This window comes from Ciceribacter sp. T2.26MG-112.2 (genome assembly GCF_900492205.1).
Taxonomy (GTDB): domain Bacteria; phylum Pseudomonadota; class Alphaproteobacteria; order Rhizobiales; family Rhizobiaceae; genus Allorhizobium; species Allorhizobium naphthalenivorans_A.
Map to the genome: position 1 here is coordinate 57,672 of NZ_UEYQ01000010.1, position 57,671 is coordinate 115,342.

A 57,671-nucleotide genomic window follows, 5' to 3' on the forward strand; every position below is an offset into this window, starting at 1 on the left:
CAGTTCGCCCGGCACCGGCGGCCTGCGCAGCCGCTCGAATTCGGCATTGATGAAGCTCATGTCGAAGGTGGCGTTGTGGGCCACCCACCGTGCGCCGTCGAAAAACTCAAGCATCTCGTCGACGATCTGATCGAAGGTCGGCTTGTCCTTGAGGAACTCGTCGGTGATGCCGTGCACGGCAAGCGCGTCGGGATGCACCCGTCGGTCGCCCGGGTTGATGTAGACATGGAAACTGCGGCCGGTCGGGAAATGGTTCAGCAGTTCGATCCCGCCAATTTCGATCACCCGGTCGTTCTTGAATTCGAGGCCCGTGGTTTCCGTGTCAAAGACGATCTCACGCATCCGATTTTCTTCCCTTTCCCGCCCGTATCTCCGCCACCACTTCCAAGACCTGTTGGCGTGCCGCCTCTATCCCGTGACCTGTATCGATGACGAAATCGGCGTGCCGTCGCTTCTCAGCATCAGGCAGCTGGCGCGACAAGATCATTTCGAATTTTTCCGGGGTCATTCCCGGCCTTTCGAGCACGCGCCGACGCTGAATGTCCGCATCACAGCTGACGACAACGATCACATCGACCCGATCCGCGCCGGCGGTTTCAAACAGCAGCGGTATATCCAGCACCACCATGTCCGCGCCGGCCCCCCGCTGCTCGGCGAGAAAGCGCTCTTCCCGCTTGCGCACCAGCGGATGGACGATCGCTTCGAGCTCCTTGAACTTAGCCGGATTCTTTGCCAGATTTTCGGCCAACACGCTTCGATCGACCACCCCTGTCGTGACGGCGTCGGGAAAGAGCCGGCCAATCGGCTCCACGGCTTCTTCGCGATAGAGCTCGTGGACCACGATGTCCGCATCGTTCACGGCTATGCCCTGCTCGGCAAACAGGCCCGCCGTCGTCGACTTGCCCATGCCGATCGATCCTGTGAGACCGACGACGATCATGGATGCTCCTTGAGATCGGCAATGATCAGATCGCGAAGCGACTGGTCGACGACCGGCCGCTGACCGAACCACTTTTCAAAACCCGGCACGGCCTGGTGCAACAGCATGCCCAGGCCGTCGACGGTCGCCAGACCGACCCGCTCGGCCTGGGCGAGGAAGTCGGTCTTCAGCGGCACATAGACGATATCCGTCACGACAGCGTTCGGCGCCAAGGTGCTAAAAGGAAGTGCCGGCGCCGGCGACCCCGCCATGCCCAGTGATGTCGTATTGACGAAGAAGTCGGCTCCTTGCATGACCTCGGCGCAAGCGTCCATCCGGTGCCCATGCACCCGCGGGCCGAAGCGGTCAGCAAGTTCCAAAGCCCGGTCTAGCGAGCGATTGACCACATGGATCTCCCGGAAGCCGCGTTCCCGCAGCGCCTGGATGACAGCCCGGCTCGCGCCGCCCGCACCCAGGACGATTGCTCGTTTGGCGGCGCGATCCCATCCCGGACGGCGGTCGTCGAGATTGGCCAGAAAACCAATGCCGTCCGTATTGGTCGCCTTTAGCCTGCCGTCCTCGAGCCAGAGGGTGTTGGCAGCTCCGAGTTCATCGGTCAGCGCATCTGTTGCATCGGCGAGCCGATAGGCCGATTCCTTGTGCGGTATGGTGACATTGCCGCCGCAGAGACCAAGCGCGCCACTCTTAAGATTGGCGACAAAGCCTGCAAAGTCCTCCGGTGCTACCTCGATCTTTTCGTAAGTGCCGGCGATGCCGAGTGTCTTCAGCCAATGACCGTGGATCAGGGGAGAGCGGGAATGCCTGATGGGGAAACCAACGACGAAGGCGTGATGGTTAACTGTTTCACGTGAATCAGCCATCAAGCTCTCCCAGGGCGCGCAGCTCCCCCAGCAGCGGAAGCAGCGGCAGGCCGAGAATGGTGAAGTAGTCACCGGTTATCGAATTGAATAGCTGGATTCCGATCCCCTCCAGCTGGTAGCAGCCGACACTCTCCATCACCTTCTCTCCGCAGCGATCCAGATATCTTTCGAGAAAGGCGTCGGAGAACGTGCGCATGCTAAGGTCTGCTGTCGACAGGTGACGCCACAGCTCCCTGCCCTCGCGCACAAGCACGATACCGCTGTTCAACCGGTGCTCCCTGCCGCGCAGGGCGGAAAGGGTCGATCTCGCTTCGGCGCGGTCCGCAGGCTTGTGGAAGACCCGCTCTCCAAGCGACATGGTCTGGTCGCAGCCGATGACCAGGGCGGCTGGAAAACGATGGCTGACCTCCAGTGCCTTTGCCGCCGCAAGCTCAATTGCCAAGTCGCCAGGCCCGAGGGCCCTGGGGAGAAGCTCCTGCTCTATCGCACGTTCGTCGACATTGGCCGCAACCGCTTTAAAAACCAGTCCGGCATTTTCCATCAGCTTTCGGCGTGACGGGCTCGCGGAGGCGAGAACCAGTGTATCGGTCATGGCACAGCATTCCTGAAAGACTATCCGCTGGAATCGGCTTAACGCAGCTTCAATCGAAGGGCAACGATGGCGGCTGCCGTCTCCTCGATCGAGCGCCGAGTGACGTCGATGATCGGCCAATTGTTGCGGGCGCAGAGCATGCGAGCATATTTCAGTTCCTCGGCGATGGTCGCGCGATCGATGTAATCGCTGCGGTCGTAGCCTGGCGTCGCACCCAGTTCCCGGTTTTCCCGCACCTGGGAAATGCGGTCGGAGGTTGCGATCAATCCCACGATCAGCGGCCTCGTGGCGCGCATCAGGCTGTCCGGTAGCGGCACTCCGACGACGATCGGGATATTCGCCGTCTTGATGCCCCGGTTCGCCAGATAGATGCTCGTCGGCGTCTTCGAAGTCCGGCTGATACCGATGATGACCACATCGGCCGCGTCGTAATCCTCGGCGGATTGGCCGTCATCGTGGTCCATGGTGAAATTCAGCGCTTCGATCCGCGCGAAATATTCGGCATTCAGCACATGTTGCGCGCCCACCCTTCCGCGCGAAGGTGCTCCGAGATAGGTCTGGAACTTCTCGATCACCGGCGCGAGCACGTTGACGCTCGGCACGCCCATTTCCCGGCATGTGGTCTCCAAGAGATTGCAAAGGTCCGGATCGACGATCGTATAAAGGACAATCCCCGGCTCCTCGTCGATGGCCTGAAGAACCGGCAGAAGCTGCCGCTTGGAGCGGATCAGGGGATAAACATGCTCGATGGCGTTGGACGCCTTGAATTGCGCCGCCGCGGCACGGCCAGCCGATATGAGAGTCTCTCCCGTGGAGTCAGAAATCAGATGGAGATGAAAGAAATTTTTCCGGTTCTCCACGTTCTTCTCGATCGCCTGTTGATAAGTCGGGACAAACAGAGGTAGCGGTGCCGGGCATGGCCGGGCAAGGGGAAAAGTGCCGACTTGTCCACACCCCTTGCCCGGCGGGAGGATTTCAGAGGCACCTGTGGATTGTGGTAAGACGCCGCATCTGTGCCGACTTGTTCAACCTTTATCCACAGGATGCCGTTTTGGCCGAGCCTAAAGAAGCCATTGTATTTTATGAATTTTATCGGTTTTTACCCAACTCCTCAGCCAAACGGCTGAGATTCGTCCTGATCCCTTGGGAGGTGAGGCAAAGCTCCGGTTTGTCTGTGGAACAGCTTTAATCCTTGATAGCCACAGACTCTTAGAAATAGAAGAAGATTCAATTATCTTTTCTTTTTTAAGAGGGCAGGCGCCTTGAGCGGTAGCGAACGCAAGATTCTCGAAGTTCTGAATGGCAGGACAGTGACCCCACCGCCGATCTGGTTGATGCGGCAGGCGGGACGTTATCTTCCGGAATATCGAAAGACCCGCGCAGAGGCCGGAAGCTTTCTCGATCTCTGCTACACGCCCGACTTTGCCGTGGAGGTGACGCTCCAGCCTATCCGGCGCTATGGCTTCGATGCGGCGATCCTGTTTTCGGACATTCTCGTCATTCCCGATGCCTTGAAGCGCAATGTGCGTTTCACGGAAGGACACGGGCCGCAGATGGACCCGATCGATGCGGACGGCATTCGCAATCTGGCGGCCGATGGTTTCATGGGACATCTGGAACCGGTGATCGAAACGGTGCGGCGGCTGCGTCGGGAACTGCCGGGCGAGACGACGCTGCTCGGCTTCTGTGGCGCGCCCTGGACTGTGGCCACTTACATGATTGCCGGACACGGCACACCCGACCAGGCCCCTGCCCGCCTGTTCGCCTATCGTGATCCGGAAGCGTTCGACTATCTCCTCGATTTGCTGGCCGACATGTCCGCGACCTATCTGGTCGCCCAGATCGATGCCGGCGCGGATGCCGTCCAGATCTTCGATTCCTGGGCCGGGGTGCTGGGGGAGGAAGAGTTCGACAGATATTGCACGCGGCCGATGGCGCGGATCATTGCTTCGGTCAAGGCGCAGCGACCCGGCGCTCGGGTCATCGCCTTCGCCAAGGGAGCCGGCCTGTTGTTGAAAGATTATCGGCAGAAGACCGGTGCCGATGCCATCGGGCTCGATTGGACGGTACCGTTGAGTTTTGCCCAGGAGCTGCAGAAGGACGGACCGGTGCAGGGCAATCTCGATCCGATGCGCGTCGTCGCGGGCGGTCGAGCGCTCGAGGAAGGGATTGATCGAATCCTGGACAAACTCGGGCATGGTCCGCTGATCTTCAATCTCGGCCACGGCATTACGCCCCAGGCGGATCCGGAGAACGTGACGGCCCTTGTCAGGCGCGTGCGCGGCATGAAGGAATAGGGCCGTGGAACGGCAGACGGATGCGGCACCCGGACGGAGGGCGGCCATAAAGGCCGCAACAGCGCTGGTGTTCTTCGGGGCGATCGCCCTTGCAATCGTGGTGTTCGGCGACGATGCGGCCTATCCCTGGATCAAGGCGCTGCATGTGATTGCCATCATCTCGTGGATGGCCGGCATGCTCTACATGCCGCGTCTGTTCATCTACCACGGCGATTGCAAGCCGGATTCGGATCAGGCTCGCACCTTCAGCATCATGGAGGAACGGCTGATGAAGGTGATCATGAATCCTGCCATGGTCGTTTCCTGGATACTGGGCCTCTACATCGCCTGGAGTGTTTACCAGTTCCAGGGCGGCTGGCTGCATGCCAAGCTGGCGGCTGTGTTTGTGCTTTCCGGCGTGCACGGGTACTTTGCCAAATCGGTGAAGGCGTTTGGCCGCGGCGACTATGTCGGCAATGCCCGCTTCTGGCGGCTGATGAATGAAGTTCCGACGCTGCTGATGATCGCGATCGTCATTCTCGTCGTCGTCAAGCCGTTCTGAGACGGTCCGTCTTCGGCTTCAGCCATTATTTTCGACTGATTTTGCTTTTCGCTTGCGGGCAAAAGGCTGAATCGCTATTTTCGCGCAATCTCATCTTCTCGGCTTGCGTAACATTCTGTCATTTGCGGCCCTCGCGATCGTACCGAATTCAACCGGCTCGCCATCCCCTTAAAAAATAATCAGAAGAACGTGGTCCATCTTCATGGCTGAAATGAAGCTACAAGAACTCAAGAGCAAGTCGCCTACCGATCTCCTGACCTTTGCCGAATCGCTGGAAGTCGAGAACGCCAGCACGATGCGCAAACAGGAACTGATGTTCGCGATTCTCAAGATGCTGGCTGCCCAGGATGTGGAGATCATCGGCGAAGGTGTCGTCGAGGTCCTTCAGGATGGCTTCGGTTTCCTTCGCTCGGCCAATGCCAACTACCTGCCGGGTCCGGACGACATCTACATCTCGCCCTCGCAGATCCGCCGCTTCTCCCTGAAGACGGGCGATACCGTCGAGGGGCCGATCCGTGGACCGAAGGAGGGTGAGCGCTATTTCGCCCTGTTGAAGGTCAACACGATCAATTTCGAGGACCCGGAAAAGATCCGCCACAAGGTTCATTTCGACAATCTGACGCCGCTCTACCCGAACGAGCGCTTCAAGATGGAACTCGACGTTCCGACGTCAAAGGATCTGTCTGCCCGAGTCATCGACCTGGTCGCGCCGCTCGGCAAGGGCCAGCGCGGACTGATCGTCGCGCCGCCCCGTACCGGTAAGACCGTTCTCCTGCAGAACATCGCCCATTCCATCACGGCCAACCATCCGGAATGTTATCTCATCGTCTTGCTGATCGACGAGCGGCCGGAAGAAGTGACCGACATGCAGCGCTCGGTGCGCGGTGAAGTCGTGTCCTCGACCTTCGACGAGCCTGCCGTGCGCCACGTGCAGGTGGCCGAGATGGTCATCGAGAAGGCCAAGCGCCTGGTCGAACACGGTCGCGACGTGGTCATTCTGCTCGACTCGATCACGCGCCTTGGCCGCGCCTACAACACCGTCGTGCCGTCGTCCGGCAAGGTCCTCACTGGCGGTGTCGACGCCAACGCCCTGCAGCGCCCCAAGCGCTTCTTCGGTGCAGCTCGTAACATCGAGGAAGGCGGCTCGCTGACGATCATCGCGACGGCGCTGATCGATACCGGCAGCCGCATGGACGAAGTCATCTTCGAAGAGTTCAAGGGTACCGGCAACTCGGAAATCGTGCTCGACCGCAAGGTCGCCGACAAGCGCATCTTCCCGGCGATGGATATTCTGAAATCCGGTACCCGCAAGGAAGACCTGCTCGTACCGCGTCAGGATCTGCAAAAGATCTTTGTACTGCGTCGCATCCTGGCTCCCATGGGCACGACCGATGCGATCGAGTTCCTCATCGACAAGCTCAAGCAGACCAAGAACAATGGCGACTTCTTCGACTCGATGAACACCTGAGTCGGCATTCCGTCGGGCCATTGATGAGTATTCGGCGAGCGGCGGTTCACACTGCCGCTCGATTCGCTTCCGTATCGAACTCCGCGATGGGATATGAGGTCGATCGTCATGCGCATGACTGTCCGCGAAACAATCTTTGCTCTGTCGTCCGGCGCCCTGCCCTCAGGCGTGGCGATCGTGCGCATCAGTGGGTCAATGGCCGGCGCGATATGCCAGGAACTGGCGGGCAAATTGCCTGAGCCTCGCCAGGCAGCCCTTCGTTCGATTCGTTCCCGCAACGGTCTCATGCTCGACCAGGCTCTGGTGCTGTGGTTTCCGGCCCCGCATTCGTTTACCGGCGAGGATTGCCTCGAGCTTCATCTACACGGTGGTCGTGCGCTGATCCGTATCGTGCTCGAGGAACTGGGTTCCTTTGACAATTGTCGGATGGCCGAGGCCGGAGAATTTTCCCGACGCGCCTTCGAACACGGCAAACTGGATCTCGTCGAGATCGAAGGCCTCTCGGACCTTCTGGCGGCCGATACGGAGATGCAACGGCGTCTTGCCGTCGAACAAAGCAGCGGCGGCCTGTCTGCGGTGTATGAGGCATGGCGGGCGAAGCTCGTCGAGGCCCGTGCGATGATCGAGGCGGAGCTGGATTTCTCCGACGAAGGGGATATCCCAGGGTCGGTATCGGAACGCGTCTGGGCCGATATGCACGACTTTGCCGCGGAACTCGAGCGGGCGCTTGCGAACCTGAAGACCGGAGAGATTATCCGCGACGGCTTCAAGGTGGTGATCGCGGGACGCCCGAACGCGGGAAAATCCAGCCTTCTCAATGCTTTGGCTGGACGCGATGTGGCTATCGTGACGGAGTATGAAGGGACAACGCGCGATATCCTGCATATCGAGCTCGATATAGGCGGGTTTGCGGTTCACTTCTATGACACGGCCGGTCTTCGCGAGACTGCCGAGCCGGTAGAGCGTGAAGGAATCCGTCGGGCCTTGGCCAAGATGGAGGAAGCGGATCTGGTGCTTTCGTTGAGCGATGGTTCGGAGCTTGTTGATTTCGTCGAAGTGCCCGCCGGATTGCCGGTGATCCGGGTTCTCACCAAATGTGATCTGCTGATTGATTCGGATATGAAACCAAATGGCGATATTCTGGTTTCCAGCGCATCGGGGTTGGGGATTGAGGACATTAAGCAGAAGGTCCTATCCCACGTCGAGGCGAGGGTGGGGGCGTTTTCCCTTGCGATTCCCAGTCGCCTGAGGCATGGACAGCAACTTAACGAGGCGCTTGATGAGGTTCGTCGGGCGATTGCCGATACCCATCTGGGCCTTGAGATGCGCGCCGAGCATCTTCGGCGGGCGTCAGACGCCCTGGCGCGGATAACCGGTCGCATCGATGTGGAAATGTTGCTCGGAAAGATCTTTTCCGAATTCTGCGTCGGCAAGTGATTCACGTGAAACAGGACCAATGTGCTGGACGCGTTGGAAGTCTTGATTAACGGTCGAGGACTGAGATGACAGACAAGAGCTTTGATGTGCTCGTCATTGGTGGTGGCCATGCCGGGACGGAGGCGGCCGCCGCCGCTGCCCGCATGGGCGCGAATGTTGCCTTGCTGACGCATCGCGCGGATACCATCGGTGCCATGTCGTGCAATCCGGCGATCGGTGGCCTGGGCAAGGGCCATCTGGTGCGGGAGATCGATGCGCTGGATGGCATCATGGGTCGGTGCGCGGATCTGGGCGGCATCCAGTTCCGCATGCTGAACCGGCGCAAGGGTCCCGCGGTCTGGGGTCCTCGCACGCAAGCCGACCGCAAGCTCTATCGTCTGGCCGTTCAGGCGGCCCTGGCGGAGTTGGACAACCTCCAGATCATCGAGGGCGATGTCGCATCCTTCTCTGTCGACAAGAGTGGCGCAGTGTGTGCGTTGAACCTTGCAGATGGACGGGAGTTTGGCTGCCGCGCTGCGGTTCTGACCAGCGGCACTTTCTTGCGTGGCCTTATTCACATCGGTGATCGGAAGATCCCGGCTGGTCGAATCGGGGAAGCTCCGTCGCTTGGTCTCAGTGCTGGACTTGAGGCGGCCAAACTGAAGATGGGACGACTGAAGACCGGTACGCCGGCTCGGCTGGATGGCAAGACGATCCACTGGGATAGCCTTGAGCGGCAAAAATCCGATTCGGATCCGATACCATTTTCCTTCATGACCGATCGGATTGATACCCCGCAGATCAGCTGTGGTATAACGCGGACGACGGAAGAAACGCACAAGATTATACGGGACAATATTCACCTTTCGGCCATGTATTCCGGTCAGATCGAAGGTATAGGACCGCGTTACTGTCCTTCCATCGAAGATAAGATCATGCGTTTCGGTGATAGGGATGGTCATCAGATTTTTCTCGAGCCCGAGGGGCTGGATGACGATACTGTCTATCCCAACGGAATTTCTACCTCTCTCCCCGAGGAGGTGCAGAAGGCATATATTCGTTCCATACCCGGACTGGAGGATGTGCAGATCCTGCAATTCGGCTACGCGATCGAGTATGACTATGTCGATCCTCGAGAGCTTCAGCCCACGCTCGAAGTGAAGAAGATCCCGGGGCTCTTCCTGGCTGGCCAGATCAATGGCACCACGGGCTATGAAGAGGCCGCAGCTCAGGGCCTGGTTGCGGGGATCAATGCTGCTCGGCTCGCTGGTGGTGACGACGGGGTCGTGTTCAGCAGAACACAGTCGTATATTGGCGTGATGATCGATGATCTGACGAGTGCGGGGGTGACCGAGCCCTATCGCATGTTTACGTCGAGGGCCGAATATAGGCTTTCCCTGCGTGCCGACAATGCGGATATGCGCCTGACTCCCCTCGGCATGGAACTTGGTTGCGTGGGAAGCGCACGAGCGTCGCGTTTCAGCACCTATGCTTCGCATCGGATATCGAAGTATGCGGAACTCGAGGAGCTGACCGTTACGCCGGTCGAGGCGTTGAGTGCCGGCATTTCCGTGAATCAGGATGGCAAGCGGCGCACAGCGCGTGAACTACTCTCCTATCCGGACCTTGGCTGGTCCGACCTATGCCGCATATGGCCGCATCTCAGCGATGTCCCGGACCAGATCGCAGCGGGCGTTTCGATCGATGCTCTCTATTCGAACTACATCATTCGACAAACCGCCGATATTAGTGACGTGATGAGCGAGGAAGACCGTCGTATTCCTGCGGATTTTGACTATTCGGAACTGCCCGGGCTGTCGAACGAGCTCAAGCAGAAATTGACTGCCACCCGCCCGTGGTCGGTCGCTCAGGCGAAGAAGATCAACGGAATGACGCCGGCCGCGGTTTCGTTGTTGATCGCTTGCCTGCGGAAAGCTGAGCCGATGCGCAGGGCGGGATGATGAAAGAGAAGAATTTCATGGAGGTCCTCGGTGTAAACGTTTCACGTGAAACGCTCGATCGCTTCGATCGTTTTACGAGTCTTTTCCAGAAGTGGGCGCGAACGATCAACCTCGTCGCACCGTCCACCAAGGATAATCTCTGGGAACGACACATTGCCGACAGCGCGCAGATCTTCAAGATTGCTCCGGGACCGAAACATTGGATCGACCTCGGAAGCGGCGGCGGTTTCCCAGGCGTCATCACCGCAATACTGCTGGCGGAAGGAGGTGCTGGTTGGGTCGACATGGTGGAGAGCAACCATAAGAAGGCCAGTTTCCTTCGGATGGCGATCACCGAGACGGGTGCGCGTGGCGCCGTTCACGCCATTCGGATCGAGGATGCGCAAACGAAACTGCCAGATTGCGATGCCATTTCCGCAAGGGCGCTGGCTGAACTCGACCATTTGATCGAGCTTGCGGAACCATGGGCGGTACGTAATCCTCTGCTCCGCTGCTACTTCCACAAAGGTCGGGATTACCAGCAGGAAATCGAGAAAGCCCGTGGTCGGTGGGGCTTCGATCTGATAGTACACCAGAGTGCCATCGAGCCTGACTCCGTCATTCTGGAGCTGGCGAAAATCCGGCGCCTTAGTCAACCAGCGGCAGGTGCGGAATGACTCTCGAGAAAAATCGGATCATCACCATTGCGAACCAGAAGGGTGGCGTCGGCAAGACGACGACCGCGATCAATCTGGCCACGGCGCTCGCGGCGATCGGCGAGCGCGTTCTGATCGTCGACCTTGACCCGCAGGGCAATGCCAGCACGGGTTTGGGTATCGATCGTCGGGATCGCAAGCTGTCCTCCTATGATGTCTTGGTCGGGACCCATTCGGTCAGTGAAGCGGCGCTGGATACGGCCGTGCCCAACCTGGCTATCGTCCCCTCGACGCTTGATTTGCTCGGTTTCGAAATGGAGATCGCCCAACAGCCGGATCGTGTCTTCCGGCTCAAGAAGGCGCTCAATACCGAAGAAGCGCGCCGCTACAGCTATGTACTGGTCGATTGCCCGCCCTCCTTCAATCTGCTGACGATGAATGCCATGGCGGCGGCCCATTCGGTTCTGGTGCCATTGCAATGCGAATTCTTTGCCTTGGAGGGGCTCAGCCAACTGCTCGAAACGATCAACCAGGTGCGTCAGACGGTCAATCCATCCATCGATATCCAGGGGATCGTGCTGACCATGTTCGATGCACGCAACAATCTGGCTCAACAGGTCGTCAGCGACGTGCGGATGCATCTGGGGGAAAAGGTCTATACGACGCTGATCCCCCGCAATGTCCGTGTTTCCGAGGCGCCGTCCTATGGCAAGCCGGCCATCCTCTACGATCTGAAATGTGCCGGCAGCCAAGCCTATTTGCAGCTGGCCTCGGAGGTTATTCAGCGCGAAAGACAACGCAAGGCAGCGTAGTGGCCGGCGTTGGTTGTTATGGAGTATAATATATGAGTGACGATCTTTCCAAGCGGCGCCTCGGCCGGGGACTGGCGGCCCTGATCGGCGAGATGGACCAGCCGCTGCCGGTCGGTGACAGCCGTCCGAGCGTCAATCCTGACCGTTCGGTGCCGATCGAATTCGTCGCTCGCAACCCGAAGAACCCCCGTCGTTATTTCGATGAGGCGGAGTTGCAGGACCTTGCCGGCTCCATTCGCCAACACGGCATCGTCCAGCCGGTCGTGGTGCGGACACGCGACAAGGATCGGTTTGAAATCATAGCCGGCGAACGACGCTGGCGTGCAGCGCAGCTCGCCGGGCTGGTCGAGATCCCCGTGATCGTTCGCGACGTGGACGATCGTACCGCGCTCGAATTGGCGATCGTGGAAAACGTCCAGCGCGCCGACCTCAACCCGCTCGAAGAGGCGCTCGGCTACGAACAGCTGATCGCCGAGCATGGTTACACCCAGAACGATCTCGGAGAGATCATCGGCAAGAGCCGAAGCCACGTCGCCAATAGCCTTCGCCTGCTGAAGCTGCCCGAACCGGTGCGCGACATGCTGGCGGAGGGCAGCCTGTCGGCAGGCCATGCCCGGGCGCTTGTTTCGACGCCGGATCCCGTGACCCTGGCCAAAACCATTGCCGCGAAGGGCCTTTCGGTCCGGGATGCTGAAAAGCTCGCCCAGACCCATATCAAGGCGCAGAATGCCCCTCCTGCGGAGCCCCGCGAGCCGAAGGATTCGGATACCGTGGCGCTCGAGCGCAGCTTGACGGATCGCTTGGGGCTGGCGGTCGCCATCAATCACAAGGGCAGCGGCGGTCAGATCAAGATCACCTATCAGAGCCTGGAGCAGCTGGAAGAGATCTGCCGCCTTCTCGAGGGCAGGGGCTGACGCAGTCAGGCGCGACGGTTGCGTCGCGCCGATTGCAGCGTGGAGGACAGCAGCGTCTGCATGGCCAGATTGTCCTCCAGGGCCGCTTTCTGGCGGCTCTGCAGGATGGTCGCCTGGATGCGGCTTGCCTCGCGGCCCAGATCCTTCGACGTCCAGTTGCGCAATGCGCGCTCGATGATCGGCTTGCGGCGGAAGTGAATGCCGCGTCCATGCGATTGCATGACCTGGCCGGCCTGCTGCTGGCGTTCTTCCATTTCGATGCGCATCAGTTCGAGTTGCTGGAACTGCCGCATGCAGGATTGCAGCACCAGGAAGACGGGCGTCTTGGACGTGACGATCTTCTGTATGGCGTGCAGGAAGGCATCCGGTTCGCCGGACAAAACGGCGTCGACCACTTCATCGGTGGAGATTGCGCTGGCATCGCCGATGATTTCCGTAACGTGAGATTCGTCGATCATCGGTTCATACAGGCAATAGAGCAGAAGCTTACGGATCTCGTTGCGCGACGCGATGCGGTCGCCGCCCAGTGATTCCGCCAGTAATTGCCGTGCCGCCGGGGTGATCCGCTGGCCAGCGGCGGAGAGTTCTGAATCGATCAGGGCATTCAGTGCCTTGGCGTCGTCCTGATAGCAGGGGACAATCGCCACGGTCCGCGCCGGCTCGGCCACCTTGCGCAGCGCGGAACCCTTTTTCAGGTCTCCTGCCTCGATGATCACCGTGCAGCTCTCAGGCGGCGTTTCGGCGATGATCTGCAATCCGTCGACCAGAGCCTTTTCATTGGCCGCGCCGCGAACCCACACTACCTTGTCTCCCCCGAAGAGGCCGAGGGCGTTGACTTCGTCCATCAGCCGCCCCGGATCGGAGGTGATGTCGCCGACATCGAGCCGTGTCAGCGCGAAACTGTCGGCCAGGTCGATCCCTGTCGCTGCGGCGATCTGGGCCGCCCGTTCCGCCACCAGGCCGCGGTCCGGCCCATAGATCACAAAGATCCGGTAGAACTTGACCGACTTCTGCAGAAAGCCTTCGAATTCGTGGGATTTGACCTCGACCATGGTCCGGGCGCCCTCAGCGCCCGAGAACCATGGCGAGATCGGCGCGGATCAGTTCGGCAAGTTCGCGCGCCGCGCGGTTCTCGGCATCGCGCACTGCCCTCAGCTTGGCAAATTCCTGGGCGGGGAAGTCGACCAGGGATACCACCTGGCGATGACCGGCCTTCAGCACGGTATTGTCCGAAACCCGTTCCAGCGTGTAGTCGGCCGAGACCGTGACTCGCCCGGCCCTGGCGGTATCGGACGACTGCTCAAGCATGACGCCGGTCAGATCGGACTCGACCTTGAGGTCTACCCTATACTGCGGCGCTGCGGGTTCACCCGCGCCTCCCCCGGTCATGAAGATCAACTGGTTGCGAACCTCCAGTTCGGCCCGATCATCGGCGTCCGAATAAGCGATCGCGCCGAGATTTTCACGCGTCGCTGCCGTGTCGTCATAGAGAGGGCGCACCTGGCACGAAGCCAGCAGCATCGAAAGGCCGAGGCAGATCAGCAGGCTGGTCCGGCGAGCCGGAACGCGGAAGGGGTCAGACGACAATGTTCACAATCCTCAACGGAACGACGATGATCTTCTTCGGAGCCTGCCCGTTCAGGGCCGATTTCACGGTGTCGAGTGCGAGAACCGCTTCCTTTACCGCATCTTGGTCCGCGTCGCGGCCGATTGTCAATTCAGCGCGCTTCTTGCCGTTGATCTGAACCGGCAGAACGACTTCGTCAAGCTGCAGCAGGTCCGGATCGAATGCGGGCCAGGTCGCCGTGGCCACCAGTCCTTCGCGGCCGAGGACGCGCCAGCATTCCTCCGCCAGATGCGGCGTCATCGGGCTGATCAGCTGCACCAGGATCTCCGTCGCGTTCTTCACGGCAGCAATCATGGGCGCATCGGCCTTGCCATTGGCGACTTCGGTCAGCGGGCCGGCGAGCGCATTGACGAGTTCGTAGATGCGGGCAACCGCCTTGTTGAAGGCGAGCTTGTCGTAATCGCCCTGCACGGCGGCCAGCGTGCGATGCGCAGCCTGGGAAACGGCGAGGGCTGCACCCTCTTTAGCCGGATTCGCAGCAACCGAGGACATTGCCTCGGACGCTTCGGAAATCAGCCGCCAGACGCGTTGGACGAAACGATGCGCGCCCTCGACGCCGGCTTCCGACCAGATCACGTCGCGATCGGGTGGCGAGTCGGACAGGACGAAGAACCGGGCGGTGTCGGCGCCGTAAGAGGCGATGATGTCATCCGGGTCGACGACGTTCTTCTTCGACTTCGACATCTTCTCGATCGAGCCGATCGTCACTTCCTCACCGGTCTCGAGCAGCACGGCGCGTCGCGCGCCATCGACTTCCTCGATGCGGATGTCGGCCGGCGCGACCCATTGTCCGTGGGCGCCGGAACCGAGCTTGTAGGTCTCGTGCACAACCATGCCCTGGGTGAACAGGCCCTTGAAGGGTTCGCTCAGGTTCACGTGGCCGGTCTCGCGCATGGCGCGGGTAAAGAAGCGCGAATAGAGCAGGTGCAGGATCGCATGCTCGATGCCGCCGATATACTGGTCGACCGGCAGCCAGTGGTCGGCGATCGCCGGAACCGTCGGGAGATCCTCGCGCGGCGCGGTGAAGCGGGCGAAATACCAGCTGGAATCGACGAAGGTGTCCATGGTGTCGGTTTCACGGCGCGCATCCTTGCCGCATTGCGGGCATGCGACATGGCGCCAGGTCGCATGGCGATCCAGCGGATTGCCGGGCACGTCGAAGGTCACGTCGTCCGGGAGCTTGACCGGAAGATCCTTCTTCGGCACCGGCACGACGCCACAAGCCTCGCAATGGATGACCGGGATCGGGCAGCCCCAATAGCGCTGGCGGGAAATGCCCCAGTCGCGCAGGCGGAACTGCACCTTGCGTTCGCCCTGCGGCGCATTGCCGAGCGTCTTCTCCGACAACTGGTCGGCGACCACCTTGAAGGCTTCTTCCGTGTCCAGACCGTCGAGGAAGCGCGAATTGATCATCACGCCGTCGCCGTCATAGGCGGTGTCGCCCACCGTGAAGGTCGCGGCATCACCGTCCTTCGGCATGACCACCGGCACGACCGGCAGGTCGTACTTGCGGGCGAAATCGAGGTCGCGCTGGTCGCCCGACGGGCAGCCGAAGATCGCGCCCGTGCCGTAGTCCATCAGGACGAAATTGGCGACATAGACCGGCAATTCCCAGGAGGGATCGAAGGGATGGCGAACCTTGACGCCGGTGTCCATGCCTCTCTTCTCGGCCGTTTCCAGCGCTGCCAGGGAGGTGCCCGCGCGACGACATTCGTCGCAGAAGGCGGCAATCTCGGCGTTGTCTTCCGCAACTGCCTTGGCCAGCGGATGATCGGCGGCGATTGCCAGGAAGGAGGCGCCGAACAGGGTGTCGGGACGGGTGGTGTAGACGGTGACCTCGGAATGACCGGCCGGTGCCGAACCTGCGATCTCCCAGCGCAACGTCAGGCCTTCCGAGCGGCCGATCCAGTTCTTCTGCATCAGCCGCACCTTTTCCGGCCACTGGTCGAGCGTATCCAGCGCGTCGAGCAGGTCCTGGCTGAAGTCGGTGATCCTGAAGAACCATTGGGTCAGTTCACGCTGTTCGACGAGCGCGCCGGAACGCCAGCCGCGCCCTTCGATGACCTGTTCGTTGGCAAGCACCGTATGGTCGACCGGGTCCCAGTTGACCTTGGACTGCTTGCGATAGACCAGGCCCTTCTCCATCATGTCGAGGAAGAGGTACTGCTGGCGATGGTAGTATTCGACGTCGCAGGTGGCGAACTCGCGCGACCAGTCGAGCGACAGGCCCATCGATTTCAGCTGGCCCCGCATGGTGGCGATGTTCTGGTAGGTCCACTCCTTCGGATGAACCTTGTTCTGCATGGCGGCGTTTTCCGCCGGCATGCCGAAGGCGTCCCAGCCCATCGGGTGCAGGACATTATAGCCGCGGGCGCGCTTGTAGCGCGCAACCACGTCGCCCATCGCATAATTGCGCACATGGCCCATGTGGATGCGCCCCGACGGATAGGGGAACATCTCGAGGACGTAATACTTTTCGCGCTTGTCGTTGTTATCGGTAACGAAGACGCCTGCTTCGGACCATTTCGCCTGCCAGCGGGGCTCGGCGTCGCGCGGATTGTAACGTTCGGTGGCCATATTTCGCATTTCCGGAATAGCTAGGAAGGATGCGCCGACCTTCACCACGAAACCGGCCAAGCGTCAAGTTTTGCAGCCCATTGCGGCGATTTGCCGGTCGCTGCTACAAGCCATGGAGAGAGCATCGCTTCGGCGCCCGTCTGGTGGCCGGGACCGGAGCGATGATGGGTTTCGATGCTAGAATCCGGACGAGTATGATGATGACGATTGAACAGAGACTGGCCGATATCCGCTCAAGGGTGAAAAAGGCGACCGTCGAAGCCGAACGTAAGCCGGATTCCGTTCAGCTGGTCGCCGTTTCCAAGACGTTCGACGCCGATCAGATTCGCCCGGTGATTTCTGCCGGACAACGCGTCTTCGGCGAGAACCGCGTCCAGGAAGCACTAGGAAAATGGCCGGGTCTCAGGCAGGAGACCGACGGCATCGAATTGCATCTGATCGGCCCGTTGCAGTCGAACAAGGCTGCCGACGCGGTCGCGCTGTTCGACGTGATCGAAACCGTTGATCGTGAGAAAATTGCCCGCTCGCTTGCTGAGGAGATGAAGCGACAGGGCCGCAGCTTACGTCTCTATGTGCAGGTGAACACCGGCATGGAACCGCAGAAGGCCGGGATAGCCCCCGACGATGTCCCCGCCTTCCTCTCGCTGTGCCGAGACGAGATCGGCCTTCCGATCGAGGGTCTCATGTGCATTCCCCCGGCCGATGAATATCCGGGGCCGCATTTCGCCTTGCTGGCCAAGCTCGCTGCGGAGAATGGTGTCGAGAAACTGTCGATGGGCATGTCCGGCGATTTCGAAACGGCGATCGGCTTCGGCGCGACGAGTGTCCGGGTCGGATCGGCGATCTTCGGGGCGCGCTGAGCGCGGACTGACGACCAATCGTCTCGCGAACACCCGCAACCGCTGCGGGCATACCGCTTTCGTCTACTTTCCAGATGTAGGCCTGCTCCTTACTATTGCGGCAAAATACGCAGATGGTCTTGCGTCGCATCGGGAGGAATTCATGCAGGGGAAGTATCTGGAAACCTATCACTCATGGATGGGCGACCCCGAGGGATTCTGGCAGGCCCAGGCGGAAAGGCTCGACTGGTTCAAGCCCGCCGACAAGGTATTTGATGCGGAGGCTGGGGTCTACGGTCGTTGGTTCCCGGGCGCCGAGACCAATACCTGCCACAACTGTCTCGATCGTCAGATTGCCGCCGGCCGTGGTACGCAGAAGGCGATCATCTACGACAGCCCGATGACCGGAGCAAAACAGAGCTTCACTTATGACGAAGTGCTCGCCGAGGTGCAGGCGGTCGCGGCGGTCTTGAAGAACCATGGCATCGGCAAGGGTGATCGCGTGATCATCTACATGCCGATGATTCCGGAAGCGGTGTTTTCCATGCTCGCCTGCGCCCGCATCGGCGCGATCCATTCCGTGGTGTTCGGCGGTTTCGCCGCGCATGAGCTTGCGACCCGCATCGACGACTGCAATGCCAAGGCGGTGATCAGCGCCAGCTGCGGCCTGGAACCCGGACGTGTCGTTCCCTACAAGCCGCTTCTCGACCACGCCATCGACATGGCCCAGGTCAAGCCGGAATATTCCTTCGTCCTGCAGCGCGATCAGCATCACGCTGCGCTTCGCTACGAGCATGGCGACGTCGATCTCGCCAAGGCTGTCGAGGTCGAGAAGGTCAATGGTACCCAGGTCGCCTGTGAGCCCGTCGCGGCAACGGATCCGCTCTATATCCTCTACACGTCGGGCACGACCGGCCAGCCGAAGGGCGTCGTTCGCGACAATGGCGGCCATATGGTCGCGCTCGCCTGGACAATGGAAAACATCTACGGCGTGAAGCCGGGCGAGGTCTTCTGGGCGGCGTCCGACATCGGCTGGGTCGTCGGCCATTCCTATATCGTCTATGGCCCGCTGCTGTCCGGCAACACCACGATCCTGTTCGAGGGCAAGCCGGTCGGAACACCGGATGCGGGTACGTTCTGGCGCGTCGTCGCCGACCATGACGTCAAGGTGCTGTTCACCGCGCCGACCGCCTTCCGCGCCATCCGCCGCGACGATCCGGACGGTGAGTTTGCCCGCAAGCACGACACCTCGGGCCTGCGTGCGCTCTTCCTCGCCGGCGAGCGCGCCGATACCGAAACCATCAAATGGGCCGAGAAGATCCTCGATGTCCCGGTCATCGACCATTGGTGGCAGACGGAAACGGGCTGGCCGGTGGCCGCGAACCCCGCCGGTCTCGGCCTGCTTACGGTCAAGTACGGCTCGCCGGCCGTCGCCATGCCCGGCTATGCGATCGATGTGCTGGACGACGCCGGTCATCCGGTGCCACGCGGCACGCTCGGCAACATCGTCGTCAAGCTGCCGCTTCCGCCCGGCTGCCTGGTCACGTTCTGGAATGCCGATGAGCGGTTTCGTTCGTCCTGCCTCGAAGAGTTCCCGGGCTACTACAAGACGGCCGATGCCGGCCTTGTCGACGAGGATGGCTATGTCTACGTCATGGCGCGCACCGACGACATCATCAACTGCGCCGGTCACCGTCTGTCGACAGGGGCGATGGAGGAAGTCTGCGCGATGCATCCGGATGTCGCCGAATGCGCCGTCATCGGCATCGCCGATGAGTTGAAGGGCCAGATCCCCTGCGGCTTCCTGGTGCTGAAGCACAACGTCAACCGCGACTTCAAGGTGATCGAGCGCGAGATCGTGCAGCTGGTCCGCGACGAGATCGGCCCGGTTGCCGCCTTCAAGAACGTGATGAAGGTCGAGCGACTGCCGAAGACCCGCTCCGGCAAGATCCTGCGCGGCACGATGCAGAAGATCGCCGACGGCATGCCGTGGAAAATGCCGGCGACGATCGATGATCCGGCGATCCTCGACGAGATCACGGTCGTCTTGAAGCAGCACGGCATGGCCAAGTAAACGCTGCGCAAGAAAAAGCCCCGGTCAACGATAGCTGACCGGGGCCTAATTTTTGGACGTGATCCGTGGATCAGAAGCGATCGTCGTCTTCGTCTTCGGTGCGATCCGACTTCAGAGACTTGAGCTTGGCGAAGACGGCATTGGCGTCGATTTCCTTTTCTTCCTCGCGCTCGTAGCTGAAGCCGAGGTTCTCGGTCTCGCTGGCGGCCTGGAGCGTGGCGCCGAGCTCGGCGGCGGTCGGCAACGGACGGCCCTTGGAGGCCTTTTCCACTTCCATGTCGAGATCGATCTGGCTGCACAGGCCAAGCGTCACCGGATCCATCGGCGTCAGGTTGGTCGAGTTCCAGTGGGTACGGTCGCGGATCTGCTCGATCGTCGACTTGGTCGTGCCGACGAGGCGCGAAATCTGCGCGTCCTTCAGTTCGGGATGGTTGCGCACCAGCCAGAGAATGGCGTTCGGGCGGTCTTGGCGCTTCGATACCGGGGTGTAACGCGGGCCGCGGCGCTTACTGTCGGGAACGCGTACCTTCGGCTCGGAAAGCTTCAGCTTGTAGTTGACGTCTTTCTCGGCCCTGGCGATTTCATCGCGCGAAAGCTGGCCGGTGGCGATCGGATCGAGACCCTTGATGCCCTGTGCTGCTTCGCCGTCTGCGATCGCCTTCACCTCGAGCGGATGAAGCTTGCAGAACTGCGCGATCTGGTCGAATGACAGCGCGGTGTTGTCGACCAGCCATACGGCCGTCGCCTTCGGCATGAGCAATGTCTGAGCCATGGAAACAATCCTTCTCTGCGTCCGCGCCGGGAGCCGCGGGCCGTGGGTCTCAACCACAATTTCCGGAAATCAACGGCTATATATCTCCAAAAGGCGACGAATGCAATTCACCTGCTTGCGAATGACCTTTGTCTAATTGCTGTAGCCTCTTTAGCTGCTATGAATGACGCACAGGGGTCTCGGGAGGAGTGCCTGCGGCCTGAAGAATAGTTGGCGCGTCAACATGAGGAGGTGTTCATGTCAGCCAAGATCTATCCGGTGCTCAAATCGGCGAAAAGCCGTGCCCTGATCGACAAGGACAAGTACCAGCGGTGGTACGAAGAGAGCATCGAAAACCCGGAAAAATTCTGGGACAAGCATGGCAAGCGGATCGACTGGTTCAAGCCCTATACCAAGGTGAAGAACACCAATTTCAAGGGCAAGGTGTCGATCAAGTGGTATGAGGACGGCCTTACCAACGTCTCCTACAATTGCATCGACCGGCACCTGAAGACCCATGGCGAACGCACCGCGATCATCTGGGAAGGTGACAACCCCTACATCGACAAGAAGATCACCTACAACCAGCTCTACGACAACGTCTGCCGCCTGGCGAACGTGCTCAAGGACCAGGGCGTCAAGAAGGGTGACCGCGTCACCATCTACATGCCGATGATCCCGGAAGCGGCCTATGCGATGCTGGCCTGCGCCCGCATCGGCGCAATCCATTCGGTGGTGTTCGGCGGCTTCTCTCCGGACGCGCTCGCCGGCCGCATCGTCGACTGCGAATCGACCTTCGTCATCACCTGCGACGAGGGCCTGCGCGGCGGCAAGCCGGTACCGCTCAAGGAAAACACCGATACCGCGATCGACATCGCCGCGAAGCAGTATGTGATCGTCAACAAGGTTCTCGTCGTGCGCCGCACCGGTGGCAAGATCGGCTGGGCGCCGGGCCGCGACCTCTGGTACCACGAGGAAACCGCCAAGGCGAAGCCGGACTGCCCGCCCGTCAAGATGAAGGCGGAAGATCCGCTGTTCATCCTCTACACCTCGGGCTCGACCGGCAAGCCGAAGGGCGTCGTGCACACCACCGGCGGCTATCTCGTCTATGCCTCGATGACGCACGAATATGTCTTCGACTACAAGGACGGCGAAATCTACTGGTGCACCGCGGACGTGGGCTGGGTCACCGGCCACTCCTACATCGTCTACGGGCCGCTCGCCAATTGCGCCACCACCCTGATGTTCGAGGGCGTTCCGAACTTCCCCGACCAGGGTCGCTTCTGGGAAGTCATCGACAAGCACAAGGTCAATGTCTTCTATACCGCACCAACCGCGATCCGCTCGCTGATGGGGGCCGGCGACCAGTTCGTCAAGCGCTCTTCGCGTTCCTCGCTGCGCCTGCTCGGCTCGGTCGGCGAGCCGATTAATCCGGAAGCCTGGGAATGGTACTACAACGTCGTCGGCGAGCAGAAGTCGCCGATCGTCGATACCTGGTGGCAGACCGAAACCGGCGGTATCCTGATTTCGCCGCTGCCGGGCGCGACCGATCTCAAGCCCGGTTCGGCCACCCTGCCCTTCTTCGGCGTCAAGCCGCAGCTGGTCGACAACGAGGGCAATGTGCTCGAGGGCGCCACCGACGGCAATCTCTGCATCACCGACAGCTGGCCGGGCCAGGCCCGCTCGATCTACGGCGATCACCACCGCTTTGCCGAGACCTATTTCTCCACCTATAAGGGGAAATATTTCACCGGTGACGGCTGCCGGCGCGACGAGGACGGCTATTACTGGATCACCGGCCGCGTCGACGACGTGCTCAACGTCTCGGGCCACCGCCTCGGCACGGCTGAGGTGGAATCGGCGCTCGTATCGCACCATTTCGTCTCGGAGGCTGCGGTCGTCGGCTATCCGCATGCCATCAAGGGCCAGGGTATTTACTGCTACGTTACCCTCATGGCGGAGCACGAAGGCGACGAAGCCCTTCGCCAGGAACTGATCAAGCACGTGCGTTCGGAGATCGGGCCGATCGCGACGCCGGACAAGATCCAGTTCGCACCCGGCCTGCCGAAAACCCGCTCCGGCAAGATCATGCGCCGTATCCTGCGCAAGATTGCCGAGGACGATTTCGGCGCGCTGGGCGACACTTCGACCCTGGCCGATCCGGGCGTTGTCGACGACCTGATCGCCAACCGGCAGAACAAGATCGCCTGACGCTCCTGCCACGGCAAACCAGAAGGCCTCTCCGTTCGTTCGGAGGGGCCTTTGCCGTTTCAAGCCTCAACAGTCGTGTCCCCGATCAGCGACAGCAAGTGCTTGTGCCGGGCCGCGTTCAGGAGCAGGTAGCAGTCTTCTTTCGCCCGCCCCGGTAGGGATTGACCAGGCCGGCGGAGAGCAGGGCGGCGGCCGGATCGCTTCCGTCGGCAAGGGTGAGCGCCGCGACGACGCGCCCGAAATACTTGTCGCCAGAAATCTCGGTGAGCGCGACAACGGGCGAGGCTTTCAACAACTCGGTGAGGATCGACTGGGCCTCCAGTGCCGCGCTACGGACGGCCGGGCAGCGCGATTTCAGCTCCGGCGCATCGATCCCCCGCAAACGAACATAGGTCTTCACATGATGGTCCGGCCAAGGCATGGCGCTCACCAGCACCGTGTCTCCGTCGATCACCCGGATCAGTTCGGCCGCGACCGGGCCGGCGATCTGTTCCGCAGCCACGCTCTGCCGAGCGGTGAAGACCGCGCCGAGCAGGGCCAGTATGCATATCGTGGCATGGAAAGGGTGATTGCGCATGACTGGAACATATTCCTATCACGCGCGCTTATCAATAGGCTTTTATTCAGATCAGAAGTCGATCGCCCGGCCCTTGATCTCCCAGTCGCCGAAGCGGGCCGGATCGGCGCCGCCGCGTCCGCCGATTTCCGGCGCGGGCTCCGCATTCTGCTCGGCCCTCCGGCGTTCCTCCGCCTCGGCCAGGGCACGCTTGGCTGCTTCGGTCAGCGGCTTGCGCGGCGGCTGTCCGGTGTCTGGCTGGTCCGGTGCGGTCCGTAGATTGTCGTTGTCGGCGTTTGCGCTCATGTCCGATTCATTCCGGCGATCATTGAAACTTGGCTGGGGCAATTTACATCTAGTGCAGTCCGGCGCGCCAACCAAGCCGTGAATTGTTCCTGCCGACGGAGAGAAGCGATGAATATGATGCGTACCGCCATGCTGCTCGCCTTCATGACGGCCCTGTTCATGGGGGTCGGCTACCTGATCGGCGGCCAGACGGGCATGCTGATCGCCTTCGTCGTCGCCGCCGGCATGAATTTCTTCTCCTACTGGAACTCCGACCGCATGGTGTTGTCCGCCTATCATGCGCAGGAGGTCGACGAGAGCAGCGCGCCAGAATTCTATCGCATGGTCCGCGATCTGTCGGCCAATGCCGGGCTGCCCATGCCGCGGGTCTATGTCTTCGACAACCCGCAACCGAATGCGTTTGCCACCGGTCGCAATCCGCAGAACGCGGCCGTCGCCGCCTCCACAGGCCTTCTCCAGCGTCTCACGCCGGAGGAAGTGGCCGGCGTCATGGCGCATGAACTGGCGCATGTCGAAAATCGTGATACGCTGACCATGACGGTGACGGCGACGCTTGCCGGCGCGATCTCCATGCTGTCGAACTTCGCCTTCCTCTTCGGCGGCAATCGCGATGACCGCAACAATCCGCTCGGCTTCGTCGGCGTGCTGATCGCCATGATCGTTGCGCCGCTGGCGGCCATGCTGGTGCAGATGGCGATCAGCCGGACCCGGGAATATGCCGCCGACCGGCGCGGTGCCGAGATCTGCGGCAATCCCCGCTGGCTGGCTTCTGCTCTGGCGAAGATCGCCGGTGATGCCTCGCATATCGAAAACGACGACGCCGAGCGCAATCCGGCCACGGCCCATATGTTCATCATCAATCCGCTCTCCGGTCACCGCATGGACAACTTGTTTTCCACGCATCCGAACACGGAAAACCGGATCGCCGCCCTGCTCGACATGCAGGAAAGCGCAACTGGGGGATCGACGCGGCCGGAACGCACTGCTAATGCGCCACGTAAGGCGCGTTCCGTCCCGAACACCGGGTGGGGTCGCGGCGGCTCCGAACCACCCAAAGGTCCATGGTCTTGAACGACGAGAAATCGCGCGGAAAATCAAAGAATTTCAAAGCCGGACGACCTGCAGGTTCGGCTCGGCGGACTGACCTCGCCGAAAAGGCCGGGCTCGATGCGCGCATTGCCGCGACCAAGATCCTCGGCGCGGTGCTCGACAAGAAGACATCGCTCGACGGCATGCTGGATGCCGAACATGGCAACCCTGCGGTTCGCGATCTCTCCGAAGCCGACCGTGCGCTGGTGCGGGCCATCCTGCACAGCGCGCTCAGGCACCTTCCCCGCATCGAGGCGATCCTCGACAGCCTGCTCGATACGCCGCTGCCGGAGGGCGCCCGTTCGCTCAAGCACCTGTTGATCATCGCGGCCGCGCAGATGCTCTATCTCGATGTTCCGGATCATTCGGCCGTCGATCTCGCCGTCGAACAGGCAAACCGGGATCCGCGCAATCGCCGTTTCGCCAAGCTGGTCAATGCACTGCTGCGCCGGATCGGCCGCGAGAAGGATGCGCTTCTTGCAAGCGTTGCCTCGCTTCCCTGCCTCCCGACCTGGTTCCTCGAGCGACTGACGACTATCTACGGGCGCGAAACAGCGCTCGCCATCGCCGAAGCCCAGCTGCAACCGGCGGCCATCGACCTGACGGTCAAGCATGATGCTGCGCTCTGGGCGGAGAAGCTGAACGGCAAGGTGCTGCCGACCGGCAGCGTGCGGCTGGAAAAGTTCCGCGGCGCCATCCCGGCGCTCGACGGATTCGACGAAGGCGCATGGTGGGTCCAGGACGCGGCAGCGGCCATCCCGGCCAGGCTGTTTGGCGACATTCGTGGCAAACGCGTCGCCGATCTGTGCGCGGCGCCCGGCGGCAAGACCGCCCAGCTTATTGCCCTGGGCGCCGAAGTGACCGCAGTCGAGCAATCACAGTCGCGCCTGAAAAGGCTCGAGGGTAATCTGGCTCGTCTCGGCTTGAAAGCCGATTGCGTGCTGGCCAGCCTGCTCGACTTTCGCCCCGAGCAAGCTTTCGACGCGGTTCTGCTCGATGCGCCCTGTTCCTCGACCGGTACCATGCGTCGCCATCCGGACGTGCCGTGGACCAAGGGGCCGGCCGATATCGCCAAGCTGGCGGAGCTCCAGGAACGCCTGTTGCGCCATGCCCTGACGCTGGTCGGGTCGGGCGGGGTGGTGGTCTTTTCCAACTGCTCGCTGGACCCGCTCGAAGGCGAGGACATGGTGGCCCGGGTGCTCGCCGATTGTCCGGATTTTCGGCGCATCGAGATGAAGGCTTCCAACTGGCCCGGTCTCGAACAGGCCATCACCCCGCGCGGCGAAATCCGCACGACCCCGGCCATGCTGGCCGCAGACGGTGGCCTTGACGGCTTTTATGCTTGCGTCATCGCTAAAATTTAACGGAAATTTCACCAGAATTGTTAGACTTTGAGGGAATGCGCGGTCGTCGGCTCGTCGGGCAGGTGCTGCGACGACAGGTTGACGGACAGGATCCGAACAAAGAGGCGGACGATGGGGCGGATCGGGACGGTACGGCCATGCGTGGTGTCCACCCCGGATCGGTTCCAGCGTCACGGCTTGGAAAGACGATGCGACTGACGCAACGCCAGAGGCTGGTCTATCTCTATCTCGCGGAAACGTCCCGCCGGGTGTTCCGCAGCCTGGCGCCGCCACGGGCGCTGGCGGTCGGTCTGCCGGGCGCGGTGTCGCACCGTCTGATCGTTGCCCCGACCGATCTGCGCGCCATCGATCCCTTCGTCGCGGAAGAAATCTACCAGGGTCGCTTCCCGCTGGCCGGGCGGGTTCTCGATGCGGGAAGCCAGTCACCGTTCCTGCTGGAACTGCCCTCCTATCACTTCGCCGTCCGGCTGCACGCCTTTTCCTGGCTGCGCCACATCCGTTCCGACAAGAGCAGTGCTGCCTGCGCCAATGCCCGGGCACTGGTCGACGACTGGATCGAGCTGCACGGTTCGCGGATAGACGGGGTGGCCTGGGAAGTCGATGTGATCGCCCAGCGGATCATCGCCTGGCTTTCCCATTCGACCGTCGTGCTTCAGGATGCCGAAAGCGGTTTCTACCGGCGCTTTCTCGGCAGTCTTTCCTTTCAGGTCCGTTATCTTCGTCGCTGTGCGCGATATGCGCCGGCAGGGCTTCCGCGCCTGCGGCTGCGCATTGCGCTTGCCATGGCCTCGATCTCGATGGAGGCGCGGGGCTCGGCAATCCGGCGGGCCGCGCGCGAACTCGATCGTGAGATCGATCGGCAGATCCTCCCCGATGGCGGGCATGTGTCGCGCAATCCGCAAGCCGCCGTCGACCTGCTCTTCGATCTGCTGCCCCTGCGGCAGACCTATATCAATCTCGGCCACGATGTTCCGGTGAAGCTGATCCCGGCGATCGACCGCATGTATCCGGCCATTCGCTTCTTCCGTCATCAGAGTGGCGATCTCGCCCTGTTCAACGGGGCGAGCTCGACGCTCGCCAACGACCTGATGTCCGTGCTGCGCTATGACGAGACGGCCGGCCAGCCGTTCAAGGCCCTGCCCCATTCGCAGTATCATCGCATGGCGGCGGGCGGTACGGTTCTGCTGGTCGATACCGGTCTGCCGATTTCCGCCGAACTGTCACGAACCGCCCATGCCGGTTGCCTGTCGTTCGAGCTTTCCTCCGGACGCCATCGTTTCATCATCAACAGCGGCTTGCCGCGCTTTGCCGGCGAAAAGCTCAGGCAATTGGCGCGCACCACGGCCGCCCATTCGACCGTGTGCATCGGTACGGCCTCCTCAGCGAGGTTCTCCACTTCCGATTATCTCGGACCGGTCATGGTCGCCGGCGTGTCGAAGGTCGATGTTTCGCGCCAGACCGGACCCGATGCGAGTGACCGCCTGTGCGCGAGCCATGACGGCTATCTGAGCAAGTTCGGCCTATTGCACGAGCGCGAGATCCGCGTGAATGAAGCGGGCAACAAGATCGCCGGGCGCGACCGGTTCCTCAAGCCGGATGGCACGCCGTGCACCGAAGCCCCGGCGGAACCGGCGATTGCTCGCTTCCACATTCATCCGGCAATCACGCTCGAGCGGATCGATGAGCGCCGGGTGCGGCTGCTGGCCCAGGACGGCGAGAGCTGGACGTTTTCCATTCCTGCGGGGGAGCTTGCGATCGGCGAGGACGTCTTCTTCGCCGATGCCTCCGGGGTGCGGCCTTCGCAACAGCTGGAACTGGCCTTCCAGGGCCCGGAAATACGCTGGTTTCTCGCCCATCACGCATAGAATGGTTCCATCCTCCGGTCAGCTGTGCTAGGCGGCGGCATCGCGCTCGCGATCTCCCATCTCAAGCGGCGCGGCAGATCAGATCGGAGCAGAACCATGGCCGTCGCATCCAAGAAAATCCCCGTTCCCGACCGCGTGAAAATCCGCACCGCCCTGCTGTCGGTCTCCGACAAGAGCGGCATCGTGGAACTGGCGCAGGCGCTCAGCGCCATGGGCGTTCGCCTGCTGTCCACCGGCGGTACGCACAAGGCGATCGCTGGGGCGGGTCTGCCGGTCACCGACGTCTCCGAAATCACGGGCTTCCCCGAAATCATGGACGGCCGCGTCAAGACGTTGCATCCGAACGTGCATGGCGGCCTGCTGGCGATCCGTGACGACGAAGACCATGTCGCCGCAATGCGCCAGCACGGCATCGAGAGCATCGATCTTGCGGTCATCAATCTCTATCCCTTCGAGGAAGTCCGCGCCGCCGGCGGCGACTATCCGACGACGGTGGAGAACATCGACATCGGCGGCCCGGCGATGATCCGTGCCTCAGCCAAGAACCATGCCTATGTCACCGTGCTGACCGATCCGTCCGACTACCCGGCCCTGCTCGACGCGCTGAAAGCCGACGATTGCCAGACCACCTACGCGCTGCGCCAGCAGTTCGCCGCCAAGGCCTTTGCCCGCACGGCAGCCTATGACGCCGTCATCTCCAACTGGTTCGCCGAGGCCCTGTCGATCGAAATGCCGCAGTATCGCGCCATCGGCGGCTCGCTGAAGGAAGCCATGCGCTATGGCGAAAACCCGCACCAGAGCGCCGGCTTCTATGTCACCGGCGACCAGCGGCCGGGAGTTGCCACCGCGACCCTTCTGCAGGGCAAGCAGCTTTCCTACAACAATATCAACGACACCGACGCGGCCTTCGAGCTGGTTGCCGAATTCCCGGCCGAAAACGGCCCGGCCTGCGCGATCATCAAGCACGCCAACCCTTGCGGCGTGGCCACCGGCCCGAGCCTGGTGGAGGCCTACAAGCGGGCACTGGCCTGTGATTCGACCTCGGCCTTCGGCGGCATCATCGCGCTCAACCAGATGCTCGATGCGGCAACGGCGGAAGAAATCGTCAAGCTGTTCACCGAGGTGATCATTGCTCCCTCCGTCAGCGACGAAGCCAAGGCGATCATTGCCGCCAAGCCGAACCTGCGTCTTCTGACCACCGGGGCTCTTCCCGATCCGCGCGCCCGCGGCATCGTCGCCAAGACGGTTTCCGGCGGCCTGCTCGTCCAGTCGCGCGACAATGTCATGGTCGAGGATCTCGAACTCAAGGTCGTCACCAAGCGCGCGCCGACCCCGACCGAGCTGGAAGACATGAAGTTCGCCTTCAAGATCGCCAAGCACGTCAAGTCGAACGCCGTGATTTACGCCAAGGACGGCCAGACGGCCGGCATCGGTGCCGGCCAGATGAGCCGCGTCGATTCCGCGCGCATCGCGGCGCTGAAGGCCGAGGATGCCGCCAAGGCGCTGGGTCTGGCCGAACCGCTGACCAAGGGCTCGGCGGTTGCCTCGGAAGCCTTCTATCCCTTCGCCGACGGCCTGCTCGCGGCAATCGCCGCCGGTGCCACCGCCGTCATCCAGCCCGGCGGGTCGATGCGCGACGCCGAAGTCATCGCCGCTGCCGACGAACATAATGTGGCGATGGTCTTCACCGGCATCCGCCACTTCCGCCACTGATCGCGGAGTTTATCGACTATCCAGCAAAGGCCCGGGAAACCGGGCCTTTTCTCATGGCTCGAGCGGTCTTGCCGGATGGGCGGCGGGATACGGCGTCCTCAGCAGGATCAGCAGGCCGCCCAGCAGGAAGATGATCAGGCTCGCCATGCCGATGCGCGCCGATCCCGTCCAGTAGGTGAGCAGCGAAAAGGACAGCGTCGCCATGAAGCTGGTGGCGCGGCCGGAGAGTGCGTAGATGCCGAAATAGCGCCCGGCTTCCGCCGGGCTGACGCTGCGCGCCAGATAGGAGCGCGAGGAGGCCTGCACGGGTCCGAAGGAAACGCCGATCAGCAGGCCATAGAGGATATAAGCCTTTTCGGCCGGGGTGGAGAACAGGCCGTCGGTGGATCCGATCGGCAGGTCGATCAGGCCAAACAGGGTAAAGTCCGGCCCTGTAGAGATCATGCCCAGCGTGGCGGCCAGCAGTAGCAGCAGCGCCAGCACCACGACGAATTTCGAACCGAGCCAGCGGTCGAGCGAACTTGCCGCCACGCAGCCGAAGATTGCGATGACGTTGAGGATGATGCCGTAAATGCCGATTTCCATCGTATGCCAACCGAACATCGCCGCGGCGAAGATGCCGCCCAGCGTCAAGAGGCCGTTGACGCCGTCCTGATAGATCATGCGCCCGACGAGGAAGCGGAAAACGCCAGGCTTGTGCTTCAGCTCCCGGAGCGTGCTGCCGAGCTCTGCGAGACCGGAGCGTACCGCCGTGGTCAGCGGCTTGCCGCGGGTCGCATCGGGCGTGAAGAAGAACATGGGCAGGATAAAGACCAGATACCATAGAGCCGAGATCGGCCCGGTGATGCGGGCATCCTCGCCCGTCGCCGGATCGAGCCCGAACAGCGGCGTGGTGCCGAGGATCGTCTTGCCGGTTTCCGGGCTCGCGGCGATGAACAGCACGACGCTGATCAGCACGATCATGCCGCCGAGATAGCCCATGCCCCAGGCGATGTTGGACACGCGCCCCACGTCCTTCTGGCCGATGAGCCGGGTCATCATCGAATCGTTGAAGACGATCGAGAATTCGGCCGCAGTGGTGGCCAGTACCATCAGGAGGACGATGAAGGCGACCGAGGAGCCGGGCGCGGCGGTCCACAGCAGGCAGAGGGCGGCGATCTTGATCGCCGCAAAAAAGGCGATCCACGGTTTCCGTGAGCCGGATTCGTCGGCGATCGAGCCCAGTATGGGCGACAGCACGGCGATGATGACCGAAGAGATCGTCGCCATGTTGCTCCAGGTCGCCTGGGCGGCGATAGGGTCGCTCGTCATCCGCGAGACGAAGTAGGGGCCAAAGATGAAGGTGGTGATCACCGTGAAGAAGGGCTGGGCTGCCCAATCGAACAGCATCCAGCCCACCACGCCACGACTGTAGATTCCACTTCGGCGACGGTCACCCGCCGCATCTGCCAAGTCCGTCACAGGTAGTCCCTTCCCCGCTATCTCGGGGCGGAGACTGTCATCTTGTCCCGTCGTTCGCAAGGTCACTCAGCAGGCCGGCCGCCACGGTGATCTTGGCCAGGCTGGTGTCGCTGGTTTCGCTCAGCGCGGCCAGCTCGCCGCCGAGGCGCTCGACCCTTTGCCGCGCCGCCGAGAGCCACGCCTCGACCGGCTGTTTATCCGCGCCATGGCGGGTGAACGCCGAGACGACGATATTGCGGCGTGCCGCGGCGATCTGGTCGAGGCTGCGGGCGAGAGCGAGGCTTTCATAGTGATCATTGCTGACGATGCGGCTGCCGGCGACCAGAATCCGGTCGATGCGGAAGACGTCGGAGACGGCGAAGTAACCCTCCACCACCCTTGCCAACGGTGCCTGCGTGCGCGCCGCGATCTGCATCACTTCGGGCACCAGCACCAGTGTCAACAGTCCGACCACCTCCTCGGCCAGATCGGCAGGCGCGCCCGCCTCGACCAGTTCGCCGACCTCATGCTGGAGCATGGTCTTCAGATGGGCCGGAAGGGTTGTGCCGAAGGCCTGCTTCGACGCCTTTACGGCAGTCTTGAGCCGTGCCAGGGCCTCGGAAAGGTCGCCTGAGGCCATGCCCGTCTCGACCAGGAGGCGCGTCGTTCCGGCATAGACGCGGGCGGCAATGGCATGCAGCCTGTTTTGCGCCTCGCCGGGTATCTTCGCATCCAGCGCGTCGATCTTGTCCCAGATGGCCGGAAGCCCCAGGCCGTCGCGGGTGATGAGCGCCGCCTTGACGATCTGCGGCGGCAGGGCGCCTGTCGCATCGCCGATTGCCGCGATGAAGCCGGGACCGCCGCGGTTGATCGCGTGGTTCGCCAGTACGGTCGCGATGATCTCGCGGTGGAGGCGATGCCCGGCAATGTCGGCCGCAAACGTCTTGCGCATCTTGGCGGGGAAATAGTGGGTGAGGGCGCTCTCGCAATAGGGATCGTCCGGAAGGTCGGAAGCGACCAGCTGATCGAACAGCACGATCTTGGCATAGGAGAGCAGAACGCCGATCTCGGGCCGCGTCAGCGGCTTGCCCGACGCATAGCGCTCCGAAAGCGTGGCGTCGTCCGGCAAAACCTCGACCTTGCGGTTCAGCCGGCCGAGCTCTTCCAGGTAGGTCATCAGGCGGCCGAGCTCTTCGCGATTGGCGGTGCCCTTTCGCTCGATCAGCGAGATCGCCAGCGTCTGGAGGTAATTGTTGCGCAGGACCAGCGAGGCCACCTCGTCGGTCATCTCGGCGAGCAGCTTGTCACGCTTGTCGCGGCTCAACCGCTTCTCGGTGAGAGCCGAGGAAAAGGCAATCTTGATGTTGACCTCGACGTCGGAGGAATTGACACCGGCCGAATTGTCGATCGCGTCCGAATTCAGGCGGCCTCCGGCAAGCGCATAGGCGATGCGCCCCTTTTGGGTGACGCCGAGATTGGCGCCCTCTCCGATCACCTTGGCACGCACCTCCCCACCGGTGACACGGATGGCGTCATTGGCGCGGTCACCGACTTCTGCGTCCGCCTCGTCCGGTGCCTTGATGTAGGTGCCGATGCCGCCGAACCAGAGAAGATCGACCGGCGCCTTCAGGATGGCGTTCATGATGTCGAACGGCGTTGCCACCATCTTGTCGAGACCGATCGCGGCGGCGGCCTCGGGCGTCAGCGTGACCGATTTCTCGGTGCGGGAAATGATCATTCCGCCTTTGGAGAGGAGCTTCCTGTCATAGTCCTGCCAGCTCGAGCGCGGCAGGGCGAACATGCGCTTGCGCTCGGCAAAGGAGGTGGATGTGTCCGGATCGGGATCGATGAAGATGTCACGATGGTCGAAAGCAGCGACGAGACGGATCTTCTCCGACAGCAGCATGCCGTTGCCGAATACGTCGCCCGACATGTCGCCGACGCCGGCGACGGTAAAAGGCGTCGTCTGGATGTCGATGTTCATCTCGCGGAAGTGGCGCTTGACCGCTTCCCAGGCACCCCTTGCGGTGATGCCCATCTTCTTGTGGTCGTAGCCCGCCGATCCACCGGAGGCAAAGGCGTCATCCAGCCAGAAGCCGGCGGCCTGCGCCAGGCCGTTGGCGGTGTCGGAGAAGGTGGCCGTGCCCTTGTCGGCGGCGACGACGAAATAGGGATCGTCCTCGTCGAGACGGACGGTGTCGGTTGGCGGCACGACATTGCCGCCGCCGATGTTGTCGGTGATCGACAGCATCGTTGTCACATAGGTCTTGTAGGCTTCGGTCCCGGCGGAAAGCCAGGCATCGCGGCTGCCGCCGACCGGCAGCTGCTTGGGGAAGAAGCCGCCCTTGGCGCCGACCGGCACGATCACCGCGTTCTTCACCTGCTGTGCCTTGACGAGGCCAAGCACCTCGGTGCGATAGTCCTGGGCGCGGTCCGACCAGCGCAGGCCGCCGCGGGCGACCTTGCCGAAGCGAAGGTGAACGCCTTCGACCTCGACCCCGTAGACGAAGATCTCGCGGAAGGGCTTGGGCTCCGGCAGGCCCTCGAGGCGCTGCGGGTCCAACTTGAAGGCCAGCATCGGACGATGGCCGGTGGCATAAGCCGGCTGGAAATAGTTGGTGCGCAGGGTTGCATCGACCGAATTGACGTATCGGCGCAGGATCCGGTCTTCGTCGAGACTCGGCACCGATGCGAGCGCGGCCTCGAGTTCGCCGCGCGCTTCCTGCTTCCTGCGCTGGCGCGCCTTGTCGGAAAGCTTCGGATCGAAGGTCAGCTCGAACAGGCCCAGAATGCCTGCGGCGATGGCGGGATGCTTGAAGAGCGTATCGGCGATATGGCGCGGCGAATAGACGAAACCGCACTGGCGCAGATGGGCTGCATAGGCGCGCAGCACGTTTGCCTGGCGGGCGGTCAGGCCGGCGGTCATGACCAGGCGGTTGAATGCGTCATTGTCGAGCATGCCGGTGAACGCCAGGACGAAGGCTTCCTCGATCAGTTCGCCCTGCGAGGCGATGTCGAAGCCGCGGCCGCTCTGAACCTGCAGTTCCATGTCGTGCAGCACGACGAGCCCTTCCTGATCCGTTCCCTCGTCAAGGCCGATGTCGAAAGTGCGTTCGCTGATGACGTTGAAGCCCAGGTTTTCGAGCAGCGGGACGCGGCGCGAGAGCGGTAGGTGAGCGCCGGCATGGAAAATCTTGAGATAGAGCAGCGGGTGATCCTCGCCCTCGACCTCATGGAAGGCGATGGAGATCGGCGCGCCGTCGCGGCAAGCCTTCACATGGCGCAGGTCCTCGACCGCTTCTTCGGCGGTGAAGGCCTCCTGGAAGGCCTGGGTGACGGAAAGCCTCGGCGCGTCGCTGCCGGCCAGTGCGGCAAAACGGTCGTCCCAGCGGGCCGTGATCTTGCGGACCGCCTCCTCCAGCTTGGCCTGCGCGATGCGCGGCGTCTTGCCCTCGGAACGTCCGATGATGATGTGGACGCGGGCCACTCCGCCCTCCGGGAAAGCCGGGTAATAGGCCGAGACATGTCCGTCATAGACGGTCTTGAAATAGTTGCCGATCTTTTCGCGGACGATCGAGTTGTAATCTTCGCGCGGCACATAGACGATCAGCGACACGAAGCGGTCGAACTGATCGATGCGCGGCAGGACGCGCACGCGCGGCCGTTCGGCGAGATCGTTGATCTGTTCGCAGAATTTGGCCAGAAGCTCGGTATCGATCTGGAACAGGTCGTCGCGTGGATAGGATTCCAGCGTGTTCTCGAGGATACGGCCGGAATGGCTCTGCGGGTCGAAGTCGAAATGGCTGATGACCTTGTCGACCTTGGCGCGCAGGAGGGGAATCTGGTTGACCGAGCGCGTATAGGCCGTTGCCGTGAACAGGCCGACGATGCGCAATTCGCCGATCACCTTGCCGTCGGGTCCGAAGCGCTTGATGCCGACATAATCCATGTAGGCGCGCCGGTGGACCACCGATTTGACGTTGGCTTTGGTGACGATGAGGAAGTCCGGGCCCTGCAGGAAAGCGAGAATTTCCGGCGTCGTGGTCACCGCATCCTTGCCTTGGCGCAATACCAGAACGTCCGGGTCGGAGAGGATGCCCAGTCCCTGGCCGAGGCTGCGCTCGACCTTAGCGTTCGCGCCTTCGCCGGAATAGATGTATTCGCGCATGCCGAGGAAGGTGAAGTTGTCCTTGCGCAGCCAGTCGAGAAAGGCGAGGGCCTCGTCGCGATCAGCCTTGCGGCGGCCGGCGACGGTCGTCGACAGTTCCTGCATCGCCGAATCGAGCAGGGCAAGCATCGGCTTCCAGCCGGTAAAGGCCAGCTTGACCGCGGCAAGCACGCCGGAAAGACGCTGCTCCAGCGCCCTCGCCTGTTCCGGGCTGAGTGGCGCCAGGTGGATCTGCATGTAGCTCACCCTTGTGGCGCCGGCTGCCTCGTCTTCCGGTGTGGAGAGGCTCACCTCTCCGCCTTCAGCCAGCGTCAGGATGGGATGGACCGCCATGGAAATGTCGCGGTAGACGCTTGTCACCTCGCCCATCACCGAATCATAGAGAAAGGCCTTGTTGCGGTCGACGATCGACAGGATGCTGACGGAAGCGCCGTCCAGGGTCACCTTGGTTGCCGTCTCGATCGCGATGCGGGGAGCCTCGCCGTCCCAGGCGGCAAGGTCCGCTGCCGCGCGAATGGCCGAGACGGCCAGCATGTCCGGGGTGTAGAGGTCGAGATCGTCATTGCTGGCACGGCCGAAGAGAATTCCCGGGTCGACAAAGGTTTCGCCGGCGGCCGCGGCGATGTGGCGTGCGCTTTCGAACTGCTGCTCCCGCCGGGACTTCTTGCTCGCGACCATTGTTCACTCCCTCCAATGTCATTCGCATGTTGCACGTTTGTACAACAAAAGACCTTACCAAGACATAGATGGCTTCTCGATTCCTATGGAAATTTCCGGCATTGGGATAGGCGATAACTTGCAGGCCGTGATTGACGGTCGCGGGCCTTTTGCCCGATCAACGGCGGCACCAGGAGGGATAGGTAGTCATGGCAGAGCAGGCACCCGGCGCGGTCATCGTCATTTCGAGTCACGTCGTGCGTGGTTCGGTCGGCAACAGGGCTGCCGTCTTTGCGCTCGAAAGCCTCGGCTTTCCCGTTTGGGCCCTGCCGACCGTCGTGCTTCCCTGGCATCCCGGCCACGGACCATCGACCCGGCTCACCTTTGGCGAGAGCGAATTCGATCACGCGATCGATGATCTCATTGGCGCGCCGTGGCTCGGCGAGGTCAAGGCGGTCTTGAGCGGCTATTTCGGCAATGCCGCGCAGCCGCGAGCGGTCGCACGGCTGGTCCGGGCCTTGCGGGCGCGCGATCCCGACCTGCTCTATGTCTGCGATCCGGTCATGGGTGATGTCGGCGGTCTCTATCTCGGCGAGGAGACCGCGGTGGCGATCCGCGACGAATTGATCCCGCTTGCCTCCGTCGCCACGCCCAATCGCTACGAGCTCGAATGGCTGGTCGGTGCCAGGCTGTCGACCAATGCGGAGATCATGGAGGCGGCCCTGTCGCTCGGCCCGTCGCGCATGCTGGTCACGTCGGCAGTGCCGATGATGGCAGGCGGCACCGGCAATCTGTATCTCAGTGGAAAACACGCCCTGCTCGCCGAGCATCGCTTGATCGACAATCCGCCCAACGGATTGGGCGACCTGACCTCGGCCCTGTTCCTGGCGCGCCTGCTGGCGGGCGTGCCGGAGGAGCGGGCCCTGCAACTGACCACGGCCAGCGTCTTCGAAATCCTCGCGCGCACCGCCAAGCGTGGCGGCGACGAGCTGACGCTCGAAAGCGACGCCTCCAGCCTCTCCAAGCCGATGGCCATGGTGCAGATGCGCCATCTTCTGCACCCCGCCCAGCGGCCGAAGCGCAGCTGAGCGTGGCGTGCATTGCCGGTTTGTGTCTGAAGCTTGCGCGAAGCTGTTGCCATCGACGCCGGCTCGCGCTAATCGGAAAGCCATGAAGCGCTTCCCAACGTCCCTGCTGAACGGTTATCGCAACTTCATGAGCGGTCGCTATGTCGACGAGCGAGAACGCTATCGCGTTCTGGCCGACCAGGGACAGAAGCCGCACACCCTCGTCGTCGCCTGCTGCGACAGCCGCGCCGCCCCCGAGACGATCTTCGATGCCGGTCCGGGCGAATTGTTCGTCGTGCGCAATGTCGCCAACATGGTGCCGCCCTACGAGCCGGACGGACAATACCACTCCACATCGGCGGCACTGGAATTCGCGGTCCAAGCGCTGCGGGTCAAAGACATCATCGTGATGGGTCACGGCCGCTGCGGCGGCATCCGCGCCGCGCTCGATCCCAATGCCGAGCCGCTTTCGCCGGGTGATTTCATCGGCAAGTGGATGGGGCTGGTCAGCACCGCCGCCGAACAGATCCAGGGCAATTCGGTGATGACCGCGACCGAGCGGCAGACCGCGCTGGAGCGCATCTCCATCCGCAATTCCATCGCCAATCTGCGCACTTTCCCTTGCGTGAAGATTCTCGAGGAGCGCGGCAAGCTCCAGATCCATGGCGCCTGGTTCGACATTGCCAATGGCGAGCTATGGGTGATGGATCCGGATAGCCGGGACTTCGTTCGCCTCGAAGGATAAGCTCTCGTCGGGTGAGATCGGTCACGATCCCCCTTGCTCGAGACGATAAGCCGGGCGATGGCGAAGTACATTTCTCGCTTCCCGGACTTTATCCGTGCGTTCTAGATTCCCCGTGGGATCTTGTCATGATGTTCGGCGGGCCCGATTGGAAGGCCCGAGCGGCCTTCCTTACTCGCCGTCGATACGTGCGCCGATATGGGCGATCGCCTGCTGGTACACGGTTGCGGCGTTCCACTGCTGGAGCGCACCGTAGTTCGCCTGGCCGGGCTGGTAGCCGCCACCGGCCTGCCAGCCGTGGCCACGCAGGAAGTTGGCGGTCGAGGCCAACGCATCGGCGCGCGAGCTCACCAGGTCGATCTTGCCGTCGCCATCGCCATCTGCTCCGTAGCGCACCACGTTGCGCGGGAGAAACTGCGTCTGGCCGATCTCGCCATGGGCTGCGCCCCGCGCCGACATCGACAGTGAACCATTGCCGACGAGCTGCAGGGCGGCGTAGAACTGGTCGGTGAAGAATGCCGAACGGCGGCAGTCATAGGCCAGCGTCGCTGCGGCCGAGAGGATGTGTTCCTTGCCCATGAAGGAGCCGAAACCGCTTTCCATGCCCCAGATCGCGATCAGCGGTCCCGCCGGCACGCCGTAGCGCTTCTCGATCCTGGCGAACAGCGCCGCATTGCCCTTCTTCATGCTCTTGCCGCGGGAGATGATCGTGGCGCCACCGCGCTTCTGCATGAACTGGTCGAAGGACAGCTTGAAGCTCTTCTGACCGCGATCGGCGCGGATCGTGGCATTGCTGTAGGATACGTTGGCCATCACCTTGTCGAGGAGCTTCGGGCTGACGCCGCCGCGGGCTGCCTCCGACTTGAATTCCTGCTTCCAGGCTTCGAAACCGGCAGACGAATTGCCGCATTGCGCCGCATGGGCGGCGCCGCCTACGGTCGAAAACATGGCCGCCGACAGAAACGCCGCCGACAGGAACTTGGACAGTCGCATGTATTGCCTCGTATTCTTGCGATTTGACTTGATCGTAACATGCCAGCGACAGCTGATTCTGTCACGCCGGGTCTACAGTTTCGGCGCTGCTTTCGCCGCATTGCCGATCACGAAATGATGATCCTTGAGCCGGCCCCCCGCGCCTTCGGGGCGAGGAGCCGGCATTGGTCCTGTCAGGCGGCCTTCTTGGCCTTGATGAGACCGCGATTGATCAGCAGTTCGCCGATCTGAACGGCGTTGAGAGCCGCGCCCTTGCGCAGGTTGTCGGAGACGATCCACATGTTGAGGCCGTTCTCGACGGTTGCATCCTCGCGGATGCGCGAGATGAAGGTCGCGTCTTCGCCGGCGCATTCGATCGGGGTGATGTAGCCGCCGTTCTCGTGCTTGTCGATGACGAGGCAGCCCGGCGCCTCGCGCAGGATGTCGCGTGCCTGGTCGGCGGTGATTTCGTTTTCGAACTCGATATTGACCGATTCCGAATGGCCGATGAAGACGGGAACGCGCACCGCGGTGCAGGTCACCTTGATCTTCGGGTCGAGCATCTTCTTGGTCTCGGCGAGAACCTTCCACTCTTCCTTCGTGTAGCCGTCTTCCATGAACACGTCGATGTGGGGGATGACGTTGAAGGCGATGCGCTTGGTGAACTTCTTCGCCTCGATCGGGTCGGCGACGAAAACGGCGCGCGTCTGGGTAAACAGCTCGTCCATGCCCTCCTTGCCGGCGCCGGACACCGACTGATAGGTCGACACGACGATTCGCTTGATTTTGGCGAAGTCATGCAGCGGCTTCAGCGCGACGACGAGCTGGGCGGTCGAGCAATTCGGATTGGCGATGATGTTGCGCTTCTTGAAGTCGACGATGGCGTCCGGGTTCACTTCCGGAACGATCAGCGGAACGTCGGCGTCGTAGCGCCAGGCGGACGAGTTGTCGATCACGACGCAGCCCTGGGCGCCGATCTTCGGCGACCACTTCTGCGAGATCGTGCCGCCGGCGGACATCAGGCAAATGTCGGTATCGGAGAAATCGTAGTTCTCGAGGTTCTGTACCTTCAGAACCTTGTCGCCGAAGGAGACTTCGGTGCCCTGCGAACGGGCCGAGGCGAGCGCCACCACTTCGTCGGCCGGAAACCCGCGTTCGGAGAGGATATTGAGCATTTCGCGCCCGACATTGCCGGTGGCGCCTACGATTGCGATCTTGAAACCCATTAAATTGCTCTCTTTCTGTCTCTCCTCGGGTGGTGAGGGGGGAGCCGCGCTGCAAAGCGCGCCTTCCTTGTCCCCGGCCGTGCCGGGGAGAGAGCGGGGGCCAGAGACGTCAGACGGTTTTCGTCGTCGTTTTGGCTGTGGTCGTGAATGGAACCGAGATACGTCCGTCCATCCCGGCGCCGTGCGCCAGGCTCAATCCGTCTGCGATGTGCGAGCAGAAAGAATACATGAGCGAATCCCTATTCCCGCCGAGCTATTAAGAGGTTTTTTGCCAGAGTCAAGCACAAGGCGGGGTTTCATCCTGACGGGCGGCCCGGATAGCCGGTTCCTGTTCCAGGGCGGTCGGCTTGCCCCGACCGCCTTGCGTCAGGGTGGATATGTCGCAAAAAGACACGCCGAATCCGTCACGCCGGCCTATTTGCGACCATGGGAAACCGTTGCCTTAGACTTAAGTCATAAGCCCAAAGCATCTCTCTTGATTTCCGCCGTTTTCTGCCAGTTTGTAAACAACCCGTAACCGCGACAAAGCGACCCGGAGGAGTGGTGGGTCGGCGGTCGGCGGGGAACGTAATCTTGTGGAGGAATAACAATGGCAAATGTCGCAGCCGTCAGCGGCTCGCCGCGGGGCATGACTGCCGAGGAGCGCAAGGTCATCTTTGCCTCGTCGCTCGGCACGGTTTTCGAGTGGTACGATTTTTATCTTTACGGTTCACTGGCGCTCTATATCGGCGCGACCTTCTTCTCGCAGTATCCGGAAGCAACCCGGAACATCTTCACGCTGCTGGCATTCGCTGCCGGCTTCCTCGTTCGCCCGTTCGGCGCGCTGGTGTTCGGCCGCCTCGGCGACATGGTCGGTCGTAAGTACACCTTCCTCATCACCATCTTGATCATGGGCGCCTCGACCTTCCTGGTCGGCCTGCTGCCCGGCTCTGCCACCATTGGTATCGCCGCTCCGGTCATCCTGATCGTGCTGCGCATGCTGCAGGGCCTGGCGCTCGGCGGTGAATACGGCGGTGCGGCAACGTATGTTGCTGAACATGCGCCGCATGGTCGTCGTGGTTTCTACACGTCGTGGATCCAGACCACTGCAACGCTTGGCCTGTTCCTCTCGCTGCTCATCATTCTCGGCATCCAGACCGCCATGGGCCGCGAAGCATTCGCTGCCTGGGGCTGGCGCATTCCGTTCCTTCTCTCCGCGCTGCTCCTGGCCGTCTCGGTCTGGATCCGCCTGAAGATGAACGAATCCCCGGCCTTCACGAAGATGAAGGAAGAAGGCACCCGTTCCAAGGCGCCGATTTCCGAAGCCTTCGGCCAGTGGAAGAACGCCAAGGTCGCCATCCTCGCCCTGCTCGGCGCCGTCGCCGGTCAGGCCGTGGTCTGGTACTCCGGCCAGTTCTACGCCCTGTTCTTCCTGCAGAACGTCCTGAAGGTCGATCCGCAGGACGCCAATATCATGGTCGCCATCGCGCTTGCGATCGGTACCCTGTTCTTCGTCGTCTTCGGCTGGCTGTCCGACAAGATCGGCCGCAAGCCGATCATCATGGCCGGCCTGCTTCTCGCCGTTCTGACCTATTTCCCGCTCTTCAAGGCCATGACCCAGTTCGGTAACCCGGCCCTGTTCGCAGCGCAGGAAAACATCCGCGCAACAGTCACCTCCGATCCGAAGGATTGCACCTTCCAGTTCAACCCGACGGGTACGGCCAAGTTCACGACCTCGTGCGACATTGCCACCTCGACGCTGACCAGGAACTCGGTTCCTTATGATGTCGTCGCTGGCCCGGCCGGCTCCGTTGCCACGATCAAGATCGGTGACGCGACGATCGAGAGCTATGACGCCGTCAAGTCGGCGGATCAGGCCAAGGCTCTGGATGCGACGATGCAGAAGGGCATCAACCTTGCCCTGCAGACCAATGGCTATCCGCTGGTTCGCGCCGCCGTCAAGGTTCCGGACAGCAAGCTTGATGCCTTCGTTGCCGCAAACCCGGAACTCGCCCTTGATGCCGCCGCCATCCGCGCCGGCGAAAAGGCAACGGTTCCGACCGCCGATCTGGTCAAGGACAAGCTGCTGACGGCCGAAGAAGCCGCAGCCGCTCCGGAAATGGCCGTGTACACGATCGCCAATGGCGGTGCGTTCAAGATGGTCGCCGATCCCGCCAAGGTCAGCTGGGTTGGTGTCATCGGTGTCCTGACCGTATTGATGATCTACGTCACCATGGTCTACGGCCCGATCGCCGCCATGCTCGTCGAGATGTTCCCGACCCGCATCCGCTACACCGGCATGTCGCTTCCCTATCATATCGGCAACGGCTGGTTCGGTGGTCTTCTTCCTGCAACGGCCTTCGCAATGAGCGCCGCCAAGGGTGATATCTACTATGGTCTGTGGTATCCGATCATCATCGCCGGCTTCTCCTTCGTCGTCGGCATGATCTTCCTGCGGGAAACCAAGGACAACGACATCAACGCCTAAGGTCGCCCTGACCTTATGGAAGAGCAATCGGAGAGCCCGGCGCCAACGCGCCGGGCTCTTTTTCAATGCCGGTCGTGTGCCGATTTCGATGGCTTGAAGTGCTGATGATGCTGTGGAAGATTGAGCCATGCAGTTCCGCCCGGTATTCCCATGACAGTCACGCTTCGCGACGCCGCTGCGGCCGATCTTGCCGCCATCACACGCATTTATGCCGAGGCGGTCCTCACGGGGACGGCCAGCTACGAACTCGTTGCGCCCGACGAGGTCGAGATGATGGCGCGGTTCGAAGCGACGACGCGCCAGGGCTATCCCTACATCGTTGCCGTCGATCCGACGGGCACGGTGCTTGGCTATGCCTATGTCTCCGCGTTCCGGACACGTCCGGCCTATCGCTGGCTGGTCGAGGATTCGATCTACATCGCTGCGGAGGCTCGCGGTCGTGGCATCGGCAAGCTGCTGCTAGAGGCCCTGGTTCAGCGCGCCACCGCTCTCGGCTTCCGGCAGATGGTCGCCGTGATCGGTGGGGCCAGCCTTGCCTCGATCGCCGTTCATCGGGCCTGCGGTTTTCATCCTGCCGGGACATTGACCGGGACCGGATTCAAGCTCGGCCAATGGCTGGATACCGTATTCATGCAGATCGCGCTCGGCGATGGCGACACGAGCGATCCAGATCCGACGCGCTATCCGGGCACGCTCTTTGCGGGTTGAGAACCGGAGTTTGCCTTGGACAAGTGGATGCCGGTTTTCTGAAAAGACGAATGAAAACAGGGACAACCGCTAGTCGACGAGCTTGAGCGTCCTGTCGAAGACCTTCAGCACCTGTTTCAGCTCATGCCCGCGCTTGAGAATTCTGCCATCGGCGCCGATCACCGAGAAGGCGCCCTGTTTGGCGGCGAGCTTCGGGTCCTTCTCGATCCTGTAGAGCGGGTATTCGCCTGCGCGCTTGAACACGGAGAAGACGGCCCTGTCCTTCAGATGGTCGATCGCATAGTCGCGCCACACGCCTTCGCCGACCATGCGGCCGTAGATCCACAATATCGCATCCAGTTCGCGGCGATGGAAGGTGACAGGCAGCGGGTCGCGGGACTGGCGATATTGATGAATGTCGACGACGGCGGCGGTACCTGCGTCGCGATTGCCGCTCTCTTCGGCTCCTCTCTCCGACTGATCGCTCATGGAAGTGTCAAGACCTCGCCTTCGTGACGGACAGATGACAGTCTGCCTCATGGAGTCGAAATTGCAAGTCTCGGGTTCTAGCTGCGGCCACGGTTGTCGAACTCGGCGATCACGAGATCGCGCATACGCTGCGCGACCGGCGTCATTCGCCGCGTCGTCAGGCTGATCAGGTGGTAGGGCGCGACGCGGATCGGCTCGCGAATGTCGAGCGGCAGAAGGCCCGAGCCCGTGGTGTGGCGACAGAGCAGGTCGGAGACCTCGCGCGACATGGGAGCGATCGCGTTCGATGCGGCGAGCATGGCGATCATCACCAGCAGCGAGGTAGTGTTGACGATGTTCGACGGGATCGGCGCGCCCTGCGCGATGAAGACGGATTCCAGCGCCTGCCGCACCGGCGCGCCCGGCGCCTGCATCACCCAAGGAAAGTGAACGAGATCGGCCATCGTCAGTCTCTCGGCATTGGCCAGCGGATGGCTCTGGTGGATCAGCAGGTCCACCTCCTCGGTCAGCACGCCGCTGATGGTGAATTGGCGTGCGTCGATCCTTGCCGGAATGCGCCCGAGGACGAAGTCGAGCTGGCCGGCGAGAAGCTCGGCGATCAGCGCATCGCTGGGGGCAACCTCGACATGGACATCGGCGGTCTCGGCCTCGGCCTTCAAGGCCTGGATGGCCGGCACGACAAATCCGACGGCGCCGCCGGTGACGGCGCCGACCCTGACCGTTCCCGTCAGGCCGCGGCGGATGGCATCGACCTCGCGCGCCGCCTCGCGGATCTCTTCCAGCAGGTTCTCCGCCCGCCGCGCCAGCGCGCAGCCGATCGCCGTCGCCTCCATGCCTTTGGGCGTGCGCACGAAGATCGGCGCCCCGACATGGCGCTCGATCTCGGCCAGCATGCGCGATGCGGCCGGCTGGGTGATCGACAGCGCATTCGCCGCCAGGCTCAGCTGACCATAGTCGGCAATGGCGCGAATCAGGCTGAAATGCTTGGGCAGGAGGCGGTTGGCGAGTTTCTCGGACATAGGGACATATCACTTACGGTATGCAGAAAGTCAAACTAATCATTTGAACGGTATATCCGAAGCGCTATGACTCCGCTCGGATCAGGCGGGCCTCGTGTCGTCGCCGGTTCTTGCACTGTACGGTTGCCAGACGGAGCTGGAGCCGGACGATCAGCCAGGGAGGAATTCCGTGAAGAAAATCACCACTCTTATTGCGTCTGTCGCGCTGGGCATTTCGGTGTTCGCGTCGCAGGCAATTGCGGAAACGAAGGGCGTTGTCGGTATTTCCATGCCGACCAAGACGTCGACGCGCTGGATCTCGGATGGCGAGACCATGGAAAAGCTGTTCAAGGACGCCGGCTACGAGCCCGACCTGCAGTTTGCCGATGACGATATCCCGAACCAGCTTGCGCAGATCGAGAACATGGTCACCAAGGGTGCCAAGGTCCTCGTGATCGGCGCCATCGACGGCACCACGCTGTCGGACATCCTGCAGAAGGCCGCCGATGCCGGCGTCAAGGTCATCGCCTATGACCGTCTGATCCGTGACTCGGGCAATGTCGACTACTATGCCACCTTCGACAATTTCCAGGTCGGCGTCCTCCAGGCCACCAGCCTCGTCGAAGGCCTCAAGGCAAAGTTCGGCGACACCAAGCCGTGGAATGTCGAGCTGTTCGGCGGCTCGCCGGACGACAACAACGCCTTCTTCTTCTATGATGGCGCCATGTCTATCCTGCAGCCGATGATCGACAGCGGCGACATCGTCGTGAAGTCCGGCCAGCAGGGCATGGAACAGGTCGGCACCCTGCGCTGGGACGGCACTGTCGCCCAGGCCCGCATGGAAAACCTGCTGTCCTCGACCTATACCGAAGACAAGGTCCATGGCGTTTTGTCGCCCTATGACGGCCTGTCGATCGGTATTCTCTCGGCCCTCAAGGGCGTCGGCTACGGCTCGGGCGACATGGCAATGCCGGTCGTAACCGGTCAGGATGCCGAGCTCCCCTCGGTCAAGTCGATCCTCGCCGACGAGCAGTATTCGACCGTGTTCAAGGATACCCGCGAGCTTGCCAAGGTTGCCGTATCGATGGTCGATGCCGTGATGGAAGGCAAGGAGCCGGAAGTGACCGACACCAAGACCTACAACAATGGTGTCAAGGTCGTTCCGTCCCACCTGCTCAAGCCGGTCGCCGTGGACAAGTCCAACATCAAGGACGTCATGGTTTCCTCCGGCTACTACACCGCCGAGCAGATCGACAACTGATCTCTGATTGACCCGGGTCCGCGATCCGTCGCGGACCCCTTTTCCCGTAGCATTTAGGGAGCTTGCGCCGCCGGCTTGACGATCGTGTCGCTGCGCCGCGCCGGAATTCTGCACATGGACAAGATCATTCTCGAGATGCGCGGCATCACCAAGACGTTTCCGGGCGTTAAGGCCCTGGACAATGTCAGTTTCAAGGTGCGCGAAGGCGAGATCCACGCGCTGGTCGGCGAAAACGGCGCCGGCAAGTCGACGCTGATGAAGGTGCTTTCCGGGGTCTATCCCGCCGGCACCTACGAGGGTGAGATCCACTTCGACAATGAAGTCCGCCGCTTCTCCACCATTTCCGACAGCGAAGAGCTCGGCATCATCATCATTCACCAGGAGCTGGCGCTGGTGCCGCTCCTGTCGATCGCCGAGAACATTTTTCTCGGCAACGAGATCGCCAGTAATGGCGTGATCAACTGGCCGGCGACCTTCGCCCGCACGCAGGAGCTTTTGGCGAAAGTCGGCCTGAAGGATTCGCCCTCCACGCTGATCACCGACATCGGCGTGGGCAAGCAGCAATTGGTCGAAATCGCCAAGGCGCTTTCCAAGAAGGTCCGCCTGCTGATCCTCGACGAGCCGACCGCCTCACTCAACGAGACCGATTCGGACGCCCTGCTCACCTTGTTGATGGAATTCCGCAAGCAGGGCATGACCTCGATCATCATTTCCCACAAGCTCAACGAAATCCGCAAGGTGGCCGACCAGATCACCATCCTGCGCGACGGCGGCGCCGTCGAGACGCTTGACTGTCATACCCAGGAGATCACCGAGGACCGCATCATCCGCGGCATGGTCGGCCGGGCGATGGAAGACCGCTATCCGCCGCGCGAACCCAAGATCGGCGAGACCCTGCTGGAGGTGAAGAACTGGAATGTCTTCCACCAGAACCACCGCGACCGCCAGTTCCTGCATGACGTGAACTTTACCGTGCGCGCAGGCGAAGTGGTCGGCATTGCCGGCCTGATGGGCGCCGGACGCACCGAAACCGCGATGAGCCTGTTCGGCAAGTCCTGGGGTCACAAGATTTCCGGCCAGGTGTTCATGCACGGCAAGCCGGTCGATGTCAGCACCATCCCCAAGGCGATCGCTGCCGGTCTTGCCTACGTCACCGAGGACCGCAAGCATCTCGGCCTCGTGCTGAACAACAACATCATGCACAATACCACGCTCGCCAATCTCGACGGCGTGTCGAACAACGGCTTCATCGACGAGCGCAAGGAAGCCCGTATCGCCTCGGACTATCGGTCCAAGCTCCGCATCCGCTCCCATTCGATCTACCAGGAAACCGTCAATCTCTCCGGCGGCAACCAGCAGAAGGTGGTGCTGTCGAAATGGCTGTTCACCGATCCGCAAGTGCTGATCCTCGACGAGCCGACGCGCGGCATCGACGTCGGGGCGAAATTCGAAATCTATACCATCATCAACCAGCTGGCCGCAGAGGGTAAGGGCATTCTGATGATCTCGTCGGAAATGCCCGAGCTGCTCGGGACCTGTGACCGGATCTACGTCATGAACGAAGGCCGGATCGTCGCTGAGCTTTCCAAGGGCGAAGCGAGCCAGGAATCCATCATGCGTGCCATCATGCGCTCGGGGGAGAAACACTAATGGCAATCGACACCCGCACCGAAACCCCGAAAGTTTCCGTCAGCGACTATCTGCGCAAGAATATTCGCGAATACGGCCTGCTGCTGGCGCTCGTCGTCATCATGCTGCTGTTCCAGTTCCTGACCGGCGGCGTCCTGTTCAAGCCGGTCAACATCACCAATCTGGTGCTCCAGAACTCGTTCATCATCATCATGGCGCTCGGCATGCTGCTGATCATCGTGGCCGGGCATATCGACCTGTCGGTCGGCTCGATCGTTGCCTTCATCGGCGGCATATCGGCGATCATGCTGGTCAAATGGGGCTGGCACTTCTCGCTCGTCGTGCCGCTTTGTCTCATCATCGGCGCCGCCATGGGGGCCGCCCAGGGCTACTGGGTCGCCTACCAGAAGATCCCGTCCTTCATCGTCACGCTCGCCGGCATGCTGGTCTTCCGCGGCCTCACCTATGTCGTGCTCGAGGGCCGGCCGATCGGCCCGTTCCCCAAGGAATTCCAGCTGCTGTCGACCGGCTTCATCCCGGACTTCCTGTCGTTCACCGATCCGGCCACGAGCGTCGTCAAGAACTACGTGGCGCTGCTCGCCGTTCTGGCGTTGGTCGGCTGGGCGATCTATTCGGGCCTGAAGAACCGCCGCCTAAACGAGCAGCACGGCACCCCGAACGAACCCTTCGTCTTCTTCGCCGGCCAGATGGCGGTCATCAGCGTCGTCGCCGTCTTCCTCGGCTTCCAGCTGTCGACCTATCGCGGCCTGCCGAACGTGCTCGTCGTCATGGGCGTGCTGATCGCCTTCTACACCTTCGTCACCACCCGTTCGACCATCGGCCGGCGCATCTATGCGATGGGCGGCAACGAAAAGGCGGCCAAGCTTTCCGGCATCAACACCGAGCGGCTGACCTTCTACACCTTCGTCAACATGGGCGTGCTTGCCGCCCTTGCCGGCATGATCATCGCCGCACGCCTCAATTCGGCGACGCCGAAGGCCGGCGTCGGCTTCGAACTCGACGTCATCGCCGCCTGCTTCATCGGCGGCGCCTCGGCCTCGGGTGGGGTCGGCCGCATTATCGGTGCGGTCATCGGCGCCTTCATCATGGGCGTGATGAACAACGGCATGTCGATCATGGGCATCGGCATCGACTATCAGCAACTGATCAAGGGTCTGGTGCTGCTCGCCGCCGTCTTCTTCGACGTCTACAACAAGAACAAAGCAGTCTGAGGTAAGAGACATGTACCTGTCGCAATTGAAGGATGGTGGCGTCATTTGCCGCCAGGGGGAATCTGCGCGCCTCGTGCCGGGTTTCGCCTCCACCTATGAACTGGCCAGGGCGGCGATTGCCGCCGGCACCACGCTGGCCGATTGCATCGCCAGCCGGGGCGAGGGCGAGCTCGTCGATCTGCCGGCCCTTGCTGCCGCCGGCAAGCTCGATTGCCCGGTCCGTCATCCCGATGCGGCCCACATGTTCCTGACCGGCACGGGGCTCACCCATACCGGCTCGGCCTCGACCCGCGACAGCATGCATGCCGATACCGTCGGCATGAGCGACTCGATGAAGATGTTCCGCATGGGCCTCGAGGGCGGCAAGCCGAAGGCCGGCGAGCGAGGCGTTCAGCCCGAGTGGTTCTACAAGGGCACCGGCGTCAATGCGATCGCGTCGGGCTCTCCGCTCGTATCGCCTTCCTTCGCGCTGGACGGCGGCGAAGAGCCGGAAATCGCCGGCTTCTACCTGATCGGCAAGGATGGCACGCCGTTCCGCCTCGGCTTTTCCATCGCCAACGAGTTTTCCGATCACGTCACCGAGAAGATCAACTATCTCTACCTCGCGCATTCCAAGCTGCGCCCGGCATCGTTCGGCCCGGAAATGCTCGTCGGCGCGCTGCCGGCGCATATCGAGGGCACCTCGCGCATCCTGCGCGGGGACAAGGTGATCTGGGAAAAGCCCTTCCTCTCGGGCGAGGACAATATGTCCCACACGATCGCCAATCTCGAATACCACCATTTCAAGTATGATCTCTTCCGCCAGCCGGGCGATCTGCATGTGCACATGTTCGGCACGGCGACGCTGTCGTTCGCAGATGGCATCAAGGCCGAGGACGGTGATGTGTTCGAGGTCCAGGCGGGTGCGTTCGGCCTGCCGCTCAAGAACCCGCTGGCGCGCGCCGCCGCCGGAAATCCTGACGTAACCATGCTCTGAATACGGACGCCGTGCGCGGCGCCACGCCACCAGCAAAGAGACAGAGAACAGCCATGAGCGCTTTCAAACCGGCAATTTGGCCCCGCAAGCTGCGATCCCAGGAATGGTTCGGCGGCAATACCCGCGACAATATCTACCATCGCGGCTGGCTGAAGAACCAGGGTCACCCGCACGACCTGTTCGACGGGCGCCCGGTCATCGGCATCATGAACACCTGGTCGGATCTGACCCCGTGCAATGGTCACCTGCGCGAACTCGCCGAAAAGGTGAAGGCGGGCGTGTGGGAAGCCGGCGGCTTCCCGGTCGAGGTGCCGGTTTTCTCCGCCTCGGAAAACACCTATCGCCCGACGGCGATGATGTATCGCAACCTTGCCGCGCTCGCGGTCGAGGAAGCCATCCGCGGACAGCCGATCGACGGCGTCGTGCTGCTGGTCGGCTGCGACAAGACCACGCCGTCGCTGCTGATGGGCGCCGCCTCCGTCGACCTGCCGACCATCATGGTCTCCGGCGGGCCGATGCTGAACGGCTATTTCCGCGGCGAACGCGTCGGTTCCGGCACGCATCTGTGGAAGTTCTCGGAAGCCGTCAAGGCCGGCGAGATGACCCAGGACGAATTCCTCGAGGCCGAGGCCTCGATGTCGCGATCGACCGGTACCTGCAACACCATGGGCACCGCCTCGACCATGGCCTCTATGATGGAATCGCTCGGCATGACGCTGTCCGGCAATGCCGCGATCCCGGCCGTCGACAGCCGTCGCCGCGCCATGTCGCAGTTGACCGGCCGTCGCATCGTACAGATGGTCAAGGATGACCTGAAGCCTTCCGACATCCTCACCAAGGCGGCCTTTGAGAATGCCATCCGCACCAATGGCGCGATCGGCGGCTCGACCAATGCGGTCGTCCACCTTCTGGCCATCGCCGGCCGCATCGGTGTCGACCTGACGCTCGCCGACTGGGACCGCTGTGGCCGCGACGTGCCGACCGTGGTCAATCTCATGCCGTCGGGCGAGTATCTGATGGAAGAGTTCTTCTATGCCGGCGGCCTGCCGGTGGTCCTGAGGATGCTCGGCGAGGCCGGCAAGCTCAACAAGGACGTGCTCACCGTTTCCGGCGGACCAATCTGGGACGAAGTCAAAGACGTTCGCAACTGGAACGACGACGTCATCCGTCCGGTCGAGCGCGCGCTCACCCAGCAGGGCGGCATTGCCGTCCTCAAGGGCAACCTGGCGCCGAAGGGCTGCGTGCTGAAACCTTCCGCCGCATCGCCGCACCTGATGCAGCATCGCGGCCGTGCCGTGGTGTTCGAGGATATCGACGACTACAAGGCGAAGATCAACGACGAGAGTCTCGACATCGACGAGACTTGCGTGATGGTCATGAAATATTGCGGTCCCAAGGGTTATCCGGGCATGGCCGAGGTCGGCAATATGGGCCTGCCGCCCAAGGTGCTGCGCAAGGGCATCACCGACATGGTCCGCATCTCCGACGCCCGCATGTCCGGTACGGCCTATGGCACGGTTCTGCTGCACACCTCGCCGGAAGCCGCCGTCGGCGGTCCGCTCGCCGTGGTGAAGAACGGTGACATGATCGAAGTCGACGTCGCCAATCGCCGCATCCATCTCGACATTCCCGACGAGGAACTGCAGCGCCGGCTTGCAGCCTGGCGCCCGCCGGTCGAGCCGCCGGCCAGCGGTTATGCCCGCATGTTCCACGAACACGTCGAGGGAGCCGATACCGGTGCCGATTTCGACTTCCTCAAGGGTTGTCGCGGTTCGGCCGTCGGCAAGGATTCGCACTAGGAAAACGGCCATGCAAGACCGCATTTCGATCGCTCTCGTCGGTATCGGCAAGATTGCCCGCGACCAGCATATCCCGTCGATCGCCGAGGGGAGCGATTTCGATCTGAAGGCGGCGGTGAGCCGTCACGGCAAGGTCGAAGGTATCGACAACCATACGGATTTCGATGCTTTCCTCGCCACGCGGTCGGGCATCCGCGCCGTTTCGCTCTGCACGCCGCCGGAAGTTCGCTTCGACATGGCCCGCAAGGCGATCGCCGCCGGTCATGACGTCCTGATGGAAAAGCCGCCGGCAACCACGCTCGGCGAGGCGGAAGCGCTCGCCGATCTCGCCCGCGAGGCCGGCGTCACGCTCTTTGCCACCTGGCATTCGCGCTTTGCCCTCGGCGTCGCGCCGGCCAAGGCCTGGCTTGCCGACAAGGCAATACGCTCCATATCCATCGTCTGGAAGGAAGACGTCCGCCGCTGGCATCCCGGTCAGGCCTGGATCTGGGAACCCGGCGGCTTCGGCGTCTTCGATCCCGGCATCAATGCGCTGTCGATCCTGACCGAGATCGTACCCGGCCGGGTTCTTGTCGAAAAGGCGAGCCTCTCCTTCCCGGCCAATCGCAAACAGCCGATCGCCGCCGACATCGCCATGCGCACCCTGTCCGATGCGCCGGTTTCCGCCGTGTTCGACTGGCGCCAGGAAGGCCCGCAGACCTGGGACATCACGGTCGAAACCGACCAGGGGGTGCTGCGGCTTTCCAAGGGCGGTGCCGAACTGTTTATCGACGGCATTGAAAACTCGGCTGGACCCGACCGGGAATATGCCGGTATCTACGAGCGGTTCGCCGCGCTCATCCGGGCGCGCCAAAGCGACGTCGATTTCCAGCCGCTGCGGCTGGTGGCGGACGCCTTCCTGTGCGCAGAGCGCCTCGAGGTCGAGGCCTTCGAAGACTGATCGATTAAAGGGATGATTGCCATGGCTTATGAATTTACCGGGAAGCACCTGATCGCTGGCCGCTGGGTGGCGGGCAGCGAGACCTTCTCCTCCTCGCCTGCGGAAGGTCCGGTGCGGAATTTCTCCTTCGGTTCGGCCGCCCTGGTGGACGAGGCCGTGCGCGCCGCGGAAGAGGCCTTCGAAACCTATGGCTATTCCAGCCGTGCCGAGCGCGCCGCCTTTCTCGAGGCCATTGCCGAGGAGATCGACGCACGCGGTGACGACATCACCGAAATCGGCTCCGGCGAGACCGGCCTTCCCAAGGCCCGCCTCGTCGGCGAGCGTGGCCGGACCGTTGGCCAGTTGCGGCTGTTCGCAACGCATATCCTCAAGGGCGATTATCTCGACCGCCGCCATGACGCAGCGCTGCCGGATCGCCAGCCGCTGCCGCGTCCCGACCTCAAGCTGATGCAGCGGCCGATCGGCCCGGTCGGCGTGTTCGGCGCCTCCAACTTCCCGCTCGCCTTCTCCACGGCCGGCGGCGACACGGCATCGGCGCTGGCCGCCGGTTGCCCCGTCGTGGTCAAGGGTCATGAGGCCCATCCCGGCACGGCCGAGATCGTCGCTGCCGCCATTGATGCCGCCATCAAGCGTTGCGGCGTCCATCCCGGCGTGTTCTCGCTCGTCCAGGGCGGAAACCGCGAGGTCGGCACCGCGCTGGTTCAGCATCCGCTGATCAAGGCGATCGGCTTTACCGGCTCGCTGGGTGGCGGCCGCGCCCTGTTCGACCTCTGCGCCAAGCGCCCCGAGCCCATTCCCTTCTTCGGCGAACTTGGTTCTGTCAATCCGATGTTCCTGCTGCCGCAGGCCATGGCTGCGCGCGGCGAAGCGATTGCCAAGGGCTGGGTCGGTTCTCTCACCATGGGCGCCGGCCAGTTCTGTACCAATCCGGGCATCGTCGTCGTGATCGAAGGCGAGACCGCCAATGCCTTCACCAAGGCTGCCGAACAGGCGCTTTCGGCGGTCGCCCCGCAGACGATGCTGACCGAGGGCATTGCCGAGGCCTATCGCAAGGGCGCCACGAAGATCGCTTCCGTCGAAGGCGTTCGCTCGGTTCTGACCTCGACCTGCGACCTGCGCAATGCGACGCCTTACCTCTTCGCCACGACAGGCAAGGAGTGGCTCGCCAATCATGCGCTCGGTGAGGAAGTGTTCGGCCCGCTCGGCATGATCGTCACCGTGACCGACACCGACGAGATGCTGGCCGTCGCCCGCAGCCTCGAAGGTCAGCTGACGGCTTCGCTCCATCTCGAGGCCGGTGACGAGGCGCTCGGCGCCAAGCTCCTGCCGATTCTCGAGCGCAAGGCCGGCCGCCTTCTCGCCAACGGTTTCCCGACCGGTGTGGAAGTGGCCGATGCGATGGTCCATGGCGGTCCTTACCCGGCTTCGACGAATTTTGGCGCGACCTCTGTCGGCACGATGGCGATCCGCCGCTTCCTGCGGCCGGTCTGCTACCAGGACATCCCGGTCGCCCTGCTTCCGGAAGACCTGCGCTAAGGGACGTTCCAGGATGAGCACGCAAGCCGCGGTGGCCCTGGTCGACTGGGGAACGAGCAATCTGCGCGTCTGGCTGGTCGATGCCGAGGCGGGCGTGCTCGGGGAAAGGCAATCGCCGGAAGGCATGGGGACGCTTTCGCCGGATCGTTTCGCCGGCGTTCTGGAAAGCCATCTGGCCGCGCTCGGCGCTACTCCCGATCTGCCGGCGGTCGTCGCCGGCATGGCGGGCGCGCGCGCCGGCTGGATCGAGGCGCCCTATGCCGAGACGCCGGCCGGCCTGATGGAGCTTCCTCGTCAGGCCGTCGCGGCGCCCGGAACCGGGCGCGACGTCAGGATCCTACCCGGTGTCTGCCAGCGCACCGCTGGTGCTGAAGACGTGATGCGCGGCGAGGAGACGCAGCTTCTCGGCGCCGTTTCGAATGGTCTCATTGATGCGCTTTTCTGCCTGCCGGGCACGCATTCCAAATGGGTGTCTCTGGAGGAAGGGCGAATCAGCCGTTTCAGCACGGTCATGACCGGCGAGCTCTTCCAGATTATCAGCCGGCAATCGATCCTGCGCCTGTCGGTTGGCGAGGGCCGGGCATCCGCCGGCCATCCGGCCTTCGGCGAGGCGGTCGAGGAAGCGCTCGATCCTGACTTCAGCCTCACCACACGCCTGTTTTCGATCCGCGCCCGGGGCCTGCTTGCCGGCGCCGACGAGGCCAGCGCGGCTTCGCGCCTGTCCGGCCTGCTGCTCGGCGCGGAGATCGCCGCCATGCGGCCCCGTCTGGGCCCGGGCCAAAGCGTTCAGCTGATCGGCAGCGGTGCGTTGACAGAGCTCTATGCCGCAGCCCTTTCGCTCGCCGGCGTCGAGACCGTATCGCTCGATGGTGGCGAACTGGTCCGCAAGGGCCTGTTTGCCGCGGCACGAGCTCTCTATCCCCAGCGCTTCCCGGAGATCGCAGCATGACCACCCCCGCCATCGCCTGGCCGAACCTCAAGCGCAATCTGGTTGCCATTCTGCGTGGCATCCGGCCCGAGGAGATCGAAGGCGTGGTCGATGTTCTCGTCGAAGCCGGATTCGAGGCGATCGAGGTTCCGCTCAACTCGCCGGAACCGTTCGCCTCGATCGAGAAGGCACGGCGTCTCGCGCCCGCCTCCTGCCTGATCGGCGCCGGGACGGTGCTGGAGGTCCCGCAGGTCGACCGGCTGAACAGTGTCGGCGGCAATCTGCTGGTGACGCCCAATGTCGAGCCGGCGGTCATTCGCCGCGCGGTCGAGCACGGCATGGTCACCATGCCCGGCGTCTTCACGGCGACCGAGGCACTGCTGGCCGCCAGGTCCGGAGCGGCGGCGCTCAAGTTTTTCCCCGCCAGCGCGCTCGGGCCGCAGGGTATCACCGCCATCCGCGCCATCCTGCCGCCGGGCCTGCCGATTGGTGCGGTCGGCGGCGTGTCGGATGTCGATTTCGCCGCCTATCTCAAGGTTGGCGTCAGCTGTTTCGGCCTCGGCTCCAGCCTTTACAAGCCGGGTGACAGCGCGGTAGCGGTGGCGGAAAAGGCAAAGCGCACTGTCGCCGCCTATGATGCCGCCGTATCGGCCTGACGACCGCCCCTGGGCGCCCATCCTCCGAGGGCCTCGACCGCCTCAGCTTGTTGATGGCAAACCATCAACTCCACATGCCACGCATGCGCGCCCCGACATCGAGCCGGATCTGCCGCGCGTCCCGCGTGCCCGGCGCGCTCGGCTGGGCCACCGGCCACGCGGATGATTCGAAGAATTGCAGCAGCGTCGCCGGGATGAAGCGGGTGCGCGCCGCATAGACATGCCGGTCCCCTTGCGCGTTCTGCCCGTGGGTGAAGAAGCGCTGCGGCACCGTGAGATGCAGGCTGTCCTTGGCTCGCGTCATCGCCACATAGAGCAATCGCCGTTCCTCCTCGATCTCCGCCGTGGTGCCGACCGCAAGATCCGAAGGAATGCAGCCGTCGACGCAGTTCAGCACGAAGACCGATTTCCATTCCTGGCCCTTGGCCGAATGGATGGTCGAGAGGATCAGATAATCCTCGTCGAGGAGCGGCACGCCGGCCTGGTCGCTGGTGGCGTCCGGCGGATCGAGCGTCAGTTCGGTCAGGAACCGTTCGCGCGAGCCGTAGCCCGAGGCGATCTGGCCGAGCTGCACGAGGTCGGCCTTGCGGGTGTCGGCATCCTCGTGAATGCGGTCGAGATGCGGCTCGTACCACAGTCTGGCGATCTCGATCTCGCCCGGCCAACCGGCCTGACCCTTGCCCATTGCGCTCAACATGTCGACGAATCGGCCCCAGTCCTCACCGGTGCGCGGCGGCGTCGGGACTTCGGCGAGCGCTGCCAGCGGATGCGGGTCGGTAGCGATCGCATCGAGGATCTTTGACGCCGTTTGTGGACCAATTCCCGGCAGGAGCTGCATCAGCCGGAAGCCGGCCACCTTGTCGCGCGGGTTCTGGGCAAAACGCAGCGCCGCCAACAGATCCTTCACATGCGCCGCGTCGAGGAATTTCAGCCCGCCGAACTTGACGAAGGGGATGTTGCGCCGCGTGAGTTCGATTTCCAGCGGGCCGGAATGGCTCGACGTGCGAAACAACACGGCCTGGTCCTTCAGCATCAGGCCGCGCTCGCGGTTCTCCAGGATCTGCTCGACGATGTAATTGGCCTGTTCGGCCTCGTCGCGCACGCTGACCAGCCGGGGCCGGTCCTCGGACTGGCGTTCGGTCCACAGATTCTTGGTGAAGCGCTCGCGGGCAAGGTCGATCACGCCATTGGCGGCGGCGAGGATCGGCTGGGTCGAGCGGTAGTTGCGGTCGAGCGTGACGATGTCGGCCGGCGGGTCGAAGCTTGCCGGAAAGTCGAGAATGTTGCGGATCGTTGCGGCGCGGAAGGAATAGATCGACTGCGCGTCGTCGCCGACCACGGTCAGCCCCCGCCCGCCCGGCTTCATCGCCGTCAGGATCGACGACTGCAGCCGGTTGGTGTCCTGGTATTCGTCGACCAGCACATGGTCGAACCTGCCGCCGATCTCGGCGGCAAGCTCCGGGTCGCTCACCGTCTGTGCCCAGTAGAGCAGCAGGTCGTCGTAATCGAGCACGTTCTGCGCCTGCTTGGCCGCGACATAGGCGGCAAACAGCGCCTTCAGTTCCTTCTCCCAGGTACCACACCAGGGATAGGCGGTTTTCAACACTTCGGTGAGGGACGTCTCGGAATTCACCGCGCGGGAATAGATGGCAAGGCAGGTGCCCTTGGTGGGAAACCGGCTTTCCATCTTCGACAGGCCGAGATCGTGCCGCATCAGGTTCATCAGGTCGGCGGAATCTTCCCGGTCGTGGATGGTGAAGGCGGGGTCGAGGCCGATCTCATAGGCATAGTCGCGCAGGATGCGGGCGCCGATGCCGTGAAAGGTGCCGGCCCAGGTCAGGGCATCGGTCAGGACCGCGGCATCATTGCCCAGGATCTTGCGGCAGATCCGCTCGACGCGCCGGCTCATCTCGGATGCGGCGCGGCGCGAAAAGGTCATCAGCAGGATGCGGCGCGGATCGGCGCCGTTGAGGATCAGATGCGCGACCCGGTGGGCAAGCGTATTGGTCTTGCCGGAACCGGCACCGGCGATGATCAGCAGCGGCCCGTCTCCGCCGGCAGCCTCCGGTCCGATACCGTGCACCACGGCCGTGCGTTGCCTGTCGTTCAGCGTATCGAGATGCGATGCGGTCATGCGCGGGCGATGTCCCTGCTCGTTCTGCCATCCGGTTTGCACGACAATGTCCGATTTGGCAAGAACAGAGAGTGAACTTGATACTCATCAAGCAATGGTGCCAGCAAGGAAAAACCGTGCGATGCAAACCAGTTAGGGTTGCAGTCGGCGATTCTCCTCACACGCCGCATTTTGGACAAAACAGCGCCCAATTTGAGGAAGAGATTGCCGGTGTTGGCGTCTAGCACGCCAAGAGGGTCCGGTCTGGTGCATTGACCCC

Annotated in this window: 46 protein-coding genes (1 of these 46 only partly in view); 28 read left to right on the top strand and 18 right to left on the bottom strand. The window is 62.5% G+C overall.

From position 1 onward, the window contains the following. The 5 genes in view from dnaQ to DYZ14_RS15175 are tightly spaced (at most 38 nt apart) and all read right to left on the bottom strand, a layout consistent with a single transcriptional unit that may run on beyond the window. On the bottom strand, nucleotides 1–342 hold the 5' end (the start) of the coding sequence (gene dnaQ, locus DYZ14_RS15155; RefSeq protein ID WP_154721450.1) for a DNA polymerase III subunit epsilon. Its footprint begins 357 nt before the window's first position; the window shows 342 of its 699 coding nt (coding positions 1–342); it begins with the start codon at nucleotides 340–342; its stop codon lies beyond the left edge, outside the window. Further along, nucleotides 335–940 carry a dephospho-CoA kinase gene (coaE, locus tag DYZ14_RS15160; RefSeq protein ID WP_154721451.1) on the bottom strand — a complete coding sequence of 202 codons (606 nt, stop codon included), beginning with the start codon at nucleotides 938–940 and terminating at the stop codon, nucleotides 335–337. The genes dnaQ and coaE overlap by 8 nt, the downstream gene beginning before the upstream one ends. Beyond that, nucleotides 937–1,800, bottom strand: coding sequence for a shikimate dehydrogenase (locus DYZ14_RS15165; RefSeq protein WP_154721452.1), 864 nt, complete (start codon nucleotides 1,798–1,800; stop codon nucleotides 937–939). The genes coaE and DYZ14_RS15165 overlap by 4 nt, the downstream gene beginning before the upstream one ends. Next, on the bottom strand, nucleotides 1,793–2,392 hold the full coding sequence (locus DYZ14_RS15170; protein WP_154721453.1) for a Maf-like protein: 600 nt from the start codon (nucleotides 2,390–2,392) through the stop codon (nucleotides 1,793–1,795). Before DYZ14_RS15170 ends, DYZ14_RS15165 begins: the two co-directional genes overlap by 8 nt. A 38-nt stretch (nucleotides 2,393–2,430) precedes the next feature. Then, nucleotides 2,431–3,252, bottom strand: a complete 822-nt coding sequence (locus DYZ14_RS15175; protein ID WP_154721454.1) for a pyruvate, water dikinase regulatory protein — start codon at nucleotides 3,250–3,252, stop codon at nucleotides 2,431–2,433. 402 nt (nucleotides 3,253–3,654) lie between these two features. Between DYZ14_RS15175 and hemE the strand changes: the two genes are divergently transcribed. From hemE to DYZ14_RS15215, 8 genes are all read left to right on the top strand, one after another. Continuing rightward, the gene (gene hemE, locus DYZ14_RS15180; protein WP_154721455.1) at nucleotides 3,655–4,689 is read left to right on the top strand and encodes a uroporphyrinogen decarboxylase; all 1,035 of its coding nucleotides are present in this window, start codon (nucleotides 3,655–3,657) and stop codon (nucleotides 4,687–4,689) included. Between the two features lie 4 nt (nucleotides 4,690–4,693). Beyond that, nucleotides 4,694–5,230, top strand: a complete 537-nt coding sequence (hemJ, locus tag DYZ14_RS15185; RefSeq protein ID WP_154721456.1) for a protoporphyrinogen oxidase HemJ — start codon at nucleotides 4,694–4,696, stop codon at nucleotides 5,228–5,230. A gap of 202 nt (nucleotides 5,231–5,432) precedes the next feature. Beyond that, nucleotides 5,433–6,698, top strand: a complete 1,266-nt coding sequence (rho, locus tag DYZ14_RS15190) for a transcription termination factor Rho (RefSeq protein ID WP_115671418.1) — start codon at nucleotides 5,433–5,435, stop codon at nucleotides 6,696–6,698. Between the two features lie 114 nt (nucleotides 6,699–6,812). After that, nucleotides 6,813–8,135, top strand: coding sequence for a tRNA uridine-5-carboxymethylaminomethyl(34) synthesis GTPase MnmE (mnmE, locus tag DYZ14_RS15195; RefSeq protein WP_154721504.1), 1,323 nt, complete (start codon nucleotides 6,813–6,815; stop codon nucleotides 8,133–8,135). Between the two features lie 65 nt (nucleotides 8,136–8,200). Continuing rightward, the gene (gene mnmG / locus DYZ14_RS15200; protein WP_154721457.1) at nucleotides 8,201–10,075 is read left to right on the top strand and encodes a tRNA uridine-5-carboxymethylaminomethyl(34) synthesis enzyme MnmG; all 1,875 of its coding nucleotides are present in this window, start codon (nucleotides 8,201–8,203) and stop codon (nucleotides 10,073–10,075) included. A gap of 17 nt (nucleotides 10,076–10,092) precedes the next feature. After that, nucleotides 10,093–10,731, top strand: a complete 639-nt coding sequence (gene rsmG, locus DYZ14_RS15205) for a 16S rRNA (guanine(527)-N(7))-methyltransferase RsmG (protein WP_154721505.1) — start codon at nucleotides 10,093–10,095, stop codon at nucleotides 10,729–10,731. Continuing rightward, nucleotides 10,728–11,522, top strand: a complete 795-nt coding sequence (locus DYZ14_RS15210; RefSeq protein WP_154721458.1) for a ParA family protein — start codon at nucleotides 10,728–10,730, stop codon at nucleotides 11,520–11,522. The genes rsmG and DYZ14_RS15210 overlap by 4 nt, the downstream gene beginning before the upstream one ends. A 32-nt stretch (nucleotides 11,523–11,554) precedes the next feature. Beyond that, on the top strand, nucleotides 11,555–12,436 hold the full coding sequence (locus DYZ14_RS15215) for a ParB/RepB/Spo0J family partition protein (protein ID WP_154721459.1): 882 nt from the start codon (nucleotides 11,555–11,557) through the stop codon (nucleotides 12,434–12,436). Between the two features lie 5 nt (nucleotides 12,437–12,441). On the opposite strand, the gene holA is transcribed toward DYZ14_RS15215, so the two are convergent. Genes holA through leuS form a run of 3 tightly spaced genes read right to left on the bottom strand, consistent with a single transcriptional unit; the run spans nucleotide 12,442 to nucleotide 16,640 of the window. Then, nucleotides 12,442–13,488, bottom strand: a complete 1,047-nt coding sequence (gene holA, locus DYZ14_RS15220) for a DNA polymerase III subunit delta (RefSeq protein WP_154721460.1) — start codon at nucleotides 13,486–13,488, stop codon at nucleotides 12,442–12,444. A 13-nt stretch (nucleotides 13,489–13,501) separates the two neighbouring features. Then, a complete protein-coding gene (lptE, locus tag DYZ14_RS15225; protein ID WP_232365560.1) occupies nucleotides 13,502–14,023 on the bottom strand; it encodes an LPS assembly lipoprotein LptE in 522 nt (173 codons plus the stop codon). Next, on the bottom strand, nucleotides 14,013–16,640 hold the full coding sequence (gene leuS, locus DYZ14_RS15230) for a leucine--tRNA ligase (protein WP_154721461.1): 2,628 nt from the start codon (nucleotides 16,638–16,640) through the stop codon (nucleotides 14,013–14,015). The genes lptE and leuS overlap by 11 nt, the downstream gene beginning before the upstream one ends. 200 nt (nucleotides 16,641–16,840) lie before the next feature. On the opposite strand from leuS, the gene DYZ14_RS15235 reads away from it, so the two are divergent. Together DYZ14_RS15235 and DYZ14_RS15240 are read left to right on the top strand one after the other, a co-directional pair. Then, nucleotides 16,841–17,500, top strand: coding sequence for a YggS family pyridoxal phosphate-dependent enzyme (locus DYZ14_RS15235; protein ID WP_154721462.1), 660 nt, complete (start codon nucleotides 16,841–16,843; stop codon nucleotides 17,498–17,500). A 142-nt stretch (nucleotides 17,501–17,642) separates the two neighbouring features. Further along, complete coding sequence (locus DYZ14_RS15240; RefSeq protein WP_154721463.1) at nucleotides 17,643–19,553, top strand: propionyl-CoA synthetase; 1,911 nt, start codon at nucleotides 17,643–17,645, stop codon at nucleotides 19,551–19,553. 70 nt (nucleotides 19,554–19,623) lie between these two features. On the opposite strand, the gene DYZ14_RS15245 is transcribed toward DYZ14_RS15240, so the two are convergent. Then, nucleotides 19,624–20,325 carry a DUF1013 domain-containing protein gene (locus DYZ14_RS15245; RefSeq protein WP_115671411.1) on the bottom strand — a complete coding sequence of 234 codons (702 nt, stop codon included), beginning with the start codon at nucleotides 20,323–20,325 and terminating at the stop codon, nucleotides 19,624–19,626. 237 nt (nucleotides 20,326–20,562) lie between these two features. On the opposite strand from DYZ14_RS15245, the gene acs reads away from it, so the two are divergent. After that, nucleotides 20,563–22,515, top strand: a complete 1,953-nt coding sequence (gene acs, locus DYZ14_RS15250) for an acetate--CoA ligase (protein ID WP_154721464.1) — start codon at nucleotides 20,563–20,565, stop codon at nucleotides 22,513–22,515. 118 nt (nucleotides 22,516–22,633) lie between these two features. On the opposite strand, the gene DYZ14_RS15255 is transcribed toward acs, so the two are convergent. Continuing rightward, on the bottom strand, nucleotides 22,634–23,092 hold the full coding sequence (locus tag DYZ14_RS15255; RefSeq protein WP_154721465.1) for a thermonuclease family protein: 459 nt from the start codon (nucleotides 23,090–23,092) through the stop codon (nucleotides 22,634–22,636). A gap of 51 nt (nucleotides 23,093–23,143) precedes the next feature. Beyond that, nucleotides 23,144–23,377 carry a DUF1674 domain-containing protein gene (locus DYZ14_RS15260; RefSeq protein ID WP_154721466.1) on the bottom strand — a complete coding sequence of 78 codons (234 nt, stop codon included), beginning with the start codon at nucleotides 23,375–23,377 and terminating at the stop codon, nucleotides 23,144–23,146. A 108-nt stretch (nucleotides 23,378–23,485) separates the two neighbouring features. Here DYZ14_RS15260 and htpX point away from each other — a divergent pair, with 108 nt between their 5' ends. From htpX to purH, 4 genes are all read left to right on the top strand, one after another. Beyond that, nucleotides 23,486–24,448, top strand: coding sequence for a zinc metalloprotease HtpX (gene htpX / locus DYZ14_RS15265; protein WP_154721467.1), 963 nt, complete (start codon nucleotides 23,486–23,488; stop codon nucleotides 24,446–24,448). Further along, complete coding sequence (locus DYZ14_RS15270) at nucleotides 24,439–25,830, top strand: RsmB/NOP family class I SAM-dependent RNA methyltransferase (RefSeq protein WP_154721468.1); 1,392 nt, start codon at nucleotides 24,439–24,441, stop codon at nucleotides 25,828–25,830. The genes htpX and DYZ14_RS15270 overlap by 10 nt, the downstream gene beginning before the upstream one ends. Nucleotides 25,831–26,018: 188 nt before the next feature. Continuing rightward, nucleotides 26,019–27,695, top strand: a complete 1,677-nt coding sequence (locus DYZ14_RS15275; protein ID WP_154721469.1) for a heparinase II/III family protein — start codon at nucleotides 26,019–26,021, stop codon at nucleotides 27,693–27,695. A gap of 96 nt (nucleotides 27,696–27,791) precedes the next feature. Further along, on the top strand, nucleotides 27,792–29,408 hold the full coding sequence (gene purH, locus DYZ14_RS15280) for a bifunctional phosphoribosylaminoimidazolecarboxamide formyltransferase/IMP cyclohydrolase (protein WP_154721470.1): 1,617 nt from the start codon (nucleotides 27,792–27,794) through the stop codon (nucleotides 29,406–29,408). A 51-nt stretch (nucleotides 29,409–29,459) separates the two neighbouring features. On the opposite strand, the gene DYZ14_RS15285 is transcribed toward purH, so the two are convergent. Further along, nucleotides 29,460–30,797, bottom strand: a complete 1,338-nt coding sequence (locus tag DYZ14_RS15285) for an MFS transporter (RefSeq protein WP_154721507.1) — start codon at nucleotides 30,795–30,797, stop codon at nucleotides 29,460–29,462. A gap of 109 nt (nucleotides 30,798–30,906) precedes the next feature. Next, entirely contained in the window at nucleotides 30,907–35,694 is a 4,788-nt protein-coding gene (locus tag DYZ14_RS15290; RefSeq protein ID WP_154721471.1) for an NAD-glutamate dehydrogenase, read from the bottom strand. Nucleotides 35,695–35,882: 188 nt separating this feature from the next. Here DYZ14_RS15290 and pdxY point away from each other — a divergent pair, with 188 nt between their 5' ends. Next, a complete protein-coding gene (pdxY, locus tag DYZ14_RS15295) occupies nucleotides 35,883–36,761 on the top strand; it encodes a pyridoxal kinase PdxY (RefSeq protein WP_154721472.1) in 879 nt (292 codons plus the stop codon). 82 nt (nucleotides 36,762–36,843) lie between these two features. Continuing rightward, entirely contained in the window at nucleotides 36,844–37,485 is a 642-nt protein-coding gene (locus DYZ14_RS15300) for a carbonic anhydrase (RefSeq protein WP_154721473.1), read from the top strand. Between the two features lie 168 nt (nucleotides 37,486–37,653). Here the strand turns inward: DYZ14_RS15300 and DYZ14_RS15305 are convergent, their stop codons facing one another. Further along, nucleotides 37,654–38,475, bottom strand: a complete 822-nt coding sequence (locus DYZ14_RS15305; protein WP_154721474.1) for a lytic murein transglycosylase — start codon at nucleotides 38,473–38,475, stop codon at nucleotides 37,654–37,656. 173 nt (nucleotides 38,476–38,648) lie between these two features. Continuing rightward, nucleotides 38,649–39,680, bottom strand: coding sequence for an aspartate-semialdehyde dehydrogenase (locus tag DYZ14_RS15310; RefSeq protein ID WP_154721475.1), 1,032 nt, complete (start codon nucleotides 39,678–39,680; stop codon nucleotides 38,649–38,651). Nucleotides 39,681–40,269: 589 nt separating this feature from the next. On the opposite strand from DYZ14_RS15310, the gene DYZ14_RS15315 reads away from it, so the two are divergent. Both DYZ14_RS15315 and DYZ14_RS15320 read left to right on the top strand, forming a co-directional pair. After that, entirely contained in the window at nucleotides 40,270–42,147 is a 1,878-nt protein-coding gene (locus DYZ14_RS15315) for an MFS transporter (RefSeq protein ID WP_154721476.1), read from the top strand. 150 nt (nucleotides 42,148–42,297) lie between these two features. After that, a complete protein-coding gene (locus tag DYZ14_RS15320; protein WP_154721477.1) occupies nucleotides 42,298–42,855 on the top strand; it encodes a GNAT family N-acetyltransferase in 558 nt (185 codons plus the stop codon). 69 nt (nucleotides 42,856–42,924) lie between these two features. On the opposite strand, the gene DYZ14_RS15325 is transcribed toward DYZ14_RS15320, so the two are convergent. Both DYZ14_RS15325 and DYZ14_RS15330 read right to left on the bottom strand, forming a co-directional pair. Next, nucleotides 42,925–43,323 (bottom strand): DUF2794 domain-containing protein, encoded by a 399-nt coding sequence (locus DYZ14_RS15325; RefSeq protein ID WP_154721478.1) that lies wholly within the window; start codon nucleotides 43,321–43,323, stop codon nucleotides 42,925–42,927. A gap of 77 nt (nucleotides 43,324–43,400) precedes the next feature. Next, the gene (locus tag DYZ14_RS15330) at nucleotides 43,401–44,342 is read right to left on the bottom strand and encodes a LysR family transcriptional regulator (RefSeq protein ID WP_154721479.1); all 942 of its coding nucleotides are present in this window, start codon (nucleotides 44,340–44,342) and stop codon (nucleotides 43,401–43,403) included. Nucleotides 44,343–44,511: 169 nt separating this feature from the next. On the opposite strand from DYZ14_RS15330, the gene chvE reads away from it, so the two are divergent. The 9 genes from chvE (at nucleotide 44,512) to DYZ14_RS15375 (ending at nucleotide 55,278) form a co-directional block, all read left to right on the top strand. After that, a complete protein-coding gene (chvE, locus tag DYZ14_RS15335) occupies nucleotides 44,512–45,582 on the top strand; it encodes a multiple monosaccharide ABC transporter substrate-binding protein (protein ID WP_154721480.1) in 1,071 nt (356 codons plus the stop codon). Nucleotides 45,583–45,696: 114 nt separating this feature from the next. Then, the gene (gene mmsA / locus DYZ14_RS15340; protein WP_154721481.1) at nucleotides 45,697–47,232 is read left to right on the top strand and encodes a multiple monosaccharide ABC transporter ATP-binding protein; all 1,536 of its coding nucleotides are present in this window, start codon (nucleotides 45,697–45,699) and stop codon (nucleotides 47,230–47,232) included. Then, nucleotides 47,232–48,443, top strand: a complete 1,212-nt coding sequence (mmsB, locus tag DYZ14_RS15345) for a multiple monosaccharide ABC transporter permease (RefSeq protein ID WP_154721482.1) — start codon at nucleotides 47,232–47,234, stop codon at nucleotides 48,441–48,443. The genes mmsA and mmsB overlap by 1 nt, the downstream gene beginning before the upstream one ends. A 10-nt stretch (nucleotides 48,444–48,453) precedes the next feature. Beyond that, a complete protein-coding gene (gene araD1 / locus DYZ14_RS15350) occupies nucleotides 48,454–49,419 on the top strand; it encodes an AraD1 family protein (protein WP_154721483.1) in 966 nt (321 codons plus the stop codon). A gap of 53 nt (nucleotides 49,420–49,472) precedes the next feature. After that, entirely contained in the window at nucleotides 49,473–51,218 is a 1,746-nt protein-coding gene (gene araD / locus DYZ14_RS15355; RefSeq protein WP_154721484.1) for an L-arabinonate dehydratase, read from the top strand. A gap of 10 nt (nucleotides 51,219–51,228) precedes the next feature. Next, nucleotides 51,229–52,158: a Gfo/Idh/MocA family protein gene (locus DYZ14_RS15360; protein WP_154721485.1), complete on the top strand. Its 930-nt coding sequence runs from the start codon at nucleotides 51,229–51,231 to the stop codon at nucleotides 52,156–52,158. 21 nt (nucleotides 52,159–52,179) lie between these two features. Next, on the top strand, nucleotides 52,180–53,694 hold the full coding sequence (locus DYZ14_RS15365; protein ID WP_115671390.1) for an aldehyde dehydrogenase (NADP(+)): 1,515 nt from the start codon (nucleotides 52,180–52,182) through the stop codon (nucleotides 53,692–53,694). 13 nt (nucleotides 53,695–53,707) lie between these two features. After that, complete coding sequence (locus DYZ14_RS15370) at nucleotides 53,708–54,643, top strand: 2-dehydro-3-deoxygalactonokinase (RefSeq protein ID WP_154721486.1); 936 nt, start codon at nucleotides 53,708–53,710, stop codon at nucleotides 54,641–54,643. Beyond that, a complete protein-coding gene (locus tag DYZ14_RS15375) occupies nucleotides 54,640–55,278 on the top strand; it encodes a 2-dehydro-3-deoxy-6-phosphogalactonate aldolase (protein WP_154721487.1) in 639 nt (212 codons plus the stop codon). The genes DYZ14_RS15370 and DYZ14_RS15375 overlap by 4 nt, the downstream gene beginning before the upstream one ends. A 64-nt stretch (nucleotides 55,279–55,342) precedes the next feature. Here DYZ14_RS15375 and DYZ14_RS15380 read toward each other — a convergent pair whose 3' ends face one another. Further along, on the bottom strand, nucleotides 55,343–57,412 hold the full coding sequence (locus DYZ14_RS15380) for an ATP-dependent helicase (protein WP_154721488.1): 2,070 nt from the start codon (nucleotides 57,410–57,412) through the stop codon (nucleotides 55,343–55,345). Nucleotides 57,413–57,671: the final 259 nt, after the last annotated feature.

Coding starts and splice junctions, on each gene's coding strand:
- DYZ14_RS15360 (WP_154721485.1), top strand. CDS start 51,229: ATGCAAGACCGCATTTCGATCGCTCTCGTCGGTATCGGCAAGATTGCC.
- DYZ14_RS15320 (WP_154721477.1), top strand. CDS start 42,298: ATGACAGTCACGCTTCGCGACGCCGCTGCGGCCGATCTTGCCGCCATC.
- DYZ14_RS15365 (WP_115671390.1), top strand. CDS start 52,180: ATGGCTTATGAATTTACCGGGAAGCACCTGATCGCTGGCCGCTGGGTG.
- pdxY (WP_154721472.1), top strand. CDS start 35,883: ATGGCAGAGCAGGCACCCGGCGCGGTCATCGTCATTTCGAGTCACGTC.
- coaE (WP_154721451.1), bottom strand. CDS start 940: ATGATCGTCGTCGGTCTCACAGGATCGATCGGCATGGGCAAGTCGACG.
- leuS (WP_154721461.1), bottom strand. CDS start 16,640: ATGGCCACCGAACGTTACAATCCGCGCGACGCCGAGCCCCGCTGGCAG.
- DYZ14_RS15210 (WP_154721458.1), top strand. CDS start 10,728: ATGACTCTCGAGAAAAATCGGATCATCACCATTGCGAACCAGAAGGGT.
- DYZ14_RS15380 (WP_154721488.1), bottom strand. CDS start 57,412: ATGACCGCATCGCATCTCGATACGCTGAACGACAGGCAACGCACGGCC.
- DYZ14_RS15255 (WP_154721465.1), bottom strand. CDS start 23,092: ATGCGCAATCACCCTTTCCATGCCACGATATGCATACTGGCCCTGCTC.
- acs (WP_154721464.1), top strand. CDS start 20,563: ATGTCAGCCAAGATCTATCCGGTGCTCAAATCGGCGAAAAGCCGTGCC.
- mnmE (WP_154721504.1), top strand. CDS start 6,813: ATGACTGTCCGCGAAACAATCTTTGCTCTGTCGTCCGGCGCCCTGCCC.
- DYZ14_RS15330 (WP_154721479.1), bottom strand. CDS start 44,342: ATGTCCGAGAAACTCGCCAACCGCCTCCTGCCCAAGCATTTCAGCCTG.
- rsmG (WP_154721505.1), top strand. CDS start 10,093: ATGGAGGTCCTCGGTGTAAACGTTTCACGTGAAACGCTCGATCGCTTC.
- mmsB (WP_154721482.1), top strand. CDS start 47,232: ATGGCAATCGACACCCGCACCGAAACCCCGAAAGTTTCCGTCAGCGAC.
- araD1 (WP_154721483.1), top strand. CDS start 48,454: ATGTACCTGTCGCAATTGAAGGATGGTGGCGTCATTTGCCGCCAGGGG.
- purH (WP_154721470.1), top strand. CDS start 27,792: ATGGCCGTCGCATCCAAGAAAATCCCCGTTCCCGACCGCGTGAAAATC.
- araD (WP_154721484.1), top strand. CDS start 49,473: ATGAGCGCTTTCAAACCGGCAATTTGGCCCCGCAAGCTGCGATCCCAG.
- DYZ14_RS15370 (WP_154721486.1), top strand. CDS start 53,708: ATGAGCACGCAAGCCGCGGTGGCCCTGGTCGACTGGGGAACGAGCAAT.
- rho (WP_115671418.1), top strand. CDS start 5,433: ATGGCTGAAATGAAGCTACAAGAACTCAAGAGCAAGTCGCCTACCGAT.
- DYZ14_RS15215 (WP_154721459.1), top strand. CDS start 11,555: ATGAGTGACGATCTTTCCAAGCGGCGCCTCGGCCGGGGACTGGCGGCC.
- DYZ14_RS15170 (WP_154721453.1), bottom strand. CDS start 2,392: ATGACCGATACACTGGTTCTCGCCTCCGCGAGCCCGTCACGCCGAAAG.
- DYZ14_RS15325 (WP_154721478.1), bottom strand. CDS start 43,323: ATGAGCGATCAGTCGGAGAGAGGAGCCGAAGAGAGCGGCAATCGCGAC.
- DYZ14_RS15305 (WP_154721474.1), bottom strand. CDS start 38,475: ATGCGACTGTCCAAGTTCCTGTCGGCGGCGTTTCTGTCGGCGGCCATG.
- holA (WP_154721460.1), bottom strand. CDS start 13,488: ATGGTCGAGGTCAAATCCCACGAATTCGAAGGCTTTCTGCAGAAGTCG.
- DYZ14_RS15285 (WP_154721507.1), bottom strand. CDS start 30,797: ATGCTGTTCGATTGGGCAGCCCAGCCCTTCTTCACGGTGATCACCACC.
- DYZ14_RS15310 (WP_154721475.1), bottom strand. CDS start 39,680: ATGGGTTTCAAGATCGCAATCGTAGGCGCCACCGGCAATGTCGGGCGC.
- DYZ14_RS15240 (WP_154721463.1), top strand. CDS start 17,643: ATGCAGGGGAAGTATCTGGAAACCTATCACTCATGGATGGGCGACCCC.
- DYZ14_RS15270 (WP_154721468.1), top strand. CDS start 24,439: ATGGTCTTGAACGACGAGAAATCGCGCGGAAAATCAAAGAATTTCAAA.
- DYZ14_RS15375 (WP_154721487.1), top strand. CDS start 54,640: ATGACCACCCCCGCCATCGCCTGGCCGAACCTCAAGCGCAATCTGGTT.
- htpX (WP_154721467.1), top strand. CDS start 23,486: ATGAATATGATGCGTACCGCCATGCTGCTCGCCTTCATGACGGCCCTG.
- DYZ14_RS15260 (WP_154721466.1), bottom strand. CDS start 23,377: ATGAGCGCAAACGCCGACAACGACAATCTACGGACCGCACCGGACCAG.
- mnmG (WP_154721457.1), top strand. CDS start 8,201: ATGACAGACAAGAGCTTTGATGTGCTCGTCATTGGTGGTGGCCATGCC.
- DYZ14_RS15315 (WP_154721476.1), top strand. CDS start 40,270: ATGGCAAATGTCGCAGCCGTCAGCGGCTCGCCGCGGGGCATGACTGCC.
- DYZ14_RS15235 (WP_154721462.1), top strand. CDS start 16,841: ATGACGATTGAACAGAGACTGGCCGATATCCGCTCAAGGGTGAAAAAG.
- DYZ14_RS15165 (WP_154721452.1), bottom strand. CDS start 1,800: ATGGCTGATTCACGTGAAACAGTTAACCATCACGCCTTCGTCGTTGGT.
- DYZ14_RS15290 (WP_154721471.1), bottom strand. CDS start 35,694: ATGGTCGCGAGCAAGAAGTCCCGGCGGGAGCAGCAGTTCGAAAGCGCA.
- DYZ14_RS15300 (WP_154721473.1), top strand. CDS start 36,844: ATGAAGCGCTTCCCAACGTCCCTGCTGAACGGTTATCGCAACTTCATG.
- mmsA (WP_154721481.1), top strand. CDS start 45,697: ATGGACAAGATCATTCTCGAGATGCGCGGCATCACCAAGACGTTTCCG.
- DYZ14_RS15245 (WP_115671411.1), bottom strand. CDS start 20,325: ATGGCTCAGACATTGCTCATGCCGAAGGCGACGGCCGTATGGCTGGTC.
- DYZ14_RS15275 (WP_154721469.1), top strand. CDS start 26,019: ATGCGACTGACGCAACGCCAGAGGCTGGTCTATCTCTATCTCGCGGAA.